This is a genomic window from uncultured Ellagibacter sp. (assembly GCF_934643285.1).
Classification (GTDB): domain Bacteria; phylum Actinomycetota; class Coriobacteriia; order Coriobacteriales; family Eggerthellaceae; genus Ellagibacter.
Genome location: NZ_CAKUBT010000011.1, coordinates 1 through 55,570, shown reverse-complemented (window position 1 = coordinate 55,570; position 55,570 = coordinate 1). Strand labels below are relative to the sequence as shown.

Annotated in this window: 56 protein-coding genes (1 of these 56 cut by a window edge); 32 read left to right on the top strand and 24 right to left on the bottom strand. The window is 60.8% G+C overall.

The features are described 5' to 3' along the window. The 5 genes from Q0I65_RS06675 to Q0I65_RS06655 all read right to left on the bottom strand — a co-directional run. On the bottom strand, window positions 1-324 hold the 5' portion of the coding sequence (locus tag Q0I65_RS06675; RefSeq protein WP_296061473.1) for a TIGR00730 family Rossman fold protein. It extends 210 nt beyond the left edge of the window; 324 of the gene's 534 nt are visible here — the first part of the coding sequence; its start codon is at window positions 322-324; its stop codon lies beyond the left edge, outside the window. A gap of 119 nt (window positions 325-443) precedes the next feature. Next, window positions 444-1,118: an ABC-2 transporter permease gene (locus tag Q0I65_RS06670; RefSeq protein WP_296061472.1), complete on the bottom strand. Its 675-nt coding sequence runs from the start codon at window positions 1,116-1,118 to the stop codon at window positions 444-446. Further along, window positions 1,118-1,996, bottom strand: a complete 879-nt coding sequence (locus tag Q0I65_RS06665; protein ID WP_296061469.1) for an ABC transporter ATP-binding protein — start codon at window positions 1,994-1,996, stop codon at window positions 1,118-1,120. The genes Q0I65_RS06670 and Q0I65_RS06665 overlap by 1 nt, the downstream gene beginning before the upstream one ends. Window positions 1,997-2,055: 59 nt before the next feature. Further along, a complete protein-coding gene (locus Q0I65_RS06660) occupies window positions 2,056-2,436 on the bottom strand; it encodes a GntR family transcriptional regulator (protein WP_296061468.1) in 381 nt (126 codons plus the stop codon). 194 nt (window positions 2,437-2,630) lie between these two features. Further along, window positions 2,631-3,785: a DNA/RNA non-specific endonuclease gene (locus Q0I65_RS06655; protein ID WP_296061466.1), complete on the bottom strand. Its 1,155-nt coding sequence runs from the start codon at window positions 3,783-3,785 to the stop codon at window positions 2,631-2,633. A 264-nt stretch (window positions 3,786-4,049) separates the two neighbouring features. Between Q0I65_RS06655 and Q0I65_RS06650 the strand changes: the two genes are divergently transcribed. After that, a complete protein-coding gene (locus Q0I65_RS06650) occupies window positions 4,050-4,676 on the top strand; it encodes a hypothetical protein (protein ID WP_296061463.1) in 627 nt (208 codons plus the stop codon). Here Q0I65_RS06650 and Q0I65_RS06645 read toward each other — a convergent pair. After that, window positions 4,649-5,632, bottom strand: coding sequence for a WYL domain-containing protein (locus Q0I65_RS06645; protein ID WP_296061460.1), 984 nt, complete (start codon window positions 5,630-5,632; stop codon window positions 4,649-4,651). The genes Q0I65_RS06650 and Q0I65_RS06645 overlap by 28 nt on opposite strands. Before the next feature lie 177 nt (window positions 5,633-5,809). On the opposite strand from Q0I65_RS06645, the gene Q0I65_RS06640 reads away from it, so the two are divergent. Further along, complete coding sequence (locus Q0I65_RS06640) at window positions 5,810-6,145, top strand: HIRAN domain-containing protein (protein WP_296061457.1); 336 nt, start codon at window positions 5,810-5,812, stop codon at window positions 6,143-6,145. A 158-nt stretch (window positions 6,146-6,303) separates the two neighbouring features. Then, complete coding sequence (locus tag Q0I65_RS06635) at window positions 6,304-6,672, top strand: 3-hydroxyisobutyrate dehydrogenase (protein WP_296061454.1); 369 nt, start codon at window positions 6,304-6,306, stop codon at window positions 6,670-6,672. A 232-nt stretch (window positions 6,673-6,904) separates the two neighbouring features. Here Q0I65_RS06635 and Q0I65_RS06630 read toward each other — a convergent pair whose 3' ends face one another. The 5 genes from Q0I65_RS06630 to Q0I65_RS06610 form a co-directional block, all read right to left on the bottom strand. Further along, window positions 6,905-8,290: an APC family permease gene (locus Q0I65_RS06630; protein WP_296061451.1), complete on the bottom strand. Its 1,386-nt coding sequence runs from the start codon at window positions 8,288-8,290 to the stop codon at window positions 6,905-6,907. A 223-nt stretch (window positions 8,291-8,513) separates the two neighbouring features. After that, window positions 8,514-9,425, bottom strand: coding sequence for an acetamidase/formamidase family protein (locus Q0I65_RS06625; RefSeq protein WP_296061448.1), 912 nt, complete (start codon window positions 9,423-9,425; stop codon window positions 8,514-8,516). Between the two features lie 268 nt (window positions 9,426-9,693). Beyond that, window positions 9,694-10,200, bottom strand: a complete 507-nt coding sequence (locus Q0I65_RS06620) for an HsmA family protein (protein ID WP_296061446.1) — start codon at window positions 10,198-10,200, stop codon at window positions 9,694-9,696. A gap of 240 nt (window positions 10,201-10,440) precedes the next feature. After that, entirely contained in the window at window positions 10,441-11,001 is a 561-nt protein-coding gene (locus tag Q0I65_RS06615; protein WP_296061444.1) for a TetR/AcrR family transcriptional regulator, read from the bottom strand. A gap of 373 nt (window positions 11,002-11,374) precedes the next feature. Then, window positions 11,375-12,175 (bottom strand): SDR family oxidoreductase, encoded by an 801-nt coding sequence (locus tag Q0I65_RS06610; protein ID WP_296061441.1) that lies wholly within the window; start codon window positions 12,173-12,175, stop codon window positions 11,375-11,377. A 458-nt stretch (window positions 12,176-12,633) separates the two neighbouring features. Between Q0I65_RS06610 and ifcE the strand changes: the two genes are divergently transcribed. From ifcE to Q0I65_RS06580, 6 genes are all read left to right on the top strand, one after another. Continuing rightward, window positions 12,634-14,472, top strand: coding sequence for a putative FAD-dependent oxidoreductase IfcE (gene ifcE / locus Q0I65_RS06605; protein ID WP_296061438.1), 1,839 nt, complete (start codon window positions 12,634-12,636; stop codon window positions 14,470-14,472). Next, on the top strand, window positions 14,465-16,183 hold the full coding sequence (locus Q0I65_RS06600; RefSeq protein ID WP_296061436.1) for a [FeFe] hydrogenase, group A: 1,719 nt from the start codon (window positions 14,465-14,467) through the stop codon (window positions 16,181-16,183). The genes ifcE and Q0I65_RS06600 overlap by 8 nt, the downstream gene beginning before the upstream one ends. Then, window positions 16,184-17,272: a [FeFe] hydrogenase H-cluster radical SAM maturase HydE gene (gene hydE, locus Q0I65_RS06595; protein WP_296061433.1), complete on the top strand. Its 1,089-nt coding sequence runs from the start codon at window positions 16,184-16,186 to the stop codon at window positions 17,270-17,272. Window positions 17,273-17,314: 42 nt separating this feature from the next. After that, window positions 17,315-18,766, top strand: coding sequence for a [FeFe] hydrogenase H-cluster radical SAM maturase HydG (gene hydG / locus Q0I65_RS06590; protein WP_296061431.1), 1,452 nt, complete (start codon window positions 17,315-17,317; stop codon window positions 18,764-18,766). Between the two features lie 100 nt (window positions 18,767-18,866). Then, on the top strand, window positions 18,867-20,150 hold the full coding sequence (gene hydF / locus Q0I65_RS06585) for a [FeFe] hydrogenase H-cluster maturation GTPase HydF (protein WP_296061429.1): 1,284 nt from the start codon (window positions 18,867-18,869) through the stop codon (window positions 20,148-20,150). 122 nt (window positions 20,151-20,272) lie between these two features. After that, window positions 20,273-21,763, top strand: coding sequence for a nucleobase:cation symporter-2 family protein (locus Q0I65_RS06580; protein ID WP_296061426.1), 1,491 nt, complete (start codon window positions 20,273-20,275; stop codon window positions 21,761-21,763). 86 nt (window positions 21,764-21,849) lie between these two features. Here the strand turns inward: Q0I65_RS06580 and Q0I65_RS06575 are convergent, their stop codons facing one another. After that, on the bottom strand, window positions 21,850-22,434 hold the full coding sequence (locus Q0I65_RS06575; protein ID WP_296061424.1) for a nucleotidyltransferase family protein: 585 nt from the start codon (window positions 22,432-22,434) through the stop codon (window positions 21,850-21,852). 161 nt (window positions 22,435-22,595) lie between these two features. On the opposite strand from Q0I65_RS06575, the gene Q0I65_RS06570 reads away from it, so the two are divergent. From Q0I65_RS06570 to Q0I65_RS06560, 3 genes are read left to right on the top strand one after another with little or no spacing between them, the layout of a single operon-like run. Next, the gene (locus tag Q0I65_RS06570; protein ID WP_296061420.1) at window positions 22,596-23,366 is read left to right on the top strand and encodes an FAD binding domain-containing protein; all 771 of its coding nucleotides are present in this window, start codon (window positions 22,596-22,598) and stop codon (window positions 23,364-23,366) included. Further along, window positions 23,366-23,839, top strand: a complete 474-nt coding sequence (locus Q0I65_RS06565) for a (2Fe-2S)-binding protein (protein WP_296061417.1) — start codon at window positions 23,366-23,368, stop codon at window positions 23,837-23,839. Before Q0I65_RS06570 ends, Q0I65_RS06565 begins: the two co-directional genes overlap by 1 nt. Next, complete coding sequence (locus Q0I65_RS06560) at window positions 23,832-26,126, top strand: molybdopterin cofactor-binding domain-containing protein (protein ID WP_296061416.1); 2,295 nt, start codon at window positions 23,832-23,834, stop codon at window positions 26,124-26,126. Before Q0I65_RS06565 ends, Q0I65_RS06560 begins: the two co-directional genes overlap by 8 nt. A 185-nt stretch (window positions 26,127-26,311) precedes the next feature. Here Q0I65_RS06560 and Q0I65_RS06555 read toward each other — a convergent pair whose 3' ends face one another. The 3 genes from Q0I65_RS06555 to Q0I65_RS06545 form a co-directional block, all read right to left on the bottom strand. After that, window positions 26,312-27,151, bottom strand: coding sequence for a hypothetical protein (locus tag Q0I65_RS06555; RefSeq protein ID WP_296061412.1), 840 nt, complete (start codon window positions 27,149-27,151; stop codon window positions 26,312-26,314). A 210-nt stretch (window positions 27,152-27,361) separates the two neighbouring features. Further along, a complete protein-coding gene (locus Q0I65_RS06550) occupies window positions 27,362-28,654 on the bottom strand; it encodes an MATE family efflux transporter (RefSeq protein WP_296061410.1) in 1,293 nt (430 codons plus the stop codon). Window positions 28,655-28,773: 119 nt separating this feature from the next. After that, window positions 28,774-29,622, bottom strand: coding sequence for an aldo/keto reductase (locus Q0I65_RS06545; RefSeq protein ID WP_296061408.1), 849 nt, complete (start codon window positions 29,620-29,622; stop codon window positions 28,774-28,776). Window positions 29,623-29,742: 120 nt separating this feature from the next. On the opposite strand from Q0I65_RS06545, the gene Q0I65_RS06540 reads away from it, so the two are divergent. Together Q0I65_RS06540 and Q0I65_RS06535 are read left to right on the top strand one after the other, a co-directional pair. Further along, a complete protein-coding gene (locus tag Q0I65_RS06540; protein ID WP_296061405.1) occupies window positions 29,743-30,576 on the top strand; it encodes a LysR family transcriptional regulator in 834 nt (277 codons plus the stop codon). A gap of 158 nt (window positions 30,577-30,734) precedes the next feature. Continuing rightward, entirely contained in the window at window positions 30,735-31,403 is a 669-nt protein-coding gene (locus Q0I65_RS06535) for a phosphatase PAP2 family protein (protein ID WP_296061403.1), read from the top strand. 15 nt (window positions 31,404-31,418) lie between these two features. Here the strand turns inward: Q0I65_RS06535 and Q0I65_RS06530 are convergent, their stop codons facing one another. Further along, the gene (locus Q0I65_RS06530) at window positions 31,419-32,372 is read right to left on the bottom strand and encodes a tRNA-dihydrouridine synthase family protein (protein WP_296061400.1); all 954 of its coding nucleotides are present in this window, start codon (window positions 32,370-32,372) and stop codon (window positions 31,419-31,421) included. 358 nt (window positions 32,373-32,730) lie between these two features. On the opposite strand from Q0I65_RS06530, the gene Q0I65_RS06525 reads away from it, so the two are divergent. Next, window positions 32,731-33,453 carry a methyltransferase domain-containing protein gene (locus Q0I65_RS06525; RefSeq protein WP_296061397.1) on the top strand — a complete coding sequence of 241 codons (723 nt, stop codon included), beginning with the start codon at window positions 32,731-32,733 and terminating at the stop codon, window positions 33,451-33,453. Window positions 33,454-33,945: 492 nt separating this feature from the next. Here the strand turns inward: Q0I65_RS06525 and Q0I65_RS06520 are convergent, their stop codons facing one another. After that, window positions 33,946-34,701, bottom strand: coding sequence for a carboxymuconolactone decarboxylase family protein (locus Q0I65_RS06520; RefSeq protein ID WP_296061394.1), 756 nt, complete (start codon window positions 34,699-34,701; stop codon window positions 33,946-33,948). 90 nt (window positions 34,702-34,791) lie between these two features. Then, the gene (locus Q0I65_RS06515; protein WP_296061392.1) at window positions 34,792-35,979 is read right to left on the bottom strand and encodes an iron-containing alcohol dehydrogenase; all 1,188 of its coding nucleotides are present in this window, start codon (window positions 35,977-35,979) and stop codon (window positions 34,792-34,794) included. Between the two features lie 97 nt (window positions 35,980-36,076). Between Q0I65_RS06515 and Q0I65_RS06510 the strand changes: the two genes are divergently transcribed. Together Q0I65_RS06510 and Q0I65_RS06505 are read left to right on the top strand one after the other, a co-directional pair. After that, on the top strand, window positions 36,077-36,514 hold the full coding sequence (locus Q0I65_RS06510; RefSeq protein WP_296061389.1) for a MerR family transcriptional regulator: 438 nt from the start codon (window positions 36,077-36,079) through the stop codon (window positions 36,512-36,514). A gap of 141 nt (window positions 36,515-36,655) precedes the next feature. After that, window positions 36,656-39,157, top strand: a complete 2,502-nt coding sequence (locus Q0I65_RS06505) for an ATP-binding cassette domain-containing protein (protein ID WP_296061387.1) — start codon at window positions 36,656-36,658, stop codon at window positions 39,155-39,157. 153 nt (window positions 39,158-39,310) lie between these two features. On the opposite strand, the gene Q0I65_RS06500 is transcribed toward Q0I65_RS06505, so the two are convergent. The 3 genes from Q0I65_RS06500 to Q0I65_RS09700 all read right to left on the bottom strand — a co-directional run bounded on the left by Q0I65_RS06500 (window position 39,311) and on the right by Q0I65_RS09700 (window position 41,376). Next, window positions 39,311-40,282 (bottom strand): TlpA disulfide reductase family protein, encoded by a 972-nt coding sequence (locus Q0I65_RS06500; RefSeq protein ID WP_296061384.1) that lies wholly within the window; start codon window positions 40,280-40,282, stop codon window positions 39,311-39,313. A gap of 67 nt (window positions 40,283-40,349) precedes the next feature. Beyond that, the gene (locus tag Q0I65_RS06495; RefSeq protein WP_296061383.1) at window positions 40,350-41,237 is read right to left on the bottom strand and encodes a 4Fe-4S binding protein; all 888 of its coding nucleotides are present in this window, start codon (window positions 41,235-41,237) and stop codon (window positions 40,350-40,352) included. Beyond that, complete coding sequence (locus tag Q0I65_RS09700; protein ID WP_366513234.1) at window positions 41,230-41,376, bottom strand: CD1871A family CXXC motif-containing protein; 147 nt, start codon at window positions 41,374-41,376, stop codon at window positions 41,230-41,232. Before Q0I65_RS09700 ends, Q0I65_RS06495 begins: the two co-directional genes overlap by 8 nt. Window positions 41,377-41,491: 115 nt before the next feature. Between Q0I65_RS09700 and Q0I65_RS06485 the strand changes: the two genes are divergently transcribed. Together Q0I65_RS06485 and Q0I65_RS06480 are read left to right on the top strand one after the other, a co-directional pair. Beyond that, window positions 41,492-42,166 carry a response regulator transcription factor gene (locus tag Q0I65_RS06485; RefSeq protein WP_296061379.1) on the top strand — a complete coding sequence of 225 codons (675 nt, stop codon included), beginning with the start codon at window positions 41,492-41,494 and terminating at the stop codon, window positions 42,164-42,166. Continuing rightward, entirely contained in the window at window positions 42,163-43,311 is a 1,149-nt protein-coding gene (locus Q0I65_RS06480) for an ATP-binding protein (protein WP_296061377.1), read from the top strand. The genes Q0I65_RS06485 and Q0I65_RS06480 overlap by 4 nt, the downstream gene beginning before the upstream one ends. 583 nt (window positions 43,312-43,894) lie before the next feature. On the opposite strand, the gene tsaA is transcribed toward Q0I65_RS06480, so the two are convergent. Next, the gene (gene tsaA / locus Q0I65_RS06475) at window positions 43,895-44,620 is read right to left on the bottom strand and encodes a tRNA (N6-threonylcarbamoyladenosine(37)-N6)-methyltransferase TrmO (protein WP_296061375.1); all 726 of its coding nucleotides are present in this window, start codon (window positions 44,618-44,620) and stop codon (window positions 43,895-43,897) included. 123 nt (window positions 44,621-44,743) lie between these two features. Next, window positions 44,744-45,532 carry a DUF3825 domain-containing protein gene (locus Q0I65_RS06470; RefSeq protein ID WP_296061372.1) on the bottom strand — a complete coding sequence of 263 codons (789 nt, stop codon included), beginning with the start codon at window positions 45,530-45,532 and terminating at the stop codon, window positions 44,744-44,746. A 665-nt stretch (window positions 45,533-46,197) separates the two neighbouring features. Here Q0I65_RS06470 and Q0I65_RS06465 point away from each other — a divergent pair. From Q0I65_RS06465 to Q0I65_RS06430, 8 genes are all read left to right on the top strand, one after another. Beyond that, complete coding sequence (locus Q0I65_RS06465) at window positions 46,198-46,668, top strand: DUF6323 family protein (protein ID WP_296061369.1); 471 nt, start codon at window positions 46,198-46,200, stop codon at window positions 46,666-46,668. Beyond that, window positions 46,628-47,278 carry a DUF6179 domain-containing protein gene (locus Q0I65_RS06460; RefSeq protein ID WP_296061367.1) on the top strand — a complete coding sequence of 217 codons (651 nt, stop codon included), beginning with the start codon at window positions 46,628-46,630 and terminating at the stop codon, window positions 47,276-47,278. The genes Q0I65_RS06465 and Q0I65_RS06460 overlap by 41 nt, the downstream gene beginning before the upstream one ends. A gap of 290 nt (window positions 47,279-47,568) precedes the next feature. Next, complete coding sequence (locus Q0I65_RS06455) at window positions 47,569-48,336, top strand: MerR family transcriptional regulator (RefSeq protein ID WP_296061365.1); 768 nt, start codon at window positions 47,569-47,571, stop codon at window positions 48,334-48,336. Between the two features lie 152 nt (window positions 48,337-48,488). Next, entirely contained in the window at window positions 48,489-49,466 is a 978-nt protein-coding gene (locus Q0I65_RS06450; protein ID WP_296061493.1) for a radical SAM protein, read from the top strand. Between the two features lie 94 nt (window positions 49,467-49,560). Further along, window positions 49,561-49,947, top strand: coding sequence for a YbaN family protein (locus Q0I65_RS06445; RefSeq protein WP_296061362.1), 387 nt, complete (start codon window positions 49,561-49,563; stop codon window positions 49,945-49,947). A 145-nt stretch (window positions 49,948-50,092) separates the two neighbouring features. Next, window positions 50,093-50,533, top strand: coding sequence for a transcriptional repressor (locus Q0I65_RS06440; RefSeq protein ID WP_296061360.1), 441 nt, complete (start codon window positions 50,093-50,095; stop codon window positions 50,531-50,533). Then, window positions 50,526-50,810: a hypothetical protein gene (locus tag Q0I65_RS06435; RefSeq protein ID WP_296061359.1), complete on the top strand. Its 285-nt coding sequence runs from the start codon at window positions 50,526-50,528 to the stop codon at window positions 50,808-50,810. Before Q0I65_RS06440 ends, Q0I65_RS06435 begins: the two co-directional genes overlap by 8 nt. Window positions 50,811-50,878: 68 nt before the next feature. Then, complete coding sequence (locus tag Q0I65_RS06430; protein WP_296061357.1) at window positions 50,879-51,340, top strand: metal ABC transporter substrate-binding protein; 462 nt, start codon at window positions 50,879-50,881, stop codon at window positions 51,338-51,340. Between the two features lie 320 nt (window positions 51,341-51,660). Here the strand turns inward: Q0I65_RS06430 and Q0I65_RS06425 are convergent, their stop codons facing one another. Then, the gene (locus tag Q0I65_RS06425; RefSeq protein ID WP_296061354.1) at window positions 51,661-52,221 is read right to left on the bottom strand and encodes a TetR/AcrR family transcriptional regulator; all 561 of its coding nucleotides are present in this window, start codon (window positions 52,219-52,221) and stop codon (window positions 51,661-51,663) included. 143 nt (window positions 52,222-52,364) lie between these two features. Between Q0I65_RS06425 and Q0I65_RS06420 the strand changes: the two genes are divergently transcribed. The 5 genes from Q0I65_RS06420 to Q0I65_RS06400 all read left to right on the top strand — a co-directional run. Beyond that, window positions 52,365-53,330, top strand: a complete 966-nt coding sequence (locus Q0I65_RS06420; protein WP_296061352.1) for an NAD-dependent protein deacetylase — start codon at window positions 52,365-52,367, stop codon at window positions 53,328-53,330. A gap of 3 nt (window positions 53,331-53,333) precedes the next feature. Further along, window positions 53,334-54,032, top strand: coding sequence for a hypothetical protein (locus tag Q0I65_RS06415; RefSeq protein ID WP_296061351.1), 699 nt, complete (start codon window positions 53,334-53,336; stop codon window positions 54,030-54,032). Beyond that, a complete protein-coding gene (locus Q0I65_RS06410) occupies window positions 54,020-54,868 on the top strand; it encodes a hypothetical protein (protein WP_296061348.1) in 849 nt (282 codons plus the stop codon). Before Q0I65_RS06415 ends, Q0I65_RS06410 begins: the two co-directional genes overlap by 13 nt. A 47-nt stretch (window positions 54,869-54,915) precedes the next feature. Then, window positions 54,916-55,233 (top strand): TIGR04076 family protein, encoded by a 318-nt coding sequence (locus Q0I65_RS06405; protein ID WP_296061345.1) that lies wholly within the window; start codon window positions 54,916-54,918, stop codon window positions 55,231-55,233. A 155-nt stretch (window positions 55,234-55,388) separates the two neighbouring features. Then, the coding region (locus Q0I65_RS06400) for a hypothetical protein (protein WP_296061344.1) at window positions 55,389-55,570 on the top strand (182 nt) is incomplete at its 3' end.

Sequence of the window (55,570 nt, the reverse complement as noted above, 5' to 3'; positions counted from 1 at the left end):
GCCCGACCCTCCGGGGAAGGCAATGAACGCGTCGCCGAGCTCGATCATCTTCGCCTTCCGCTCTGCCATGGTGTCGGTCACGATGAGGCGCGTGATGGTGTCGAGCTGCACGGCTTGGTCGATGAAGAACTGAGGCTCAACGCCTGTGACCTGGGCTCCTGCGTCGAGCGCGCTCTCGGCGAGAATTCCCATGAGCCCGACCTTCGATCCGCCGTAGACGAGGTCGTTGCCGCTCTCCCCGATCCATGAGCCCAGCTCACGCGCCGCTTCGGCGATAGATGGGTCGTTGCCTTCGTTTGCTCCCAGGTAGACGGTGATGTTCATAGGTTCCTCTCCGCGTGCTCGTTTGTGTCGAGGAAGATTATAGCGAAGGCGAGAGCGAGTGATGAAGGGCGCGCGGTGAAGCCAACGATGAAGGGCCCGCGGCGCGACCCCGCGATTCCCTAAAGGTCTTTCGCCTGGAAGATTCGGATGCTGATAAAGCAGCTTGCGGCGTAGATGGCGAGCGCGGCGACCGTGAGCGCTGCGAACAGTGCAAGGCTGTGGGCGTCGATCCAGGCGAGAGCCGACTGCATGACGTCGGGGGCGAGGAAGTTCGTCAGGATGACGACGTCGATACACCCCGCCAGGATGAACACGCACATGAGATAGCGTATCCCCTTCGTGTTGCCGAATTTCACAAGGAAGGGTTCGGCGATGGCGGCGATGATGAGGACGACCATTGTGGCGGCGACGCTCGACGAGATAATCTCGATCGGCCCGGCTGCTTCGAAGCCTTCAAGAAAGCGGGGAAGCGCCCCGTTGAGCACGATGCCGAGCACCGAAGCGCAAACGATGACAGCGGCAGCGCATGCCAAGATGGTCGCATAGCGGCTCGCGATGATGTCGCGGCGTGCAAAGGGGAGTGCGGCACGGTAGCGCAGCCAGCCGTTTTGGTCGTCGTACCCCATGAGCGAGAACATGATGAGCATCGGCGTCATGGCGCACACGACTGCGGCGGCGCCCGCGGCGCTCTCCATCGTCCAACATATGAAGACAAACACGAATGCGAGGATGCCGATGAAGCTGAGGACGAAGGTGCGCACAATGGCAAGTTCGGAGAGGAAGGCGGCTTTCATCAGTTGTTTCCTTTCAGGATAAAATGCAGGTAGTCGTCGATGGAGGCGCGATCGCAGGGCACTTCGGGGAATGCTTCGGCGAACTCGAAGCGGTTGGGAACGAGGACATCGCAGCTGAACTCACGCTTTGCAACTCGGGCGCCGTCCACGCATGCGAGGATGTCTTGCGCCTGGTCAAAGGTGCAATGTGCGATGCCTGCCATGTCGGTGATCTGCTCGCGCGGGATGTTGAAGATGATGCTGCCCGCGTCGATGCCCACCACGCGGTCGGCGATGCGCTCCAAGTCGCTTGTGATGTGGCTTGAAAGCAGCACGCCGCGATCGCCGGTTGAGGCATAATCGCGCAGCTCATCGAGCAGCTCGTCTCGAGCGAGCGGGTCAAGCCCTGCGGTCGCCTCGTCGAGGATGAGCAGGTCGGCGTTGTGCGAGAGCGCACAGGCGAGCTGCAGCTTCATGCCCATGCCGCGGGAGAGCGACTTCACCTTCTTCTTCGGCTCGAGCCCGAATCGGGCGACCAGCGTCTCAAAACATGCGTTATCCCAGGTGGGGAAGGCTGGTTTGATGCATGTTTCTACTTGGGACACCGTAATCTCGGAGGGATAGGGGCACGTGTCGAACACGACGCCGACGCGGGAGCGAAGTCGCCGCACGTCGGCGTCGGGGGTGTCGGCGGCGAGGGGCTCGCCGAAAAGCGCTGCGTACCCGGAATCGAGTTTCAGAAGGCCGAGCGCGGCTCGGATTATCGTGGTCTTTCCCGCGCCGTTCGCTCCGACGAGGCCGACGATTTCCCCTGATCCAATGGAGAGATTGGCGTTTCGAAGCGAGAAGGAGTCGCTCACCTGGCGGTTCGCGTCGCGTATCTCGAGAAGGTTTGACATGGGCGTTCCGTATCCTTTCATCTGGTATATCGCTTTCACGTGCGCGTTGATCGGCGGCTTCATTCGAGATCCTCGGGAGCAACAAGGTCGAGCATGTTGTGCAGCTCGGCCCGCGTGACCCCCAGCTCCGCCGCCTGTTCGCCCGCTTGCGCGAGCAGTTCCTCGACTTGGCGCAGGCGCCTTTCGCGCAGAAGCTCGTGGTTTCCCGCGGCGACGAAGCTGCCTTTTCCTTGCACGGTTGCGATAAAGCCCTCGGCCTCCAAGTCGGAGTACGCGCGCTTGGTGGTTATCACACTGACGCCGAGGCCGTTCGCGAGTGCGCGAATGGAGGGGAGCTTCTCCCCGCTTGGAAGTGCGCCCGACAGAATCTGGGCTTTCATCTGCGAGGTTATCTGCTCGTAGATGGGCTTGTCGCTCGAGTTGGATAGGATGATGTCCACGATGAGTCCTTACGTGTGTATATCTGGTAAGCACAGTATATATACACTATGCACAGTAACGCAAGCACTTTTTGGACGTTGTTGTAATTTGATGAAAGAATCGAGCTGGCTTCTTGAGCGCAAGTCCCACGCTAGTCGATGCGCTCTCGGTCGCAAGTTGAGATCGCTCGCGCATGAACTGGGGAAACGTAACGTTACGGATTGCAGCTTCTGCAGGGCGAGTATCCCTCGTCGATCAGCGTCTGGCGCAACCCCGTGAACTCCTCTTTGTTGGAGGGGGACATGGACTGCACGCCGTCGCACTCGGGACGATGGAATTTGTGGCTCCTCTTGTTCAGGACGTACGTTTGCTGTTCGGCGGTGTTCGCGGAAGAAGACGAGTCGCCGCTCGTTTTCGCGTCCGAGGAACCGGATGGCGCTGCCTCCGCTTCATTCCCCCCTGTTGCGTTGCTGGAATTCGATGAGCCGCTCGTGCCCGAAGCGCCCGCCTCGCGTTTGCTCGATGCGCTTTGGGGTAGCGCCGCATCGCCACCCGTGCCGCGGGTTGTGGTTGCCTCGCCCTTGGTCTTCACGGCGGGAATCTCGCTCGACTCCCAGTTGTCGCCCGTCACGTAGTCGATTTTCACGCCGGGCTCCACGTTGTAAACGAAGACGTTGAAGCGTATAGCCTGCCCGCCGTCTTCCACAGATTCCGCTTCCATCTGAACCCCGCGCGCCACCAGGTCGTTCGCTGCAAAGAGCGGGGTCACGCGATAGAGGACATGGTTGTTTGTGCGGCGGACGTAGTTGCCCACCAACTCCTCATAATAGGTCATCCCCACGGCGTTCATCGTGCGCGTGCCGGTGATGAGGTTACGCTCGTTGGCGTCCTCGCCGCACAGCTGGTGCGCAATGAGGTGGCTGCGGTTGTAGAGCATCTCGCGGTCGACGAAGCTGTAGCGATGTTGGACCCAGCCCGAAGGGTGAACCTGCGAGATGTCGCCGCGCTCGGCATTGGAGACAGTCTCGGGTCCAATAAGGCCGAACGCCGTGCCGCAGCGCCCCTCGAAGTCGAGCTCGCTGAATTCCATGAACGACCCGTGCGCCGCGTCATCGGCGGAGAATTCAGGTTGCCCCTCGTTGATATCGATGCAGAGCGCTCCTGAATACTCGGGGATATCGGATAGTTTCGCGGCGGCACTGCCTGCGGAAACTTGCTGCGAGCTTGTCGTATTGTCCCCGTTCGCGACGCTTTCGCCGCCTGCGCACCCGCTAAGCGAGGGAAGGCACAGGCTCACTGCCAGGAGTAGGGCGGCAAGCGTGCGAATAAGGCGCTCGCGTGCGGGGGAGGTGGTTTGCTGGGTTTGCAAGGGAGTGTCCTTCCGATAGTGGGGCATGCCGCGAATGGCGCGCCGCATCCCCCATGATACCCGATGCAGGCTGCCCGAGCGCGAGGGCTGTTCGCGGTTTCCGCCCTCGCTTCCCGTTCGCGTTGCAAGCGGTGGCGAGGGGGCGCGGGAGGCGCTTCGGAAAACTCTTCCAGTTAGGCTGCGACTGTCCAAAAGCAGGGACAGACTGGTTCGTACGCACGTTCTACAATGGCGCCAATCGAGAAAACGACGGGAGGCACACGCATGGCACTGCAAGGCGCGCATCAGCTCTTTGGCGACACGGATGAATCGTCGTGCGTGCCCGATGCGGCATGCACGCCCGGAAGGCCAGGTGCGCGTGGAAAGTTGGATGCGCCCGACGAGCCCGATGCGGCGTGCGCGATAGGGGCGCCGGGTGAGACGTGGGAACCCAAAGCGTCGTGGATGCTGGATGCGCCGTCTTCCCCCGAGGCTTTCCCTTTGGGGGATTATTTGGCCGACGCTTTTATAGCCTGGGATTTCTACGCTGACGCGCCGATTTCCGATGCGCCTTTCGTCCTGCGTTTCTCTGAAGGGGATCTCGTGGCGTATCGGGCGCTGGACGGCAAGCTTGCCGTCTGCGCGGGAGCGGTGGACACCTCGCTTCCGCCTGCCAGTTTGCGGCGCGACGCCGAAGACTGCTGTCCCGCGTGGGTCGTTGCGGGACCCCTCTCTTGCGCGTTCGGCCAGCGAGCTTGTCGGGCTTTCCGCACAGCAAAAGATGAATACGTCATCGAGTTGGAAGGGTGCAGTATCGGTCTATCGCTTGAGGGCGGCACGGTTCAAGCCGCTGTTCGCGAGCTCGACATGTTGGCGGCAGGCGCTTATTCTTCGAGGAGAAAGTGCAGGTAATCGCGGTATTCCTCAACGAGGCTCTGCGGGGCCGCGATGCTCACGGCGCGGCCCATGCTCGCTACCCAGCCGAAGAATTGCTGGCTCTTGCACACCTTCACCCGCGCCCGTACCTGCTGCCCGTCGAAGGGGAGGAAGGTTGCGCCCTTGCCGAAGCGGTCAGTGATGATCTCGACCTTGTCGGGGTCGACGGTCAGCTCGCAGACGACCTCCTCGCCGTTAAACCGCCCGAACATGATGGCTTTTCCCTGGTCGAAGGCGTAATTGGCAATCTCTTCGTTGCGGGTGGCGGGTATATCGCGTTCGACGCTCACCTTCGCCATGCGGTCGAGCCGGTACTCGGTGAGATTGGCGTGGTGGTCGTTCCATGCGGTCAGGTAGTAGAACCCGTCGTCGTATGAGATGGCCACGGGGGTTACCTCGTGGCGCTTGCCCTCGCGCGTTTCGTGGGGCTTGCCGTCTGCGCCGATCTTGCGGTAGGCGAACGCTACTTTGCAGCGCAGGCGAAGGGCCTCGTGGATGGCGTCGACGGTCGAAAGCACGCTCTCGCTTTTCGACTTGATGCGTCCTTCGACGTGGATGCGTCGGTCGAGAAGCGCCTGCTCGCGGTTGGTGGCGAGCTGTTTGATGTTGGTGATGAGCATGCGCGCCTGCCGCTCGGTGATGGCACGGCACGATTGAACGGCATCGACCATGAGCATGAGCTCTTCGAGGGTGAAATCGCGTCGCTCGATGGCGTATTCCACGGGGTTGCGCTGATAGGTTTTGATGTCGATGTCGAAATCGCGCAGCGTCTTGATGTCGTCGTAGATGCTTTTACGCTCGGCGGATATCCCGTATGAATCGAGCCGCTCGAGAATCTGCGTCATGGAAAGGCCGTGCTCGGCGTCGGTTTCCTCCTGAAGGATCTTCCAGAGATAGAGAACTTTTAGCTTCGCCTTGCTGTTGTACGCCATGGCAGTCGCTTTCTCGAGGGGCGCAATAGCGATATGCTTCCTCATTGTAGCAGATGGGAAGAAGGGTGTCCCATGGTTTCCGTGTCCGATAGCAAGGACAGGCATATTTTGTCGGCCCGATAGAATGGCAACTACATTGAGAAGGGCAGAAGAGGAGAAGGAAGGACGGCTGCGATCATGGGCTCAAGTTCTCGTTACGTCGCGGATTTCAACATTGCCGGCATGCGTTACTGGGATGGCGCAAAGGTGATTTCCAAGCTCAAGCTGGGCAAGAAGCTGCGCCTTGTCGCGGAGCCGCACAATCCGGCGGACCCCAATGCCGTCGCCATCTATCGCAAGGACGTGAAGCTCGGCTACATTCCCCGTGATCAGAACGGCCTTGCAGCCCAGTTGCTCCGCTTCGGCCACGACGACGTGCTTGAGTGCCGCATTCTTAAGGTGGACAAGAAGGCTGAAACCTGGAATCAGGTTCGCGTCGGGCTTTACATGACCGACAAGGTGAAAGGGGAATAGTGCAAGGCGAGGCGAGCTGTTCGGGAAAGGGCTTTTGGCGGTTTCCGAAGACCCTCGACGGCATGTCTCCTTCGGTTTTCTCGGGATGACGCCTTGGATCGCGCAGCCGACATCCTATAATAATCGTGGGATTACAAGCGCAACCAAGGAGGTTCATCATGGAGAAGGAACTGTTCGATTACGTTGCCGAGCGCGCGGGCATCCTCGCCACTGCTGACACGAGCAAGCAGGACACCAAGGACGCGGCTGCTGCCTGGAAAGACGCTGTTGCCGCCGACAGCAGTGACGCCGCTGTTGAGGCTGCGACCACCAAGCTGCTCGACTTCCTTGAGGGGCGTCCCACCACGATCGATGGCGTTATCGCGTTCGCCCAGGGCCCGGCGAAGGAAATGATGGGCGAAGAGGCCGCCGCGAAAATGCTCGAAGCGCAGCTCGCGCGCAAGGAAGCGGGCGCCAAGTATTGCAATTGCCCTTCTTGCGCCGCCGCCTCCGAACTGCTTGCGAAGTTCGGAGGCATCGAGCTGTAATACATCTCACGTCGCAAACTATGCATCGAGCGCGCGGGTCCTTCAAGGTCCGCGCGCTTTTGTTTTGTGCACGATAGGAGGGGATTTGGCAACCTCGCCTTTCCCTTGCCTTTCCTGCAAATGCAAAACAGGCCGCGTGTGCGGAACACGCGGCCTGTTGGATGCGCCTTGCAGCTACCTGCGAGGCGCCTTGCTAAAAGCGAAGTTTAAGCCCGAACAACTCGGCTAAGCGCTACACTTCCAGATTCTTGAAAGCCTCGGGGACTTCCTTATAGCCCTTCGATTTCACGGCACCGATGATAAGGCCGATGACGAGCCATGCGACGCCCACGATGTAGGTCGGCACGTCGAAGCCGGTGAACACGTACAACAGGATGAGTACGCCGAGGACCGGGCAGATCAGGTACTTCACGATGTCGCCGAAGCTGTTGCGCTTCTTCTCCTTGATGAAGAAGAAGACGAACACGGCGATGTTCAGCAGCACGAACGAGGACAGCGCGCCGAAGTTGACGAAGCGGGACAGCGTTGCCATGTCGAGGAACAGTGGCAGGACGAGCGAGACGCAGCCGATTGCGATAGCGGCAAACCAGGGCGTCTGGAACTTCGGGTGCACCTTGCCGAACGCGCGCGGGATCACGCCGTCGCGGCCCATGGAATAAAGCAGGCGGGCGGACGCGGTCTGCGCGTTCATGATGTTCGCGATGCCCACGGCCACGATGTTCACGATGAGCAGCAGCTTGTAGAAGACGGGGCCGCCGCAGGCCAGAGCGGCGTCGAAGAAGCCCATTTCAGGGTCGATGTTCTGCCAATCGGGCTGGATGAGCGCGGCGATGTAGGTCTGCGCGACGAACACGACGACCATGATGCACAGAGCGATGATGATGCCCTTGCCGATGGTCTTTTCGGGCTTCTCGGTTTCCTCAGCGAGCGTGGACATACCGTCGAAGCCGAGGAACGACAGGCACGCGATGGAGCAAGCCGCCGCGATGAAGTGCACATCGACCTTGCCGGGCTGGTAGATCGGGTCCATGGTGAACTCGCCGGAGCCGCCGCCACCTAAGATGAAATTCGTGCCCAGGGCGATGAAGGCGATGACCGCGAGGATCTCGATTGCGAAGATGACCCAGTCGACGCCCTTCTGCATGGTGATGCCTCGGATGTTGACGATTGTGTTGAACGCCACGAACACGAGGACCCACAGATACCAGGGGCTTCCTGGGATGAGCGCTACACCCCAGTTCGCCACCATAACCAGAAGAAGCGAGGGGACGAAGATGTAGTCCAAAAGGATAAGCCAGCCGGCAATGAAGCCGACATGGGGGTTGATGCCGCGCTGCACGTAGGAGTACACCGAACCCGCGATGGGGAAGCGCTTCGACATGTGCATGTAGCCCATTGCGGTGAAGCTGATGGCGATGAAGCCGATGATGTACACCAGCGGGGTCATACCGCCGGATTCCTGCTGAATCTCACCGTAAATCGACTGCGGCGCGATGATAACCATGAACAACACGCCGTAGAGAATGACGTCTTTCAGCGTGAGGCCGCGGCGCAGCTCCTGCTTGTAGCCGAAGGCCTCGATTCCTCCGCTTTCTGCGGAGACTTTCTGCTCTGCCATTTCCCTTCCTTTCATTATCTCGATAGGAAAAAGCATTACGCAGGGCCAGAAGCGCTATCCGGCTCTGAGTAATAGGGCAGACTTTAGCACGATAAAGCAATGGATTGTTCACTAAATAGCGAAATGGTTGCCGATTCGAACGGAACGGCAACCATTTCTTGGTGAGTGGTTATTTTTTTGCGCCCTCGGCCTTCCGCCGCCTATGCCGCGGAAGTGGAAAACCTTACGGCTGGGGAATCAGCACGGGGAACTGCGGCAGCTTCGGGGTGCCGATGCGCAGCGACACGTCGACCTCGCACGGCTCGCAGCCTTGGTTCACTTCGACGTCGCTTTGCACCGACATGTACATGTAGGTTTCCACGGCATCCCAGCCCGTGACGCGCATCAGCAGGTGCTGCAGCTCCTTCGAGCCGTTCATGAGTGCCTGCTCGTAATGCTCGCCGCAGCTGTTCACGTACCACTTGCCGCCCTCGCCGAAGGTTTCGAGCACCGGCCAGTTCAGCTCGAAGTCCTTCACCAGCTGCACGCGGCAGGTGATTTCCGCCGGGATCTCGATGCCGGTGCCGCACAGCTCGGCGTCGCCCATCGTGGCGTGAACGTCGCCCATCTGCAGGAGCGCGCCGGGGACGCGGACGGGGAAGTACAGGCGCGTGCCCTTGGTGATCTTCTTGTTGTCCATGTTGCCGCCGTGGCTGCCGACGAAGCCGTCGATGACGTCGGGGCCGGAAGGCGCCGTGCCGATGACGCCGATCATCGGGTCGATGGGGAAGCTGACCTCGTTGAACGTGGCCATGCCGTCTTTGATGGGAATCTTTTTGGTGCGATAGCCCGTCGTCTCGAAGAGCGGGCCGCAATGGTCGTCGGTGGCGATGGTTCCCTCATCGGTGACTTCCACGTCGAAGATGTCGACGACGAGCACGTCGCCGGGTTCCGCACCTTCGATGTAGACGGGGCCGGCGGCGGGATTTGCGAAGCCGTAGGAGTAATCCAGGTCGGCCATTGTCGTCTGCTCGTCGGGGATGCGGTTGCTGAAGCAATCGAGCGTCTTGAACAGCAGCACTTCGCCCGGCTTGGCGGTGGCGCACGGCTTGTTGTCCTTCGAGAACACGGTGACCTGGTCGGTGATAACCTGCATGATGCTCATCCTTTCGTTGGCTGCATGGCATCGTGAGGTTGTGCCGCGGGGCTGCCGTGGGGCTTTCCGCTTGCGACGCCGATGCCGATGAGGCGATTCTACACCTTATCGGCATCGCGGCGCGTATCGCCTCGGCGTGGGACAGGAGTCAGTGGGCGGGGCAGGGGCGGGGCGGACCGCGGGACAGGCCGTGGGATAGGTCGCGGGACGGGGGTCGGGCGATTTCTCACCTCGGCGGTGCCGGGCTTCAGCCGAGGTGGCGTTCCTTCTATCGATGCAGGCGCACCTTGTTGGCCTTCAAGCAGAAGAAGATGCCCAAAACAAGCACCACGGCAATGGCGGCGGTAAGCGCCATCGCGTCGGTCAAGTGGAACATCGGCATGCCGATCAGCGCCCCGACGCCGTACGGGATCAGCCAGAACAACCACACGCAGATGCTCAGGCGATGGAAGTTCGCCTTCGAACGGTTGTTGCCGCGAATGACGACGATGGTGGCCCACACGGCGTGGAACAGCATGAGCGAAAGCGCCAGGCCGCCGGTGATTGCGTGGAGCTGCGATCCCGCGCCGGTGTTCGCGCTTGCGACGAGGGTCATGACCGTGGTTCCGGTGGTGTCGAAGACGAAGCCCGTCCAGAAAAGCGCCAAGTGCTTCGGCTTCAAGGTGCCCGACCGGCGCTCGGCGAAAACGCCGATCGTGTAGAAGACCAGTGCCAGGGAAATCACCGCCGCGGCGAAGATTACCATCCCCATGCTCGAACCCATTTGCATACCCATAACGATGCGTCCTTTCAAGATTGTTTCCTTGGTGGCGAGCCAGCTCGTTTCGCCGAAAAGAATCTTGAGGGAGATGGGCCTGAACATCTACGGGCAGATGTTCAGGCGCGGGTCGCGGCGCTGAATCGGGAGGGTCGGCCCGCTTAGCTTACTGGGTGTCTCTGGGGAGTGTATGCGCGCGGGCCGACGCCTCTGGATTGGGCGATGCACCAGGTGGCGGAGCCAGGCTGCGGCGCTGGGCTACTCTTCGTAGAGGGCCTTGTCGAGCATGGCGAACAGCACCGAGCAGTCGGGTTTTTCGCTTCTCAGCTCCGCAAGGACGTTTCTCAAGGTGAATTCGCTCACCGCTTCGGCGCTCAGGCATTCAGGGCGGTCGGGCCTGATTGCGGCATCGTTTTCGAATATGGTGATCAGGCCGTCGCGAATGTGGCCGAAACTTTTTTCCTCGCGAAGGTGAGCGGCGGCCTTTTCCGCTGCGGGAAGCGAATCAGCCCCTTTGAGCCAATGGATTCTGAAGTGCTCGAGCGTCTTGACCATGCTCTCGAACATGCGCACGCAGTAATCAAGGTAGCGCTCGTCGTCGGAGGGATGGCAGAATTCCTCGAAGAAGGCGCGCTTGAAGTACAGCTCCGCGGTGGCGGTGGTCAGCTCGGTCTTAGAAGAGAAGTAGTTGTAGATGGTTCCCACGCTCACGTCGCATCCCGTTGCAAGGCCCCTAACCGAAAGCGAGGCAAGGCCGTATTTGTCTGCGGTTTCGTAAGCGCGTGCGAGCAGTTCCTCGCGGGATATCGATGGCTTCATCGCGCTCCTTCCGAGTGGACGTGCCTGGGGTGCGTGCTTCCCCTGGGCGAACAGGGACGCGTGTCGAGCACTCCGGACGGCATCGCGTCGCCGAGTGCTTCCCGTGGGCGAACAAGGACGCGCCTATTCTAATTCAAGCGGCGAAGAGGGGCGGGCGAAACTGGGATGGGAATGGGTGCCGCCGCGTGCGAGAAGGGGGTGCGAGTGGTCGCACATGGGACGGGGTCGGGCGGAGTTGGGGGCCGTCGCGCGCGCAACCTCGTGACGCAAAACGCCCGGGGCGTGTCGGGTTCAACCGACCTGCGCCTCGGGCGTTCGCGTTGATTCTCGAAAAGTCGTTCGCGGAGGTTTGGGGACACGCGGCAGAAGCAGCTTACGGGCGCTGGCCCATGCCGCCTTCGAGCGTGATGGTCTCGCCGCTCATGAACTTGAAGTCGGGGCCGCAGAGCTGAACGACCGCACGGCCGATCTCGGTCTCGACGTTGCCATAGTGGCCCATCGGCGGCATGTGGACGTTGGCCTCGTAGGCCTCGGGGTATTGCTCCTTGAAGTTCTCCAAGGCGGCGGTCCACGCAAGCGGGCACACGATGTTCACGTTGATGCCGTCCGGGCCCCACTCGGTTGCCGCGACGCGCGTCAGACCGCGGATGCCTTCCTTCGCGGCGGCGTAGGCGCACTGCCCGTAGTTGCCGAACAGGCCGGCGCCGCTCGCGAAGTTTACGACGGAACCCTTCGTCTCCTTAAGATGCGGGTAGCAGGCCTGCATGTAGTAGAAGGCTGCGTAGAGGCCGGAGTAGATGGCGAGATCGAACTGCTCGGGGGTGTGGTCGGCGAGCGTAACGCCCGACGCGGACGCCTGCGCGTTGTTCACGAGGAAATCAATGCGCCCGAACTTGGCCATCGCCTCGTCGACGACGCCCTGCGCAATCGCCTTGTTGTCGGCGGACGCGTTGATGTCTGCCTGCGCGGTCAGCACTTCGATGCCGTAAGCGCTCTCGAGCTTCTCCTTCGCGGCGTTGAGTTTCTTCTCGTTGCGGCCGGTGATGACGAGGTTCGCGCCTTCCTTGGCGAACGCCGTGGCGATGCCGTAGCCGATCGATCCGGCGGAGCCGTCCTTCAGTGCCGCGAAGCCGGCACCCGTGACGATGGCGGTCTTTCCACTGTAGAAGCCCATGGGTCCTCCTTATTGATGGGGATTCCCCCTGCGATTGGGGTATGGGCTGATTCTAGCCATATGTGGCTTGCGAGGTAGCAATCAATTCCTGCGAGCTTGCCCAGCGGTAGATTCTGCCCGTCATGCGCGATGGGCGGGGGAAGAAGGCGGGGGGAACGAGGCGCGGGCGGCGTCCCTCAAGCAGCGACAATCCTGCATTGAGAATAACGAGGAAGCGAAGCAGATAAAGCGTGCTCGCGCGGCAGGAAGAGAAAGGGGAAGGAGAGATGTCGCAACGGGTGATAACGGTGCGCTTGCAAACCCCTATGCCACTGGTGGCTGCAGATTCCCGCTTCGGCTGATTGGGGTTTGCGGGCTTTGATGCCGAAATGGTAGGGTGGGAAATCGTGAGAGTGGCGCATGTCACATGCGTGTCACATCTTATCACATTTCATCACTCAAGCGATGAGGGGGGTCATATGGCAAGACTATCGGTCGCGCCACGTGCCAAAGACGACGCCAAGTTCGCAACGTTTTTGGACGAGTACGAGCGCAGGGTGGAGGCCACGCCGCCTGGCATGTGCGCCGTGGCGATGCAGCTCGACCTGCTGCGTGCGGGCGGATGCCAAACGTGCGGCAAGTGCGTGCCGTGCCGCGAGGGCATAGCCCATATCGAGATGCTGCTCGAAGAGGTGCTCGCGTTCGACGCCGAGCTCGATGCGCTCGAGGAAATCCGCGCCCAGGCCGTAGTCGTGCGCGACACCGCCGACTGCGCCATCGGCTGGCATGCAGCCGAAGTGCTCCTCGCTGGTCTCGATGCGTTTAGCGAAGAGTTCGAAAGCCACGTCAAGCAGGGGAAATGCCGCGAAGGCGTCGCGCAGACGGTGCCGTGCGAAACGCTGTGCCCGGCACACGTGAACGTGCCTGCCTACATCGCGCTTGCGGGCTCGGGCGACTATGCTGGGGCAATCGGCATGATTCGCAAGGACAACCCGTTCCCCACGGCGTGCGCGTTCGTGTGCGAGCATCCGTGCGAGAATCGCTGCCGCCGCACGCTCGTCGATGCGCCGATCAACATCCGGGGCATCAAGAAGTTCGCGGTCGACCAGCTCGCCGCCGATCAGGTGCCGACTCCCGCCCCCGCCGCGCCCACGGGCAAGAAGATCGCCGTAGTGGGCGGCGGCCCCTCTGGCCTGACCTGCGCATACTTCTGCGCCCTTATGGGACATGAGGTGCACGTGCTCGAGATGCGCAAGCAGCTTGGCGGCATGATGCGCTACGGCATCCCGGCGTACCGCTTCCCGCGCGAGCGTCTCGACGAGGACATCCGCGCCATCGTGTCGGCGGGCAACGTCACTGTGCACACGGAGTGCCGCATCGATGCCGAGAGCATGCGCCTTCTTTCGGAAGAATACGACGCGGTGTATGTGGCCATCGGCGCCCAGGGCGGCAAGACCTTAAAGCTCGATGGGGCCGACGCCGAGGGCGTGATGAGCGCAGTCGACCTGCTCACCAAGATCGGCGATGGCGAGTACCCCGACTTCACGGGCAAGAACGTGGTGGTCGTCGGTGGCGGCAACGTCGCCATGGACTGCGCGCGCACGAGCGTGCGAGCCGGTGCTGCGAGCGTGACGGTCGCCTATCGCCGCCGTCTCGAGGACATGACGGCGCTGCGTGCGGAAATCGACTCCGCCATGCAGGAAGGCGTCGAGATGATGACTCTTCAGGCGCCCGACCACATCGAGGTTGAAGACGGGCGCGCGGTGGCACTGTACGCTCAGCCGCAGTTCATCGGGCCCGTGAAGCGCGGCCGCCCAGCTCCGCAGAAGGCGGACAAGCCGCTTGTTCGCGTGCCCGCCGACGTGGTGCTCATCGCCGTGGGGCAAGACATCGAGAGCGCGCCGTTCGAAGAGGCGGGCATGCAGGCCGATCGCACCTACTTCGAGGCGGACGACGGCTTGAAATCGGTGGGTTCGCTCGACAACGTGTTTGTGGGCGGCGACTGCCAGGTGGGCCCGAAGACCGTGATCATCGCCATCGGCGCTGGCAAGGTGGCTGCGCGCAACATCGATGATTTCCTGGGATTCAACCACGAGCTCGATTGCGGCGTTGAGGTTCCTCCCGCGGCTGCGAACTGGCGTCAGCCCTGCGGCCGCGTGAACATCGTGGAGCGCCCCGCGCGCGAGCGCAAGGGCGATTTCGGCGCGGTCGAGGTCGAGATGTCGCCCGAAGAGGCATTCCAAGAGGCGCGTCGCTGCCTGCGTTGCGACCATTTCGGCTGCGGTGTTCTTGACGAGGGAAGGGTCCAATATGTGTAAGGTTACCATCGACGGTGTGGCCGTAGAGGTCCCCGAGGGCTCCACCATCTTGGATGCCGCGAAGCTCGCCGGCGTCGACATCCCGACGCTGTGCTATATGGCGAAGATTAACGAGATCGGCTCGTGCCGCGTGTGCGTGGTCGAGGTCGAAGGGCAGGACGGCCTGGCCGCCGCCTGCAACACCCCCGTGTTCGACGGTATGGCCGTGCGCACGGCGACCCCGCGCGCCATCTCCGCCCGTCGCCAGAACGTGAAGACCATTCTCGCAGGTCATCGTAGCGAATGCACCACGTGCAAGCGCAGCGGTACCTGCGCGCTGCAAAATCTCGCGAACTCGCTCGGCGTGGCGGACCTCGAGCGCGACCCCGTGTTTGACTTCGAAGCGTGGGATGGGGAATTCCCCTTGCAGCGCGACGCCACCAAATGCATCCGCTGCATGCGCTGCGTTGCCGAGTGCGCCAAGGTGCAGCACTGCTCGGTGTGGGAGATGTCCGGCCCTGCCTCCTATCGGGGCGTGCGGGTCGCTGGCGGTGCGCACATCGCCGATGCGGGCTGTGCTCTCTGCGGCCAGTGCATCACCCATTGTCCGACGGGCGCCCTCACTGCGCGCGACGACACCGACAATGTGCTCGCGGCGCTTGCCGATCCCCAGACGATAACGGTGGTCCAGGTCGCGCCCGCCATCCGCTCGGCGTGGGGCGAGGGCGTGGGCCTTGCCCGCGAGCAGGCCACGCAGGGCCGCATGGTGTCGGCATTGCGCGCGCTCGGCTTCGACTACGTCTACGACACCGACTTCGCCGCCGACCTCACCATTATGGAGGAAGCGAACGAGTTCATCGAATGGGTCAAGGAAGGCAAGCCGCGGCCCATGTTCACGAGCTGCTGCCCGGGCTGGGTGCGCTTCGCTAAGCTGCACTACCCGCAGTTTGTCGCGCAGCTCTCCTCGAGCAAGTCCCCGCACCAGATGCTGGGCGCCACGGCGAAGGCGATTCTGTCCGAACAAGCTGTCGAGCAGGGAAAACGCATCTTCGTCGTCTCCGTTATGCCGTGCGTCGCCAAGAAATACGAGGCGGGCGTCCCGCAGCTGTCCTCAGAGGCTGGCCAGGATGTCGATGCCGTGCTCACCACGCGCGAGTTCGATCGCATGCTGCGCATGTTCAGCGTGGACTGTGCCGCGCTGCCCGAGCAGAAGTTCGACGACCCGCTGGGAACCTCCACGGGCGCGGGAACCATCTTCGGGCGCACGGGTGGCGTGATGGAAGCGGCGCTTCGCTCGGCCGCGTTCTTTCTCACGGGCGAAAACCCCGACTTCAGCACATGCGACACCACGGCGGCGACGCCCGATAAGCCCTGGGTCGACAAGACGCTCGAGATCGCGGGCCTGCAGCTTCGCATCGCCATCGCGAGCGGCCTGGAGAATACGGCGGCGCTGCTCGACGCGCTCGAATCGGGCGAGGCAAGCTACGACTTCGTCGAGATCATGGCCTGCCCGGGCGGGTGCGTGGGCGGCGGCGGGCAGCCGATCGCCTTCAACCAGGAGCTTGCGCGCGAGCGTGCTGAGGTGCTCAACTCGCTCGACGGGGCCGACGTGCTGCGCTACTCGCACGAGAACCCCGATATCGCGGCACTCTACGAGAGACTCTACGGCCGCCCGCTTTCCGAGAAGGCCGAGGAGCTGCTCCACACCGATCAGCTTACGTGGGATATCTAGGTGCCCCACGACTTACATAGCAGTGAAGCCGATGAGGGGCTCGCGCTCCTCATCGACAAGCTGTGCCGCACCCGCTCGCTTTCGCTTGGCGAATACGAGCGGCTCATCGCGCAGCGCACGCCCGGCACGGCCCGTGAGCTTGCGAGTCGCGCCGATGCCGTGCGCAGGCGGGTATACGGCACGAAGGTGTTCACCCGCGGGCTCATCGAGGTGTCGAGCTTCTGCAAGAACGATTGCCTGTACTGCGGCATCCGCCGGTCGAACGTCTCTGCACGCCGCTACCGCCTCTCCGCCGACGAGATCGTCGAATGTGCGGACACAGGCTACGAGCTGGGATTTCGCACGTTCGTTTTGCAGGGCGGGGAAGACCCCTTCTTCACCGACGACGTGCTCTGCGGCATCATCGGCCGTATTCGGGCGGCGCATCCCGACTGCGCGATTACGCTGTCGTTCGGCGAGCGAAGCCGCGAGAGCTACGAGCGTCTGCATGAAGCGGGCGCCGAACGTTACCTGTTGCGTCACGAGACGGCAAGCCCCACGCTCTACAGGCGTTGGCATCCCGCCGAGATGTCGCTTGAAAACCGCATGCGCTGCCTGTCCGATCTGCGCGAGATCGGATACGCGGTGGGTGCCGGCTTCATGGTGGGCGCGCCGTTCCAAACCGCGACCGATCTTGCGTGCGACCTGCAATTCATCGAGCGGTTCCAGCCCGAGATGTGCGGCATCGGCCCGTTCGTGCCGCACCATGCGACGCCGTTTTCCACCTTTGCGCCAGGCACGGCGGAACTCACGTGCTATCTGCTGTCGATCATCAGGCTCATCAAGCCGAATGTGCTGCTTCCCGCAACCACGGCGCTCGGCACGATTGCTCCCGATGGGCGCGAGCGGGGCATCCTTTCCGGCGCCAACGTCGTGATGCCGAACCTTTCGCCGGTTAATCGCCGCAAAGACTACGATTTGTACGATAACAAGATATGCACGGGCGAAGAGGCTGCGGAATGCCGCGGTTGTTTGGGCACGCGCATGCTATCGATCGGCTACGAGCTCGTCGTCGATCGCGGCGATATGGCGCCCCTGCCCGAGACGTGATCGCCGTCGGGCGCTTGAAAGCACTGAAGAAAGAAGGACCCTATGGGGTATTCGTATAACCCGAAATCGCTCTGCGCCGATGAGTTCATCAACGACGAGGAGATCTTGGAGACACTCGCCTTCGCCGATGCGCACAAGGATGACCTGCAGCTGTGCTACGACATTCTGGAGAAGTGCAAGCCCCACCTGCATCCGGCCAACGAGCACGGAGCCATGATCACCCATCGCGAGGCGAGCGTGCTTCTGGCCTGCGAGGATGCGGGGGTGAACGCCGCCATCAAGCAGCTTGCGCACGACATCAAGCAGGCCTATTACGGCAACCGCATCGTTTTGTTCGCGCCGCTGTACCTGTCGAACTACTGCGTGAACAGCTGCCTGTACTGCCCCTATCACGCCAAGAACCGCGAGATTCCGCGCCGCAAGCTCACGCAGGACGAGATTCGCGCCGAGGTCATCGCGCTGCAGGACATAGGCCACAAGCGCCTGGCCATCGAGGCGGGCGAGGACCCGAAGCACAACCCCATCGAGTACATCTTGGAGTCGATGGACACCATCTATTCCATCAAGCACAAAAACGGCGCCATCCGCCGCGTAAACGTGAACATCGCCGCTACGACGGTGGACGAGTACCGCATGCTCAAGAAGGCCGAGATCGGTACGTATATCCTGTTCCAGGAAACGTACAACAAGGAGGGCTACAAGCGCCTGCACCCGACGGGGCCGAAAAGCGACTACAACTGGCACACCGAGGCGATGGACCGCGCGATGGAGGGCGGCATCGACGACGTGGGCTTGGGCGTGCTGTTCGGGCTCGAGAGCTATCGCTACGAATTCGTGGGCCTCATCATGCACGCGGAGCATCTGGAGGCCGTCCACGGCGTGGGCCCGCACACCATCAGCGTGCCGCGCGTGAAGCCCGCCATGGATATCGATCCCGACGTGTTCGACAACGGCATTCCCGACGAGATGTTCGAGAAGATCATCGCGCTCATCCGCATCACGGTGCCCTACACGGGCATGATCATCTCCACGCGCGAGAGCCAGGCGGTGCGGGAGCGCGCGCTGCGCTACGGCATCAGCCAGATCTCGGGCGGGAGCCGCACGAGCGTGGGCGGCTACACCGAGCAGGCGCGCCCGCACGACACCGAGCAGTTCGACGTGAGCGACCAGCGCACGCTCGACGACGTGGTCTCGTGGCTGATCGACCAGGAGCATGTCCCCAGCTTCTGTACGGCGTGCTACCGCGCGGGGCGCACGGGCGATCGGTTCATGAGCTTCTGCAAAAGCGGGCAAATCTTGAATTACTGTCACCCCAACGCGCTCGTCACGCTTGCGGAGTACCTGACCGATTACGCCAAGCCCGACACCTCCCAAAAGGGCTTTGCGCTCATCGAGCGCGAGTTGCAGAAGGTCGAGGACGAGAAGCGGCGCCGCCAGTGTGCTGAGGCGATTTCGGCGGTCGTGCACAAGGGCGAGCGCGATTTGAGGTTCTAACGGGGTTTTCGCGCGGTGCGGAAGGCGCGCGACTCGCGACCTGCGACCCGCGGCGCGGGCGCGATGAGTGGCGATGACAAGGCGAAAGGACGGCTTCGACATGGGATTGAACGAGACGCCTTCGGGCGAGCGCGTGCGGATCGGGTTCTTCGGCATGCGAAATGCGGGGAAGTCGAGCCTGGTGAACGCGGTGTGCGGGCAGCAGGTGGCGCTCGTGAGCGATGTCGCGGGCACCACGACCGACCCAGTGCGCAAGGCCATGGAGCTTCTGCCGCTCGGGCCGGTCGACATTGTGGACACCCCCGGCATCGACGACGTCGGTGAGCTGGGCGCGCGCCGCGTCGAGCGGACGCGCGAGACCTTGCGCAGCTGTGACGTGGCTGTGCTCGTGACCGACGCCACGCGCGAACCTCTCGCCGCCGAGCGCGAGCTTCTTTCCCTGTTCGAGGAGCTCGGGCTGCCATTCATCGTGGTGCGCAACAAGGCCGACCTTCTGCCTGGGGAAGAGGCGGCCGCGGGTTCAGATGGCGTTATCGGGAGAGCCGCATCGGGCGCCGCTGCCGCTCCTACCCCCCAGGTCGTCGCTGCCCCCGATGCTGCCCCCGCCCCTGTTTCCCCAGCTCGCGCGGAGGTGCTCGCAAGCGCACGCACGGGCGCGGGCATAACCGAGTTGAAAGAGGCCCTCGCGCACGTGCGCGGCTCGGCAACGCGTGAGCGCCGCGTTGTGGCCGACCTGCTCTCGCCGGGCGACAAGGTGGTGCTCGTCGTGCCCATCGACTCGTCGGCGCCGAAGGGCCGCATCATCTTGCCGCAGCAGCTCGTTCTGCGCGACGTCCTCGATGCCCATGCGAGCGCTCTCGTCTGCCAGCCCGAAGAGCTTGCCGACCTCATGGCGGCGGTTGGCGACATCCGCCTCGTGATCACCGACTCGCAAGCATTCCAAAAGGTTGCGCGTATCGTTGCGGAAACGACGCCGCTCACGTCGTTTTCCCTTCTCATGGCCCGCTACAAGGGCGATTTGCACACGCTTGTGGAAGGTACCTCGGCGCTCGGCGCGCTCACTGACGAGAGCCGCGTGCTCATCTCGGAGGGCTGCACGCACCATCGCCAGTGCGAGGACATTGGCACGGTGAAGATGCCCGCGTGGATCCGCAGCCATTGCGGAGCGAACCCGACGTTCGAGTTCACGCAGGGGCGCGGGTTCCCCGACGATGTGAGCGGCTACGACGTGGTGGTCCACTGCGGCGGGTGCATGCTCAACGAGAAGGAAATGCGCTGGCGCCAGAGCGTGGCGGCGAAAAGCGGCACGCCCATGGTGAACTACGGCGCGGCGATCGCCTGCGTGCACGGCATCTTGGAGCGCAGCTTGCGGCCGCTTATGTGACGCGGGTCCGAACCAAGGGGCGGAATTAAAGACCCTACGTGGAAAATTCCCCGATGCTTCTTCAAATGCGCGCCCTGCGGTGTTATTTTCTCACTTTACTGTCCTTTTAGAGAGGGATGCAGATGGTGGAGGAAAAACAAGAGGCGGCGTCTGAAGCTTCGGGAGAGAAGCCCGCGGCCGCTTCTTCGGAGGAGACGTCCGGCAGCGCGAGGTCGCTGGGCGTGTTCTCGTTTGAGGGCGACATGCCCCTGGCCCAGGCGATTCCCCTGGGCTTGCAGCATGTCCTGGCCATGTTCGTGGGTAACCTGACGCCGCTTTTGATCGTGACGGGAGCGTGCGGCCTGGCGGGTGCCGAGTTCGCCGATGTCCAGTTGTCGCTGCTGCAGAACGCCATGTGGATCGCAGGCGTTGTGACCTTAGTCCAGCTTTTCGGTATCGGGCCTGTTGGCGGCAGGGTTCCTATCATTATGGGAACGTCTTCGGGATTCATCGGCGTGTTCAACTCCGTGGCGGCCTCGATGGGCGGCGGCCTTGTTGCCTACGGTGCCATTATGGGCGCTTCGATTATCGGCGGCCTGTTCGAGGCCGTGCTCGGCTTTTTCTTGAAGCCGCTGCGCCGTTTCTTCCCGTCTATCGTCACGGGTACTGTCGTCCTTTCCATTGGCCTCAGCCTCATCAGCGTCGGCGTTAACGCCTTCGGCGGCGGCAACAGCGCGGCGGACTTCGGGTCGCTTGAGAACCTGTGCCTGGCGCTTATCGTTCTCGTCGTTATCCTGGCGGTGAAGCATGCGACGACAGGCTTTGTGAGCGCGTCTTCCATCCTGGTCGGTATCATCGTCGGCTATATCGTCGCGGACATCATGGGGCTGGTGCTGCCCACCACAGGCATCAACTCCGAGGGCGTCGAGTACACCAAGGCATGGGTTCTGAACTGGGATAAGGTGGCTGCGGCGGCATGGTTTGCCATCCCGAACCCGCTGCCTGTGGCGCCCGTGTTCGACATGCGCGCCATCGCTCCGGTGCTCGTGATGTTCATCGTCACGGCGGTCGAGACCGTCGGCGACATCTCCGGCGTCACGCAGGGCGGCATGGATCGCGAGGCGACCGACAAGGAGCTTTCCGGCGGCGTGGTCTGTGACGGCGTGGGCTCGAGCTTCGCGGCTCTCTTCGGCGTGCTGCCGAACACGTCGTTCAGTCAGAACGTGGGCTTGGTCACCATGACCAAGATGGTGAACCGCAAGGCTTTGGCCTGCGGCGCCGTCTTCCTGATCCTATGCGGTCTGTGCCCGAAGCTGGGTGCTGTCGTGTCCATCATGCCGCAGTCCGTCTTGGGCGGTGCGGCCGTTATCATGTTTGCGTCCATCGTGGTGAGCGGTATCCAGCTGATCACGCGCGACCCTCTGACCCCGCGCAACTTGAGCATCGTGTCGGTGGCGTTGGGTTTGGGCTACGGTATTGGCGCAAACCCCGCTATTCTGGCTGGCTCTCCCCAGATGGTGAGCCTTATCTTCGGCGGTTCCGGCATCGTCGCTGCTGCGGCGGTGGCCATCGTCTTGAACATCGTGCTTCCCAAGGACAAGGAGATTGTCCCGAAAACGGACGCGAACGCCTAGCGGCTAGCTTGCAGATAGACCGCAGGAGCAACGCACGCGCGAAAGGCGCCTCGCGGAGTGATTCCGCGAGGCGCCTTTTTTGGTCCCTATCTGATTTCGCTTGCGAGATGTTCCTGAAGAATTCGCAGGTCGTCGGGGGTATCCACATCGAAGAGCTCCCATTTGCTGGAAACCTCAACGGTTCGCACGCGCTCTTTGTGGGTCTTGGCCACCACGCCGCCGCCCTTGCCAGGGGGAAGCGAGCGCAGCTCGTCGAACGTCCATGCGGGGAAGAGCACGGGAGCGCCCGGCGTGCCTTCAAAGCTTGCGCGCCAGATGCACGCGGGGCAGCGCTCGGCGCGGCGAAGAAGCTCAGCGAGGCTGTTCGCGCTGATGAGCGGCTGATCGCCTTGGACGAACGTGACCGTGTCGCAGTCCGTCATTATCTCCATCCCCAAGCGCACGGTGTCGTTTCGCTTCGGCTCGCTGTGCAGAACGACTTCGACTCCCAGCTCATCGCACAGGCGCGCCACGTTCGAGTGCCGCGTGACCACGACGCGCCTGGCGAACAGGCCCTCGGTTGCTCGCAACACGTGTTGGATAAGCGGCACGCCGCAAAGCTCGGTCATGAGCTTGTTTCCCCCGAAGCGGGTGCCCATACCCGATGCCATGATGATGCATCCGTGGTTCATGCTGAGTCCTCGGGCGGGGTGGGTCATGATGGGGCGCCTCTGCAAATTCGATGGTTGGTCAGGTGTGTTTTCGGGGATGCCCCCTGCGCCACAGTATAATAGCGAAGACTATGTAAACCTCAAATAATGGGGCGAGTGACATTATTACCTTCCAAAAATACGTGCGCCCGCAAAGCCTGGAAGAGGCTTGGGAGCTCAATCAAAAGAAGCGCAACCGCGTGGTTGCGGGCATGATGTGGCTGAAGATGGGCACGCATTCCTTCAACACGGCCATCGACCTTTGCGATCTGGGCTTGGATGCGATCGAGGAGACCGAAGACGAGTTCCGCATCGGCGCCATGGCAACCCTGCGTCAGATGGAGAAGCATCCTGGCCTGGGAGTTTATTCTTGCGGTGCGGTTGAAGCCGCGCTGCGCGACATCGTGGGCGTGCAGTTCCGCAACGGTGCCACGCTGGGCGGAAGTCTGTGGCGGCGCATGGGCTTTTCCGACGTCGTTGCGATTTTCTTGGCCATGGACAGCTACGTCGAGCTTTTCAAGGGCGGCGTTGTGCCCTTGGAGGAGTTCGCGCGCATGCCTTACGACAACGACATCCTCGTCCGTCTGATCGTCAAGAAGCGCCCCGGTACCTTCGCCTATCAGGCGGTACGCAAGCAGCGGACCGACTTGCCCACGCTCAACTGCGCGGCCGCCAAGGTGGGGGACGAATATCGCCTTGTCGTGGGATCGCGCCCGGCGCGCGCTGTGCTCCTTCGCGATGAGCGGGGCATCCTCGCTTGTGGCATCACCGAGGAAAGCACCGCTGCGTTCGCCGATTATGCGGCGGCGGTCGTCCCCGTTTCCGGAAACATGTGGGGCTCTGCGGAGTACCGCCGCGCGCTGGTGCCGGTGCTTGTGCGCCGTACCCTGCTGGCATTGGGGGAGGTGCGGTAATGGAAATCACGATCAAGCTGAACGGCAAGGTGGTGTCCGACGACATCTCGGCCGATATGCTGCTCATCGACTTCGTCCGCGCCCATGGTTGTCTCAGTGTGAAGCGCGGCTGCGAGACGTCGGCTTGCGGTCTGTGCACGGTGCTCTTGGATGGCGAGCCGGTGCTGTCATGCTCCACGCTGGCGGCCCGCGCCGACGGCCATAGCGTGCAGACTCTCGAGGGGCTGCAAGACGAAGCGTCCGAGTTCGTGGGCTTCATCGCCGACCAGGGCGCTGAGCAGTGCGGTTTCTGTAACCCGGGCTTCGTGATGAACACGATTGCGCTTTTGCGCGAGAACCCCGACCCCACCGACGAGGAGATTCTCGCATACCTTTCCGGCAACCTGTGCCGCTGCTCGGGGTATGTGGGTCAGCTGCGCGGCATTCGCAACTTCCTCACCAGCAGAAACGCGGAAGGGGGCTCACGTGAATAGGCCCGATTACCAATCGGTTGGCAAGTCCGTCCGCAAGAAGGACTCGCTGCAGCTCCTTTTGGGCAAGCCCGTATTCACCGAGGACATCGCGCCCGACGCGCTTGTGGTGAAGCTCTTGCGAAGCCCTCATGCCAACGCCATCGTGGAGGACATCGACACGTCGAAGGCGAAGAAAGTCGCCGGTGTGGTGGACGTGTACACCTGGGAAGACGTGCCGGGGGAGCGCTTCAGCAACGCGGGGCAGACCTACCCTGAGACAAGCCCCTACGACCGCCTGATTATCGACCGCCATGTGCGCTACGTGGGCGACGTGGTGGCGATCGTCGCTGCGGAAAACGAGAAGGCCGCCGAGGCGGCCCTTTCGCGCATCAAGGTGACCTACGATGTGCTCGATCCCGTGCTGGACTTCCGCGCTGCCAAGGACAATCCCACGCTCGTGCACCCTGAGGACAACTGGCATATGCTCTGCGACTTGGGCGGAGACAACAAGCGCAACCTCGTGGGCACGACCGCTGACGCCGACGGCGACGTCGAGGCGGTGCTCGCCGACTGCGATATCGTTTTGGAGCGCACCTACCACACGAAGGCCTTCAACCAGGCCATGATGGAGACCTTCCGCACGTACTCCGAGCTCGACCGTTACGGGCGCCTGCACGTGATCTCGTCCACGCAGATCGTCTTCCATGTTCGCCGCATCTTGTCCCACGCGCTGGGTATCCCGAAGAGCCGCATTCGCGTGGAAAAGCCGCGCATCGGCGGTGGCTTCGGTGCGAAGCAGACCGCGGTGTGCGAGGTGTATCCCGCGTTCGTCACGATGAAGACGGGCCGCCCCGCAATGTGCGTGTTCACGCGAAAAGAGGCTCAGACCTGCGGTTCCCCGCGCCATGAGATGGAAATCAAGGTTCGCCTTGGTGCGAACGACGACGGGCGTATCCGCGCGCTCGACGTGACGACGCTGTCGAACTCGGGCGCATACGGCGAGCACGGCTGGGCGACGGTCGGCCTGACCGGGCACAAGTCCATCCCCCTGTACACGGGCTCTTTGGAAGCGTTCAAGTTCACGGCCGACGTGGTGTACACGAACATGCAGCCCTCGGGCGCGTACCGAGGCTTCGGGGCGACGCAGGGCCAGTTCGCCGTGGAAACGACGGTGAACGAGCTCGCCGAGATGCTGCGCCGCGACCCGATCGGGCTGCGCGAGCAGAACATGCTGCGTGAGGGCATGACTATGCCTGCCTATTTCAACGAGGTGGCCAACGCGTGCGCGCTCGACCGGTGCTTAGACCACTGCCGCGACATGTTCGACTGGGAAGCGAAGTACCCCGTGCGCGACATGGGCAACGGCAAGGTTCGCGCTGCGGGCGTGGGCATGTCCATGCAGGGCTCGGGCATCGCTGGCATCGATTCGGGGTCGGTTACCGTCAGGCTGAACGATGACGGGACCTATATGCTGGTCATCGGCGCGGCCGACATGGGAACGGGCTGCGATACCATCCTGGCGCAGATGGTCGCCGAGCATATGGAATGCTCGGTGGACGACGTATCGGTGTTCGGTGCCGACACGGATGCCTCGCCCTACGATTCCGGCTCGTACGCGTCTTCGACAACGTATGTGACCGGCATGGCCGTCGAGAAGGCGTGCGCGCAGCTGAAGGAGCGCTTCTGCGCCATTGCGGCCGAGATCCTCGGGTGCGCCGCCGACGAGCTTGCCTTCGAAGACGGTCGTGTGGTTCGCGAGAGCACGGGCGAGACGGTTTCCCTTCCCGCTATCGCAGAGAAGAGCCAGTGCAACAGCTGCCAGCTGGCGGAGGCGACCGCGATGCATTCTTCCCCGGTGTCCCCGCCGCCGTTTATGGTGGGCATGGCGGAAATCGAGCTCGATCGTGAGACCGGCATGGTCGAGGTGCTCAACTTTGACGCCGTGGTCGACTGCGGCATTCCCATCAACCCGGCGCTTGCGCGCATCCAGGTCGAGGGCGGCATCGTGCAGGGCATCGGACATACGCTTATGGAGGACGTGACCCGCACGCCCAAGGGCGCTATCCGTGAGTCGAGCCTGTTCACCTACCGTTTGCCCACGCGCCTCGATGTGGGCGACATCCGCGTTGAGTTCGAGCATTCCTATGAGCCCACGGGCCCGTTCGGCGCGAAGTCGATCGGCGAGATCGTCATCAACACGCCGGCTCCCGCGATCGCGCACGCGATCTACCGGGCGACGGGCGTGTGGCATCGCGAGCTGCCGATCCTGCCGGAGCATGTCCTGCTCGCGAAACCAGAGGCGGACTAGCGCGACGGGGTTGAGGTCGAGGCGGGCCGGGACGCTCCCGGTCGCCTCGACCCCCCCAATCCCCCTTCCGAGACAGGGGTCGGGTGATTTGTCTCGCTTTCGCGTTACTCGTCCGACCACGCCTCGGCTGATTCCCGTTAGGCAGTGAGACGAACCGCCCGGCCCCCGCCTCGTTCGCACCTGCGCTAGGAGCGGAGCGTGATGGCGTCGCCGGGGGCGATGCCTGCGGCTTGCGGGCTCAAGATCACGATGGCGTGCATCCCCTCGAGGACTCCCGCTCTATCGGATTCGAGGTCGCCGCCGTCGATGTTGCTTTCCTTGGGATATTTGCCCGAGGCGGAGGCGTATGCCGGATACAGCCAAAGGCTCAGGTGGAGGCGCGATTCCCTCGCGGTGAGGATCGTCGCCGACAGCGTCTCGCTGCCGTGGCGGATCTCAACCACGTCGCCCTTGCGGAAGGCGCCCAGGCGCACGATTCCCGCAATCGCAATTGCGCCCTTGTAGCGCTTGATGTTTGGAAGGCCGACTCGTAAGGGCTTGAGCTTCGGCATGTTCATGACCTCGAGCACCTCGAAGGCGTTTTTGGCGCCGGCGAATTCCTGCCGCGTTTCTTCGCGGTACGAACCGATGCTTGCCAGTTCAGCCCGCACCTGGCTAGAAGTCAGCTTTGCGAGCGGGTCGAAGTTCAAATGCTCGGTGTAGCTGGTGGTGCTGTTGTCGATGATGCTGTATTCATCTGTGTAGAGCAGCTCGTTTTTGATCGCGGTGAGAACGGGCCGCCCGCCGTCTTCCGACTTTACGCGAACGTAGCTATCGCCCTCTTTCTCGTAGAAGTATTTCTTATCCTTCTCGTAATACATCGGATACTTGATGCGCAGCTTGGAGGCGCAGTCCTTGCAAAGCCAGCCGTCCACAAGCTTCGCCCCGCAGGTTTCGGTGATGGGGCTGAGGGCTGTGTTCTTCATGACAGCTCCGCAACCTGGGCAGATGAACTCTTTCGGGCCTGTCTTTTCCACTTTCGCCATGACGGCCTCCTATCGTTGGGAACGGGGTCATGCATGCAGCGTCGTCATCGAGCTAGAAACAGTATAACGGCGAAAGCCTCTCCCAAAGGACGATTTGCGAGCGATGCAACCCGGGAAGCAGACGTTCAGTGCCATCTTCAAGCGCCTCGGCGCGCCCGTGATTTTGTGACCGCGCATGCCAGCAAGCATCTTGGTAGGGCGCAAGTTCGTCTATTTTACGGATTGCGCAATCGCTGCGGGGCGGAAGAGCGCGAGCGCGCCGGCGATGAGCAGCGCCGTTGTCCCGAGGCTTACGGGGTATGCAGCCATGATGGTGGCGAAGGTGGGGCTTGCCGGGAAGATGAAGGCTACCCAGAACAGCCTAACGCCGCATACGCCCACCACGGTAAGCAGCGACGGTGGCAGCGAAATGCTGAACCCTCGCAAATATCCCGACATGTTCTCGTACGCCATGCTAAAGATGTACGCCGGGAATATGACGCAGATGCGCACATAGGCGATTGCGATGACGTCCGCATCCGAGGTGAACAGCGACAGCACCGCCTGTCCTTGCCAAATCATGAGGGCGATCATGGCGCAAGCGACGATTCCATCTTCGATAAGGCAGACCTTGAGTGTACTTTTGCAGCGAGCGAAGTCACCTGCGCCGCGACTTTGCCCGACGAAGGTGGTGCATGCCTGGCTAAACGAGTTGAGCAGGCTGTAGCAAACGAACTCCAGCGCAAGTGCCGCGGACGACGCAGCCACCACCTGCGTACCGAGGCTATTGATGCACGTTTGGATGACGATGTTGGCAATCGCGAAGACCGCGCCTTGGATTGCGGCTGGCAACCCGATGCGAACGATGGAAACCGTTGAGGCGCGGTCGACGTGAAGGCGAGAAAGCTCGATTCTGATGGGATCTTCGGCCTTGAGCAGCCGCGCGAAGAGAAATGCCGCGCTTGCCAGGTAGCTGATTACCATTGCCAGGGCGACACCTGCGACGCCCCATCCAAGAACGGGCACGAACACCACATCGAGAAGCGCATTCAGCGCCGCCGACACGGTGAGCGCGAGAAGCGGCATGCGCGTGATGCCCACGCTTCTGAAAATCGCCGCCTCAAAATCGTAGAGCATGATTGCGGGAAGGCTGATCAGGTATATGCGAAGGAACAGAAGGGCCTCGTCGAAAACTTCCGCGGGGACGCTTAGACATTGCAGCGCAGGTTCGGCGACGAGCTCCATTACGATTGCCACCGCGATGCCGATAAACGAAAGTGCAATGGCGGTGTGTGCGCAACGGTTGGCCCTCATCTTGTCTTTGGCTCCGACGGCATACGCAATCGTGACGTTTACTCCGAGCGAAAGGCCGATGAAAAGTTGGATAACAAGGCTTGTCAGCGGCAGGTTCGACCCGACCGCCGCCATGCCGATTGCCTCTCCGTCAGATGAGAAATGCCCGATCATCAGCGTGCCGACGAGGTTCGAGAGTTGCTCGAGGATGCTGGTGGCGGCAACGGGCATGGCGAAGAGCGGAACGCTTTACCATAGGGATCCATGCAAGATGTCAAGTTGGTCGTGCTTCTTCGCCATGCGGTCGGGTCTGCTCCTTCGTTAAAATCGCTTACTAACTAATCGCGGTGCTACTTCTGGCCTTCGACGTTCGGGTGCCAGGTTGCGTAGAATGCGATCTTCTCGGCGGTGCGCTCGTAGAAAGGCTTCCCTTGATCGAGTGCGGCCATGGCTTCCATGTCCTCATCGGAAAGCTCGAAGTCGAAGATGTCGATGTTGTCGGCGATGTGAGAGGGGGTCTTCGATCCAGGGATCACGATGTTGCCCTGCTGGACATGCCAGCGCATGATGACCTGCGCCGCGGTCTTGCCATTTTTTTCAGCGAGCTCGGAAACGATAGGCTCCTCGAGGATGCTCTTGTTGTCGCGTCCGCCAAGCGGGTACCAGGACTGCAGCGCGATGTTGTGCTTGTCCAAGAGTTCCTTCAGCTCGGTCTGCGGGAAATAGGGGTGGCATTCCACCTGGATCAGCGCCGGAGTGATCTCGCAGTGCGCAAGGAGATTCTCGATTTCTGCCTTGTTGAAGTTTGAGATGCCGATAGAGCGCAGCTTGCCGGCCTTGTATGCGGCCTCTAGCTTTGCGTAACCCGCAAGGTAATCGCCTGCGGGCTGATGGAGAATCATGAGGTCGATGTAGTCGGTGCCCAGTCGCTCAAGCGTCTCGTCCACAGCGGTGTCGGACTCGTAGAAGCACGGCCAGAGCTTGGTTTCCAGGAAGATTTCCTCGCGCGCGCGGCCAGAATCGCTCATTCCGCGGCCAACTGCGCGTTCGTTCACATAGGCGTTTGCCGTGTCGATGAGCTCGTAGCCACCGTCGAGGGCGTAGGTGACGGCGGCTTGCGCGTCGTCGGGGGCAAGCAGGTAGGTTCCAAGGCCCACTTGCGGTATTTTCACGTCGTTGTTGAAGGTGATGTACTGCATGGCTTTCCTTTCTTTATATGAAATGCAGCAATGCGTTGCAAAGCAAACTATAGGCGCGTTAAACTGGCGAATAGTGCAGATTACTTGTAAGCCGCTTAACGGAAACTGAAAGGCAAGCTTGTGAATATCACGGAACTCAAGCAACTGGTTGCCGTGGGCGAGCTGGAATCGTTCTCGGAGGTCGCGCGTCGTTTCTACGTTTCCACGCCGACGGTAACCCGTGCCATGAAGCGCATCGAGCGCTGCTACGGCGTCGAGCTGTTCGTGCATGGGAAGAACAAAGTCGAGCTCAACGACGCTGGTCGGCTTGCCGTTGCGGGGGCTCGGCGCATCTTGCGCGAGATCGACGCATCCATCGCCGAGGTGCGCGCCTATGATCGCAGCTTGCGAACGATCGATTTGGTGTCGTGCGCGCCAGCTCCTCTTTGGGTGATCGCGCCGCGTGCGTCGCAGCGATATCCCGGCATGGCGCTCACTACGCGCGTCGCGAATTTGGAGAAAACGCGTGAGGCGCTGGAGGCGGGGGACTGCGATGTGGCGGTGCTGCCGTATCGCCCCAAGGAAGAGGGGGTCGTCTGCTCGCACGTTCTCGATGAGCATCTGCTTCTGTGCGTGCCGCGCGATCATATGCTGGCCGGGCGCGAGCGTGTGTCGTTGGAGGAGATGAACGGCTTCAACTTCCTGCTCGGCACCGACCTGGGCTTTTGGAACGATGTTGTGCGAAAGCGACTTCCCGCCTCGCGCTTCCTCGTTCAGGATGACGAGTTCTCGCTTGCTGAGCTCATCCGCACGTCAACGCTGCCGTGCTTTGCCACCGACGTGAGCATCGAGCGCCGTTATCGCGACCTTGGCGAGAACCGCGTTGGCATTCCCATAACGGACCCCGAGGTCAACGTATCGTTTTGGCTTGTCGCGCGAAAAGATGCCGCTGACAAGGTCAGCCGTCTGTTTTAAGGAGCGCGCAAGGGGGGACCTACGTTGGCGGCATATGCGCTAAGCTTCGTGTAGTGGAAACGCAGGGGTAGGGAGGTCAGTTCAGGGTCTCTCTGCCCCTTATCATGTTGTCTGCTTGCGATTTCGGTCCAGGTGGGCGGGCGGAGGAGTTGACCAGATTGGGCAAATCATCGGGTGTCGGCGCGGCCGGGCGAAGCCTTTTGCGCTACGCTAAGGAGAACCGCGCGCTCGTGGCGGCGTCGCTGTGCGCCATCGTGTTCGTGATGTTGCTGGAGGATGTGCTCAGCGAAGAGAGCATGAAGCTCGATGCGGCAGCGTGGTGGCTGTTCGGCGAGCATCTGCGCCAACCGTGGCTCACGCCCATCATGGAGAGCTTCTCGGCGCTGGCCACGCCGGTGACGCTCTTGGTGGTGCTTTGCGTTGCCGCCGCGTTCGTGCCGGTCAAGCGCCCAGGTTGGTTCAATGTAGCTAATTTGGGGCTGGTGGTGCTCTTGAACCAGGTGATGAAGTTCGCCATCCAGCGCCCGCGCCCCGACGTGCTCCGTTTGGCGGACGTATCCGGGTTCAGCTTCCCCTCGGGGCATTCCATGGTTGCGATGGCTGTTTTCGGTTTGCTGGCGTGGTGCGTGTGGCGCTACGAGAAGAATCCGCGCCGCCGCATCGTGTTGATGTGCCTGTTCGCGCTGGTCATCGTGATGGTGGGGGTCAGTCGCATCTATCTGGGAGCCCATTATGCGAGCGACGTTCTGGGCGGCTTTTGCGTCTCGATGATCTGGCTCGTGCTCTACACAAAGGTCATAGCCCCAGCCCTCGGGCTGATCGAGTAGGTTTGCGACCTGGCGTCAGCTGAAACGTGGCGAGTCTGCGAGTTTCTCGGTAGAGAAGATTCGGCGTGCAGCGGTCTCGTACTCGTCGGCGCGGCGGAGTTTTCTTATGGCGCGGTGGACTGAGCTTGGATCAGCGAAGGCGCACTTGGCGTAGCTCCACCACTCCTTCATGCGGAACACTGCGTTGCCACCCATGTCGTTGGTGTAGGTTTCGTAAAGCTTGTCGTGGAAGAGCTTGAGCTCCGTGAGGGCGAGGATCTCGCCGCCGCGGATTTCGCGTGCGAGTGCTGGATTGACCAGGATGCCTCGGCCGAGCATGACGTGGCGCGTCTGCGGGTAAGCTGCGAGCAGCGCGCCGTAGTCGTCTTGCGTGAAGATGTCCCCGTTGTAGGCCACGGGGAACGGCGCGCGCTCGAGCGTCTTGCCGTAAAGTTCTTGTCGCGGGGTGCCGTCGTAGAAATCTTTCTGCACGCGGGGATGCACGATGAGCTCGGCGATTCCGCAGCGACAAAAGAGTGCAAGGAGCTCGTCGTACTCGTCGTCGCTCTCGATGCCGACGCGCGTCTTGACCGAGATCGGCAGCGGCGAGCGTTCGCGCACGTCGACAAGAAACGCCTCGAGCCTGTTCGGGTTGCGCAAAAGGCCAGAGCCCTTCTCCTTGGCGACCACTGTTCCCGAGGGGCAGCCGAGGTTGAGGTTGACTTCCTTGTAGCCCATGTCGGCAAGAAGCCCAGCCGCCCAGATGAACCTGTCGGCGTCGTTGGTCAGAAGTTGGGGCACGACATTGAGGCCCTGGTTGTTCTCGGGGTCGAGTTCGCGGCTGTTGCGCTTGCCGAATGGCGCTCCTACCTTGGGGAGCGGCGAGATGAACGGCGTGTAGTAGCGGTCGAGCGCGCCGAAGATTTCCGCGTGAACGCGGCGAAACGCATATCCGGTGATTCCCTCCATGGGGGCAAGCGATAGCAGCATTCCGCCTCCTTCTTCATCTGAGCATACTTCTGGTGATGACGCCTCTTGAACGGGCTGATGATTTCATTATCGCAGGATAATCCCGTTCGCGATGCTGCGATTACTCGGTTGGGCTCTAGCTGTATTCTTGCTTGCGCCGCCTGCGACCAGTTGCCGTTCGACCGTGCCCGGTTGTATACTTCGCCCGACGGGGCAATCGTGCTCCGCGCAAACGCATCTTAGGGGATGTCTTTTTGGTCATTGTTCTTTAGGGAACGGTTAATCGCAGAGCACTTCTGAAAAGGCCGCGTTCGAGCCTGCGTGCTGTTGCGCCGTTCCGCACCTGTTTTCACCATCGACTCAACAAACAGGAGTAACAATGAACAACTTCCCAAAAGCGAACAGCTTCGACACCGCTATCGTCCGATCCAAGATTATGGGCCCCAATCCGCTTAAGCTCTGCGAGGAGCTGCTTTGCGGCGCCGATATCGCGAAGGGGTCGCGCGTGTGCGACCTCGGCTCCGGCACTGGCATAACGAGCGTGATGCTTGCGCGCGAATACGGGCTTGACGTGTACGCCGTCGACCTGTGGAGCGACCCCGATGGGAATCGCGCGTTCTTTCGAGAGTTGGGCGTGCCTGACGAGCGGATTCATCCCATCAAGGCCAACGCCGCGGAAGGCTTGCCTTTCGAGCCGGAGCTCTTCGACGCCGTGGTGAGCATCGATTCGTATAACTATTTCGGGCGCGACCCGCACTATCTGGGGGAGAGGCTTCTTCCGTATGTGAAATCTGGTGGCAGGATTTACCTTTCCATCCCCGGCATGGTGCGCGACTGCCATGATGCGCTGCCGACATGCCTGCTTGCATCCTGGAGCGCCGAGCAACTTGAATACATGCACGATATGGCCTGGTGGCGAGCTATGATTGGCCAAACGAGCGGTGTGGTTATCGAGGATATGCATCAGATGGCGTGCACGTCCGAGGCGTGGGCCGACTGGATTGCCTGCGACAACGAGTACGCTCAAGGCGACCGTGCGGCTGTTGAGGCGGGCGCGCTCGAGTTCTTGAACACCATCGCGGTCACGCTTGTGAAGGCCTAGGCTGGATAACTGGAAAATGGGGCGGTGGGCGCAAAGTGCGCTCGCCGCCCTTTGTGTGCTTCGCTTGTCCGCATCCGGCGTTCGCTCGCCCGTCGACGGCGGGGAGGGGGCTGCCTTCAACGTTGATCGACGCGCTTGGTGACGTGCGCGGCCAAGCTGCTTCGAGTTGTTCCGAGCCCCATGTACAAAATCGACGATTTATTGCGAAGGATTTGTGTATGACTCCGCAAATCAAATTCAACTGTGGAATAACCTGCTCGGGTTTTGCTTAGAATGAGACGTTTTTGGTACAGGAAAGACCCCTTCTCGATCAAATTCACTAGTTCTTCACAACTTATCGTCAATCTTGTACAGAGGCTACGACGCGGGCGCGTTCGTGTCGGGAAAGCGCACCAGGTCGGGAAAGCGCATTGCGTCAGAAAAGCACCCGCAGGTCATGAATGCCCCCAGGTTGGGAAAGCGCCTTCCAGTGTCGGGAAAGCGCCTCCCGCGTTAAGAAAGCGCGTTGTAAGCGTTGTCGTCCACCGGCTCGAGCCACTCGTTGCTTGCGTCCTCGCCAGGGTACTCGAAGGCGAGGTGGCTGAACCAGCTATCCGCCGCGGCGCCGTGCCAGTGCTTGACGTTTGCGGGGATCTCCACGACGTCGCCGGGGCGCAGGCGCTCGGCGGGCTTGCCCTCTTCCTGATACCAGCCTTCGCCGTCCACGCAGATGAGCACCTGGCCACCGCCCTTGCTTGCATGATGGATGTGCCAGTTGTTGCGGCAGCGCGGCTCGAAGGTCACGTTGAAGATGGCCAGGTAGTCATCGGGCCCAGTGAGCGCGTTGAGATAGCTTTGGCCGATGAAGTACTGTGCGAAGGCGTCGTTGGGCTTGCCCAGGCCGAAGAAGCCGCCGTGGAGCTCGGTGCCCTCGCCGTTCTCGTCGTCTTCCGCATACACCTCCTTCGCCATGTTGAATGCCGCCCATGCGTTGGGCCAGCCAGCGTAGAAGGCGATATGGGTGAGAATCTCGGCCATCTCCTCTTGCGTGACGCCGTTCTTCTTTGCGCTGGCCAGGTGATATTTCAGCGAGCTGTCGACGATGCCTTTCCCGATGAGGGCGCTTACGGTGACGATGCTGCGTAGCTTGAGAGGCAGCTTGTCCTCGCGGCTCCATACCTCGCCGAAGAGGATGTCGTCGTTCAAGTGCGCGAACCCGGGCGCGAACTCACCGAGTGCGTCATGCCCTGCAGTTTGTTTGATGGTCATTGTGGACTTCCTTCCCATTTTCTTTACACGTGGCGAGTGGCGGTTAGGGTGAACGACAGCGTCATTCGCGATTACGCTTTGGACCAGCCGCTACTTTGCTGCGAGGCTTTTGCGCAGGACGTCGAGAATCTCGACGCGGGTGAGCGTGCGATAGCCGCCCGTCATCGTGAGCGTTGCGTCGGCGATCGCGCTGAGGTTGGACTCGTCGGCACCTAGCTCGCGAATGCTCATCACGCAGCCGATTTCGCGCATCCAGGCCTCCATGGCGTTAAGGCCGGCGATCGCAAGCTCCTCGTTGGTTTTACCTGCAGCGTTGATGCCCCAAACGTTTACGGCGAAACGCGCGAATTTCTCCAGGCCGTACGGCATGATCAGACGGCAATAGGGAAGCGCCACAGCGGAAAGCGTCATGCCGTGCGTGGCGTCAGTGACGGCGCCTACGGCCTGGCCGATCATGTGAACCTCCCAGTCCTGCGTTTTGCCGCAGCCCACAAGGGTGTTGAGCGCCCAGGTCGCCGTCCACATGATGTTCGAGCGCGCCTCGTAGTCCGTCGGATTGGCCACGGCGGCGCGGCTTGCGGTAACGAGGCTGCGCATGAGACCCTCGGCCAGATAATCGCTCGTGTTGTCGTCGGCGCCGCTGAAGTATTGCTCGGTGATGTGGTTCATGATGTCGAAGATGCCTGCGGCCATCTGATAGCGCGGCACCGTGTAGGTGAACTCGGGGTTCAGCACGGCAAAGCGTGGTGAAACGCGTTCGTCGGTGAAGACATGGCCGATTTTCCTGCCGAGCTCTCGGTTGGTGATGACCGAGCCGCGATTCATCTCAGAGCCAGTGCCCACCATAGTGAGAACCGAGCCTACGGGCACGACCTCTCTATCCGCCGCGGGCTCTTCGAATCGGTCGAAGTATACGTCCCAGGGGTCTTCGCCTGCGGGCAGGTCCTTAGAGACCGCAACTGCCTTCGCGTAGTCCGCGCACGAGCCGCCGCCCACGGCAAGGATGAAATCGATGTCGTTGTCGCGGGCGATTTGCACGCCCTCGCGAAGCTTCTCGATGGTGGGGTTCGGCATGACGCCGCTGTCTTCGACGATGGTTTTACCTGCTGCGCGTAGTGTCTCGACGACTTGGTCGTAAATACCGAACTTCCTGATAGAGCCGCCTCCATAGACGAGTTGAATGGTGTTGTAGGGGGTGAGTTCCGTCGCAAGCGAGGCCAGAGCATCCTTGCCGAAGATGAGCTTGGTGGGGTTGTGGTAGGTGAAGTTTCCGAGCATGGTTTCCCTTTCGCTTATCGGGTCGCATTTGGTATGATGTTGGCACCCTAATACCTGAACCTCACTTTAGGTCAAGATATTTTGGAAGGAATTTACTATGTATTCAATCGGGCAGGTTTCGGAGATGTTCGATATCCCCGTGTCGACGTTGCGCTACTACGACAAAGAAGGGCTTTTCCCCAGTTTAGAACGCTCGAGCGGTATCCGTCGCTTCGGCGAGCAGGAGTTAGAACTGCTTCGTGTCATCGATTGTCTGAAGAAAACGGGGCTCGAGATCAAGGACATCAAGCGCTTCGTCGATATGGTCCAAGAGGGGCCGTCGACCTACGCCGAGCGAAGGGAGCTGTTCGAGGCGCGCAAGGTCCGGGCCGAGCAGGAAATCGAGCGTATGCAGAAGGCGCTCGCCATGGTGAAATTCAAGTGCTGGTACTACGAGACGGCTCAAAAAGACGGCGGGGAAGAGCGCCTTTGGGGAATGATTCCCGACGGGTTGCCGAAGGATATCAGGAAGCTCTACGACCTGGGCCATTCGTAGGAGTCCGCCAGCGAGCAAGCGCTGGCCGTTGTTTTAAAGCCGCAAGCGGGCATCGGCGATCGGCATGAAGCTGCGAGCGGATACGGGTAGCCGCATTGGGTGCACCTCTTCTTGCTGGTGCAACGCTAGATTAAGGAAATCATGCAGAATATCGATCATATCGAGGTGCGCGGTGCGCGCGTGCACAATTTGAAGAATGTGAACGTGGACATCCCGCTCGGCAAGCTTGTGGGCATCGCGGGTGTGTCGGGTTCGGGCAAAAGCTCGCTTGCGCTCGGCGTGCTCTATGCTGAAGGGTCGCGCCGTTATCTGGAGGCGCTTTCCACTTACACGCGTCGGCGCATCGCTCAGGCGGGCAAGGCCTCGGTCGACGACGTGCGCTACGTTCCCGCCGCCCTCGCGCTGCACCAGCGCCCAGCGGTGCCCGGAGTGCGATCGACGTTCGGTACCTCGAGCGAGCTTTTGAACAGCCTGCGACTCCTGTTCTCGCGCGTCGGCAGCCACGTGTGCCCGCATTGCGGAAAGCATGTGCCGCCAAGCTTGAACGTAGCTGCTGAACTGGCGATTTCGTGCCCTCACTGCGATGGCGAGTTCTTCGGCCCCGGCGCCGAGCAGCTCGCCTTCAACAGCGAGGGCGCTTGTCCCACCTGCGGGGGCACCGGTATCGCGCGCACCGTGAACCGCGCTGCACTCGTGCCCGACGAGAGCAAGACCATCGACGAGGGCGCTGTGGTGGTGTGGGGCTCGCTTATGTGGGACCTCATGAAGCAGGTGTGCGGCGCCATGGGCGTGCGCACGGACGTGCCGTTTCGCGAGCTTTCACCCGCTGAGCGCGACATCGTGTTCAACGGTCCGGCCGAGAAGCGGCACATTCTGTACAAGGCGAAGAAGGGCGAGAACTTCGCCGAGCTCGATTTCACCTACTACAACGCCGTGCGCACCGTGGAGAACTCGCTTGCGAAGGCGAAGGACGAGAAGGGGCTGCGCCGCGTTGCGAAGTACCTGACGGAGGGCCCCTGTCCCGATTGCGGTGGCACGCGCCTCTCGGGGGCCGCTCGCGGGCCGCTTGTGCGCGGCATCAACCTGGCGCAGGCGACGGAAATGGCGCTTGACGAGGCGGTTTCGTGGGTAGAAGGCGTGCCGGGGAACCTTCCTAAAGAGATGCGTCCCATGGCGAAATCCATCTGCGAATCGTTTACGGGCACTGCTCGGCGCTTGCTGGAGCTGGGCTTGGGCTATCTCTCGCTTGACCGCGCGGGCGCCACGCTTTCCACGGGGGAGCGCCAGCGCGTGCAGCTTGCGCGTTCGGTGAGGAACCGAACAACCGGCGTGCTCTACGTGATGGACGAGCCCTCCATCGGCTTGCACCCCGCCAACATCGACGGCCTTTTGGGTGTGATGCGCGACCTGATCGCCGACGGCAATTCCGTGGTGATGGTCGATCACGACACGCGCATCCTGCGTGCTGCCGACCATTTGGTAGAGATGGGGCCCGCTGCGGGTGCGGACGGTGGCACTGTGGTTTCCCAGGGGTCGGTTGTCGAGGTTGCTCACGATTCGGCTTCAATCATAGGGCCCTTCCTTTCTGGTGCGGCGCACGTGGCGGCACGTCTGCGAGCCCAGGCAGGCGAGATGTTCGATTTGGGACGGATCCATCTGGAGTCGAGTGGGCTGCATACCGTGAAACCGTTCTCCATCGACATCCCCCGAGGTCGTCTTATTGCCGTGACGGGCGTGTCGGGTTCGGGCAAGACGACGCTCGTGCTGGAAACGCTCATCCCCGCGCTTGCTCGGGCGGCGGCGGGCGAGGCGCTTCCCGAGCATGTGACAGCGCTTGACGCGGATGGCATCCATCGTGCGAACCTGATCGACGCGACCCCGATTGGGATCAACGTCCGCTCGACCGTGGCGACATACTGCGGCGTGCTCGACGACTTGCGCCGCGCCTATGCGCGCACCGAGGCGGCGAAGGCGGCGGGTCTTAAGGCGGGCGACTTCTCGTACAACACGGGAAGCCTGCGCTGCGCCACGTGCGACGGCACGGGGCAGATCTCGCTTGACGTGCAGTTCTTGCCCGACGTCGACATCGCCTGCCCCGATTGCCGCGGCTCTCGCTATAGCGCCGCAGCCGAGGGCATTCGCCGCCCCGAGAAGGGTGCGCCCTGTGGCCAGGCACTCAGCCTGCCAGCGTTGCTTTCGCTCTCGGTCGATGAGGCGCTTGCGCATGTTGCCGACATCAAGAAGGCGCACGAGAAGCTGCAAACCCTGCATGACCTGGGGCTGGGGTACCTCACGCTCGGTGAGGCGACGCCTGCGCTTTCCGGCGGCGAGGCCCAGCGCCTGAAGCTTGCAAGCGAGATGGGCCGGGGGCAGGAAGACGCCGTGTTCGTGTTCGATGAACCGACCATCGGCCTGCACCCACGTGACGTCGAGACGCTGCTCGGCGTGTTCGAGCGGCTTGTGGAGCAAGGGGCAACTGTGGTGGTGGTCGAGCACGATCTCGACTTCATCGCCAATGCCGACTACGTGATCGACATGGGCCCTCATGGCGGGAAGGACGGTGGGCGCATCGTGGCGTGCGGCACGCCCGCGGAAATCGCCGCGAACCCGGAAAGCATCACCGGTCGCTACCTGGTGCTTTAGCGGATTTCTTACAAATAAGTACGTTTTTCTCAATTACGTGAAAATCTTACCCATACGTTAGATTTTCACAAATTCGCGCGTATGCCTCGCAAGACGCAGGAAAGCCCCGGCGGTTCGTATGCCGGGGCCTTCCTATAGCGTTTGCTTTCGAGCTTATCCCTCGCTGTTCGCGATCGCCTGGTCGATAAGCTTGCTCAGCGTTTTCTGCTGCTCGGGGGACGTGATCGCGCCGACGATCGGGTCTCCCACGATGTTGCCGTTCTTGTCGACGACGTAAGTGGTCGGGTACGAGAACAGTTCGGAGGTGAACTTCCCGGCCTCGCTGCTCGACGCGAACCAGACGTTCTTGTACGTGACGCCCTTCTTCGCGAGGATGTCCTTCGCCTCGGAAATCGCGGTCGCGTCGCCGTCGAGCGTGAAGGAGTTCACGCCCACGACCTGGCCGCCCTTGTCGGCGAGCTCCTTGTTGAGCGCTTCTAAGTCGCCCAGCTCGCCCACGCACGGCTTGCAGGTGGTGAACCAGAAGTTGACCACCGTCACCTTGCTCCCCGAGAAGAGCTTGTCGCTGGTCACTTCGTTGTCGTCGAGGTCTTTCCCCTGGAAACTCGGGAACTTGCCCGCACTGGTAGCGGCGCCTGCGCTATTCGGCATGCCGGCGCTCGACGCGTCGACGCTCTCCCCCGAGCTCGGGGAACTACCGCATCCGGGGAAGTCCTTCTCGAGGGCCGCCAGCTTGTCCTCGATTTCCTTCACCTGCTGGGCCCCGGTCTTGAGCGTCTTCAACTCTTCGGCCGAGAACTGGTCTTTGGCGCTCTCGATTGTGTCGAGGAGGAAGTCGCCGTAGTTCTTGCCGTCCTCGATCATCGGCATGTCCTTGTTGGCTGCCAGAAACACTTTCTCCCACAGCTTCGAGTCGCCGGAAAGGATCTCGTTTTCCTTCTGCATGAGCTTTTGGTGCAGTTCGGTTGCCTCCTCGGTGTTCTTCGGCTGCGTTGCCAGCAAAGCCGCGATATCGGTGTTGCCGCTTGTGGAACCGGCCTCGCTATCCTTAGGGGCCGAACAGGCTGCAAGGCTGAACGCCAAAAGCGCGCCCATCAGCACTACCGCAATTTTCGTTAGTTTCATAATCATTCCTCCATTTGTAATCGTTTGCATTGCTTGTCGTTTTCTCAATTCGTCAGTTCTCTTCGCATTACTGCTTCGGTTGCTTTTCCGGCAAGCTCAGGCCGTAGCTGAAGCCGATGGCGTCGGTCGGGCAGGCCCTTATACACTTGCCGCAGCGGATGCACTCGGTGTGATTGGGCGACTCGGTGACCTTGACGTCCATCTTGCATGTCTTCGCGCACGTGCCGCACGAGATGCATCGGTGCTGGTCAACCTTTATTCCAAGCAGGGATACCTTGTTCATGAGCGCATAGAAAGCGCCGAGCGGGCAGACCCATTTGCAAAATGGGCGGTAGATGAGCACGCTCAAGACGACCACTGCGATCAGGACGGCAAGCTTCCAGGTGAACAGCGCCCCTAATGCGGAGCGTATGCCGCTATCGACGATGGCGAGCGGAATCGCGCCTTCGAGTACTCCCTGCGGGCAGAGGTACTTGCAGAAGTATGGGTCGCCCATTCCGACGTCGTTGACAAGCAGCGCGGGCAGCAAGATCACGGTGAGCAGCAGCACGGCGTACTTCAGATACCTAAGCGGTTTGAGTTTCCTTATGGACAGCTTCTTGCCAGGGATTTTATTCAGCAGCTCCTGCAGCCAGCCGAAGGGGCAGAGGAACCCGCACACGAAACGCCCCAACAGCACGCCGATGAGAATCAAAAACCCGGTCACGTAGTACGAGAAGCTGAACTTCGATGAGCCCACGATTGCCTGAAACGACCCGATGGGGCAGGCGCCTGTGGCCGCGGGACAGGAATAGCAGTTCAGGCCAGGAACGCAGACCGCTTTGCCCTGCCCCTGATAGATAGTGCCCTTGAAGAAGTTCGGCAGGTGGATATTGGTGAGCAGCGTCGGGCCCGCTTGGATCCAGCTACGGAAGCGGCTCAAAACCTGCGATACGGGGTTTCTTCTCTTATCCAATTCCGATGCACTCCAAGCACAGTCGAATCGCCTTGGCCAGCACAGCGTCAGCTTCGCCCCTCATCGCGCCGAAACACACCATGGCCACTCCGGCTGCCAGCAAGGCAATTTGCGCTGCGGGCTTTATCGCTTTGAACAATCCAATCGCTCCTTTCGGGAGAAATAAGCCTATTCCTTCCGTTCCGCGATCCATTGGAACATATCGCCTATAAAATCCGTGTTAAGAGAGACGGCGTCTATGCGAGGAGGCCCGCATGCGCATTTTGGTTGTTGAAGACGAATGGTCGCTGAGCGACGCGATCGCGCGCAGCTTGAGGCGCCTTGCGTACAGCGTCGACTGCTGCCACGACGGGCGGGAAGCGCTTGACCTGCTTGCCGTCGAGAACTTCGATCTTGTCGTGCTCGACCTGAACCTTCCCGGCGCGGATGGCATGACAGTGCTTAGGACACTGAGGGAAGTTGACTGCGAGACCAAGGTGCTCATCTTGTCGGCGCGCAGCGAGGTTGTCGAGAAGGTGGCGGGCCTTGACGCGGGCGCGAACGATTACCTCACGAAGCCGTTTCATCTCGAAGAGCTTGCGGCGAGGATTCGCAGCCTCACGCTCAGGCGTTTTACGCAAAACGATGTGCTGCTGACCTGCGGAAATCTCACTTTCGACACAAAGGCGCGTCGGGCGGCTGTAGGCGAGGATGCTTTGTCCCTCACGCGAAAGGAAATTGGGATACTCGAGTATATGATGCTCAATCAGGGGCGGCCGGTCAGCCAGGAGGAGCTGCTCGAACACGTGTGGGACAGCAGCGTGAACAACTTCAGCAACTCGATCAGGGTGCACATCTCCGCCTTGAGGAAGAAGCTGCGCGCTGCCTTGGGGCACGACCCCATACGCAATCGCATCGGGGAGGGCTACGTGATGGAGGATGTCTCATGAAAAGGCTCTCGCTGCAGTGGCGCATCACGCTGATGACGGCTCTTCTCGTGTGTGTGACGTGCGTGCTGATGAACTGCCTCATCGGGTATTCGGGAATGCGTTACATGGACTCGATCGGCAGTGGCATATCGGCATGCGCCGACATCGACGGGGGTGCCGCCGCGTCGTTCGACCCCGACAACCGCGAGCTCGACGAAGAGCTTACGATCGTTGTGAGCAACGCACAGGAATCCTTCAGTGCGACTAATTGGCTTATCACGGTTGCGGTGACGCTGCTCGGTGGCGTGCTGGCGTACTTCGTCAGCGGCCGCGCGCTCAGGCCGCTGAGGGCTTTTGCGTCGCAGGTCGAGAACGTGCGGCCGAGCAATTTGGCGGACATGAAGATCAGCGAGGACGTGCTGCCCGAGTTCCAGCAGTTCAGCAAGTCGTTCAACAGCATGATCGACCGCCTTGACGAGGGCTTTAGCGCACAGCGGCAGTTCACGGGGAACGCCGCGCACGAGCTGCGGACGCCGCTTGCGCTCATGCAGGCGCAGGTCGAGCTGTTTTCCGCCGAGCATCCCGACATGGGGCCTGAAGAGGCTGCCTTCCTCGAGCTTCTGCAGGAGCAGACCGAGAAGATGTCGCAGATGACGAAGACGCTGCTCGAGATGAGCGAGCTTCGCAGCGTGCCATGCAACGACCGGATCGAGTTGGCGCCGATGGTCGAGGAGGTTCTCGCCGACCTTGCTCCGCTCGCCGAGGCGCGCGGCATCGCCCTTGAGCGTAGCGGGGATGCCCGGCTGATTGGCAGCGACACGTTGGTGTATCGGCTCGTGTTCAACCTGGTCGAGAACGCAATTCGATACAGCCGACCCGACACGGCGGTCCGCGTCTCCGCCTGCGAGGAGGGCGGGCGCGTTGTTCTGCGGATCGCCGATGGCGGCCCAGGGATTCCCGAGCAGTTCAAGGAGAGCATCTTCCAGCCGTTCTTCCGCGTCGATTCGTCCCGCAGCAGGGAATACGGCGGCGTTGGGCTGGGGCTTTCGCTTGTGTGGGAAATCGCCGCACTTCATGGCGGTACGGTAGAGGTCGAGGCGAGCTCTGGGGACGGCACCGTCATGCGCGTGGAGCTTCCAGTTGGGGAGGCTGTTGCGACCGCATGATGTGCGATCGCCCCCGGGTTCCTCAGGCCGTCGGCCGTGCTGGTCTGGGTTGCGACTGCAAAACGCGCGTCCTCCCCCTTGCTCCATTTGCCCTATACTGAGCACGCAGGCGAAAGCATACGGCGCGCATCGAGGGTAGCTATGATTGATTGGACGCAAGTTGTCACTGACACGATTTCCGGATTGATTGTCGGGGTTATCCTTGCAGGTCTCGGCTATATTTTCATCAACAAGTACACGCAGAGCATCGCTTTCGCAAAAAGATTCCGCAGAAGCGAACAGGTTGAGGGAGCTTCGAAAGCCCAAGACCACCTAGGTAACCGCAGGGCGCCTTCTCGACGGTAGCAGAACCCCGAGTTCGTGGTCAATTGAGGGAGTTGTGCGACGCTCCGATCGCGAAAAACCGGCGTTTTCGGGCCTTGGGAGGTCGATCGTGGCGCCCCTGCTGGTAAAAGGCTAGGTCGACGGCGTGCGCGCGAGCGCTTCACGTATCTGAGTCAGGAAAAAGGAGCTTGCTGCAGGAGCTTAACGAACGCGAGGTGTGACGTGCTCTCCGCTGGGAAGACGTACGGGAGGGCGGAGTCTAGCTCACGCAGACGACGTGCAGGGCATCCCCGTCGACGGTGAAGGCGACATCGAGCGAGGAATAGGCGAGATGGTACACGCGCGAGGGGTCGTGCTTGCTTCCCGCGCGCCGCGGGTCTTGCCTCAGAACCTCGACGAGGCCGGCGAGCTTGTCTTCCTCGATTGATTCGCGAAGCTGGTCAGGGAAGTCGACCGTAAGTTCGTGCCACGGCGCGTCTTCGATCCATCCGCCGCGGGCATCGGGATGGCAGTCGGCGAAGGGGATATAGGGCTTGATGTCGAGAATCGGCGTGCCGTCTCGCAAATCGGCCCCGAGGACGTGGAGCACGGGCCCGGCGTCGGTGCGTTCCACCCGATCGAGCTTCACGCAGCTCAGGCCCAGCGGGTTCGGGCGAAAGGGGCTGCGCGATGCGAAAACGCCCACCCGCTCGGTGCCGCCCAGTCGCGGGGGTCGCACGGTCGGCGACCATCTGGCGTTTGCCCCGTTCCTGTTAGACGCCGCATAGTCGGCGGCGATGTCGTCGGCGGTTCCGCCTGGCACGCCGTTCTCGAATTGCCAGATTAGCCAGAGATGCGAAAAGCTCTCGATTCCCGAAACGGCCGACTCGAGGGCGTACTCGGGTTCGAATACGATGCGTCCTCGCAGATGGGGCGCGAGAAAGCTGTTGCGGGGTATCCCGAACTTCTGCGGCAGGTCGGTGCGGATGTGCGCTATCGGCTTCATGTTGCTCCTAAGCTAGGGTGGTCTGCCTGGCGTTGTGGGTTCTATGTGCTCATCAGCCAATCTGCTGGCGCAAGGCTTGCCCCGCGCGCCAAATGAAGCGCAACCTCGCAGATGAGCCAGTCGCTACCGCTTAATCCAGGAGGTCTCGGGACGGCAGATAAGACGCGCGTTGTTGTAGGCCATCTCAATCGTGAGGCAGGTGCGTGCGGCGTAGAACCCGTCTTCGCGCTGGATGGTCAGTGCCAGTTCGGGCTTGTCGCTGGTCAGACACAGCGGCAGCAGCAACTGGATCCGGCCGCCATAGAACTGCGGCACGGCGAGCGTATAGTTGGCCGCGGCGCGGCGGGCTGCTTCGGCGACGGCGCCCTCGAAGGCGCGGCGCAGCAGCAGCGAGTTGTCTTCCCCCGTGAGACTCGTGGGAATGCGCGTCAGATTCTCCTCATCGCCTAAGATGTGGTCGATATTGGATCGGATGGGCAGGCGGTAGTCGAAGACGAGCTCGGAGGGATCTTCGGCAAAGTGCACACGGCAGGGAAGGTACTCGAAGGCGACCAGCACTGGATCGCTCTCTTTGAAGAAGCCCTTCAAAAACCAGTGCTGGCGCGCGTCGGGCTTGGTGTTGGGCTCGAACAGGCCGTAGATGTTCTCGTAGCGGCGCGTGTACAGGCCTGTGTTGAACAGGCAGCGGCCGTCGTCGAAGACTAATGGCAGGTTGGACGGCGCGGTCTGGTTCGCGTCGCGCTCGGTAAGGAATACCGCGCGGCTAAACGAGAACGACAGGTAGTTTTTGAGAATGCGGTTGTTGAGGCCCCAATCCTCGGGATCGGCGAGGTCGACCAGGCGGTCATAGCAGGGCTCGGGGCAAAATGCGAAGTCGTATAGGTTGCTGCACAGGGTGCTAGGGATTTCCATATGGCGTCCTTCTGGTAGCTGGGCGGTCAATCGGCTTGATTTTACACGTACGAGCGAGGATTGACGCGTTGGCATTCCTTAGATGTCGCCCGAAGTCTTTCACCGCATATTGATTTGCGAATGAGACAAATCACCCTATCCCAGTCTCGACCCCTGTCCTACTTGTCGTGCAGAGCTATCGATGTGCATTCCGACACGCTGCCAATAAAAAATGCTCGAGCATTTTCTTTTCAAACGCGAGAATTCGGGAAAGGAGCTCGGGATGGCGAGCCGATTCTGGTGACAGCGGGCTTTGAGATTTCGGCCAATCAGCTAAATGTGTGCGAATAAGACTGATAGATAAAAGGACAATACTTAAAACCGGCATCAGAATCAGGAGGAGATACAGCATGAAGGCAAAGTTCGTGCATCGCTGCACTCTGAAATGTTAATAAGTCGTGTCATTTCTTGGGAAAAGACGCATTGGAAACGATTTCGCGCGATAAAAAGGCGCCTTGTCAAGAGCAAGGCGCCGCAAATAATTCTTTTCGCACATTACCACTTTCCAAAGCATAATTTCAGACTGTCTTTTCACCTGGTTTTCGGGTATTAAGCCTTATCTGGTTTATCGGAAAGGGTGATGTGCATGTTTGAAGTGATGGCGCGAACTGGGTTTATCGGGGGCGATGCGGGATGCGGGTTGCGATCTCTCCAACCGGGAAGTCGAGGAGGTCGTTCGGGCCGAAGCAGCTTGCTTGACGGAAAGCGGTCGGACTTGCTTCGGGGAAGGGGTGTCAGCGCGGCTGATTCGGGCGTTTTCGGATTCCGCTTACTTTACGGGCAACGTTGCGAATACTTTGATGGATCTTGTCGAGTCGTTCTACGAGCTGCGCGATGATCTGCCTGCGCAGGTGGCCGACCAGGAGATTGTCGAAGCGCTGCGGGAGTGCTTCGACGGCGAGGCGGCTGGTGACGTGGGGCTGGCTCTTTCGTTGTCGAAGGACAGCCTTTCGTCTTGCGAGGGCATGCGAGCGTATGAGATTACGGACGAGGATGGTCTGCTTTATCGCTGGGATCCTGACGGGTGGCTCGACAACGTAAAGGCCGATGGATGGTATGGCGAACGTTGGGGTGAATGGGGTGAAGACTGTGACTAATGCCTTGTTGAGCCTGGACGGCTTTGGCTCCGAGCGGGCGATGCGGGGATTCGCCGCGCTGATGACTCACGTATGCCGGTTGTATACCTTGGGGGGATCCTCCAGCGTGTCCCAGCAAGAAGGTTACGACTTGGCAGAGTCGGTGCTGTACGTGTTGGGCTTCTTCGGCGAAGAGCCCGAGGTGGCGGTATCTCTTCTGGAGTCGGAGGACGTGGTGGGGGCTTGGACCGAAAGGCGAAAGCTGCTGGAAGCTCGCATCCCGGAGGTTATGAGTCTTTGGCGCCAGGTGGTGGTGACTATGCCTCCATTTCGCAACATCGCGCTGAGGGACACGCTTGCCAGCATCGAGAGGCTTCCCAGCTGCTACGACACGTTCTTCGGCGCGCATCAAGTCCCTTGTAGCATTGACTACCCGTTGAGCGCTCCTGTTTCCGAGGAGCTGGGGGGTCTGGATTACGTCGAGGCGTGGCTTGCTCAACTGCTGGAGGAGGCGCGCTTTCTTGCGCGATTCGATTTGGGTGACATGGTTGAACATTTGGAGTCCTGGTGTCCTGACTATCGGGGACTGCTGATCAACCTGTATGAACCAATTCGCGATCGCTTTGCTTGATAGACGACAGTGCGTCCCGATAGCGCCGAGGCGCACTAATCAAACCATAAAAATCACTTGAATATTGGGGACGGAAGCTCCGAACCCATTCTCTTTCGTCGAGCCTGCTTCAGCCAGTTCTTCTTAAAGGCGCTGATGCCGCTGAAGAACTTGCTGCATGTCTTGCCGTCCTCCTTTTTCCGGGGGAGCGCCGCAATCTTCCGCCACCGAATTTTTTCGCGCTCATTCTTGACAACGACGTAGCGTCATCGGGAAAAATATGATGGATACCGTGTTACGAAGAGGCAATGATGTGCAAACCTATTGACCAAGACAGCAAAGAACCCGATCGGAATCTTATGACGGTTGGGGAATTAGCCGCTCGTGTGGGCGTTACCGTTAGAACTATTCAGTACTACGACCAACGCGGTTTGCTTCACCCCACCTGCAAGGGCGAACAAAACCTCAGGCTGTACTCGAAAGCTGACGAAGAGCGCTTGTATCGTATCGTCACGCTTAAATATTTAGGCCTGTCTCTTTCCGAAATTCAGCAAAGCGAAAATCAAGAAGTGCAAGAGGAGTTGACAGCTGCTCTTTCCAAGCGGGAGAGGGAGCTCGAGCAGAAAAGCGCCGATATTCTTCGCGAGGTGAATACGCTTAACGAATTGAAATCTCACGTCGAGTCAGGAGAAGATACCGGATGGCAAGCGCTTGCAGAAGCGGTTGGCGCAGCAAAAGAGCGTGAGAGTACTCTTTGGTTTGCTATTGCTGGCGAATCGAGCGGTAATGCGCCCGTGCCTGAGCTTTCGAAAGACGATATTCGCGCTTGGCATGAATTGATGGGCGATACGATTGAGGCAATGCATGACGGGGTGCTGGTTTCGGACGAGCGAGCTCGGCAGCTGGCTATCCGCTTTTCTGCGTTGGGCGGTATGAGCCATGCGCTTGCGGGACTCAAGCGCTTAGCCAATCAGCGCAAAACCGGTCCAAAGCAATATGGCCGTGATTTCTATGCTGGCATTCAACGGCGCACGCTGAGCTTTCTTCAAGATGCTCTTGCGTATTTCGACCTTGAATAGCCGATTCGGTTGGCGATGCGCGGCAAGTGGCTCTTCTGCGACCGTTTGCCCTTTCCTCGTCGCTTAGTGTTGACGACGACGTTGCGTCGTTCGATATCGTCCTTTTTCGCGATAAGGAAGCGAGAGAGGAGCAGCTGGTGATCGTATCGTGGATGACCACAAATTGCTGCAATTTGAAGTGCGCTCACTGCTATCAAAACGCCGATGAGCGCAATGAGCGCGAACTTTCTACCCGTGAAGCGAAAGTCATGATCTCTCAGATTGCTCAAGCTGGTTTCAAGGTCATGATTTTCAGCGGCGGCGAACCGCTTTTGCGCGGTGATATCTTCGAATTGGTGGAGCATGCGGCGTCATGCGGGTTGCGCCCGGTGTTCGGGACCAACGGGACGCTGATCACGCAAAAGGTCGCGCGGCGCCTGAAAAGCGCGGGCGCCTGCGCCATGGGGATCAGCATCGATAGCGTCAATCGGGAAGAGCACGATAGTTTTCGCGGGGTGCAAGGCGCTTACGGGGCTGCGCTTTCTGGCATTGAGGCATGCAGAGAAGCGGGGCTTCCGTTTCAGATTCACACGACCGTCACCGATTGGAACCGTGAAGAGATTTGCGGCATAACCCGGTTCGCAAAAGAGCTCGGCGCGATGAATCATTCGATATTTTTTCTCGTGCCGGTTGGTCGCGGCGCGGATATCGCAGATGAGATTATCGGTATCGAGCAAAATGAGAAACTGCTCGCCGATATCTTGCGCACGGGTCGCGAGGTAGGCATAGAAGTGAAGCCGACGTGTGCCCCGCAGTTCATGCGCATCGCCGACCAGATCGGTATCGAAACGCGCTACAGCCGGGGCTGCTTGGCGGGTCTTACATATTGCGTGGTGGGGAGCGAGGGCATTGTGCGTCCTTGCGCCTACATGCAAGAGGTGGCAGGCGATGTTCGCTCGCAGCCTTTTGATGAGATTTGGCGTACCAGTCCTCTTTTCCAAAAGTTACGCACTCAGGCGTATAAGGGCTCGTGCGGCGTTTGCGAATACGAGTCCGTTTGCGGTGGATGCCGTGCCCGGGCCGCTTTCTATCACGACGGAGACGTCCTGGAGCAGGACGATTATTGCGCGTGGGGCGGACGGGCTCGATAGGACTACTCGTTTTATTCCAGACAGCGCCGTCCGGGCGCTTTATCGCAAAAGTGATATCTAGCAAGTGGCTAATGAAGAGCGCAAAGGAGCACTCATGAATCCTATCAAGAAAGTTGTATTCGTATCTGTTGGTTGTCTGTGCGTTGCCTTGGGCATCGCTGGTGCATTCATGCCCGTATTGCCCACGACTCCGTTTCTCCTTGCTGCGGCCTTTCTGTTTTCGCGCAGTTCGCAACGATTGAATAACTGGCTGATCAAAACGAAAGTGTATAAAGCATATGTCGAGCCTATCAATTCCGGCGAAGGTATCCCTCTTTGCAAGAAAGCCTCGATATTGGGCGTTTCCTATGTCGTTATGGCGATAAGCGCATTTGCGGTTGCCCGTCCTTCGGTATGGGTCATTTTAGGTTGCGTGGCGGTGTTCTTGTTCTGGCTGATTGGGTTCCATGTTCCAACGGCTTCCGCAAAAGGGGTTGAATGATAGGCGAGCAGCGCTAGATCTTTTTGCGCCAGGCGTCGGACGAGTCGTCATGAAATAACTCTCCGCTATTTGCGAAACGTTCTTGACAACCACAGGCCTCACTCTAATATGCGAACGGTTCTCAAATTGAAGGCAGGCGGAAGGTATGCGCGAACAATACAACACGGCACAGCGGCAGGCTATCATCGATTGTCTGTCCGAGGCGGGCAGTCACATGACCGCCTCGGCTGTGCATGCCGCGCTTGCCGAGGGCGGCCGCAAGGTTTCGTCTGCCACGGTGTATCGCCAGCTGGAGAAGCTCGTTCTTGAAGGTGCTGTCGTGAAATCGCAGCCAATCGGCGAGAAGGGCGCCTGTTTCGAGCTGCTCGATAAAAGCGCGTGCGTGCCCGAGCGTTGCTATCACATGAAGTGTCTTTCGTGCGGTAAGCTCATCCATCTTAACTGCGAAGAAATAGACTTCCTGTGCGCCCATATGCTGGCCAATCATGGCTTTCGGATCGATATGTCCAGCACTGTCCTGTTCGGCACGTGCGAAGCGTGTGCGAAGGAACGCGCTGCGAGCCGCGGGGAGGGCCTCGATGAATAGCGTGCGCACACGTATTGCCGCGCTGGTTTTGACCTTCGTCTTGCTCGCGCCTGCGCTGTTCATCGTTGCCGAAGCCCAGCATGACTGCCAGGGCGATGAGTGCCAGGTTTGCCAGGTACTCGCCATTGCTTCTTCTATCATCCAAACCGCCGCTGACGTTTCTGCTGCGGCGTCCGAAGCTGCTCTTTTTGCTGTATTCGTGCTGCTGATCGCCGCGCGACCCTCTCGTGCGGCGTCCAATACATTGGTCGGACTTAAGGTGAGGCTCGACTGCTAGGGTGCATCTTCCTCGATATATGCAAGTCATGCCCGCAAAAAGGCATTCCTAGCAGGAGATATATACCAATGGTGAAACTGAATAAGATGATGTACGCAGCTTTCGCGGCTGTGGTGGCCGTGCTGTGCGTCGTGGGGCTTTCCGCATGCTCCGGCACCTCGAACAACTCGAATACGGCTGCGAATGATAGCCAATCCTCAAACGAATCCCAGAAGGTCCAGGTGGTGGCAAGCTTCTACCCGATGGCCGACTTTGCCCAGAAAATCGGAGGAGGACACGTTGAAGTCACGAACCTCTGCCCGGCGGGAACCGAACCGTATGAACGGGAGCCGTCGCCGAGCGACGTCAAGGCCATCGAAGGTGCCGATGTCTTCGTCTACAACGGGGCGGACATGGAGGGCTGGGTTAGCGATACCCTGGCTGATTCAGAATCACATGTCTCTATCTCGATCCGGCCCATCGCAGCTCGATTTATCTCGTCGCAGGCGAAGCGATGGGCAACGGGGTCGCGGGCATGTCCGACGACCTGAGCTCAGACGGCACGCCCGCAGGCCGAAGCTCAAGCAAGAAGTCAGCGCCACGCGGAAGAGGCGGAGGTGCGCTTCGAGCAGCGAACGCTGAAGCGCAAGCAGAAGCATCGCGGGCATTGATCGGTGCCGGCACAGACCCTAACGTGAACAGGGCTACGTCCCCTGTTCACAAACGAAAAGCCTCTGACCTGTTGGTACAGGTCAGAGGCTCGGAAACGCTAGATATCGGCCTATTTCCGCTCAGTGGCACCGGTTTTCTGTCTTGCCATTCCAGTTACATCCGGTTTGCGTGTCGTCGGCTTCTTGGAACGGGTCCGCGGTCAAGATGAACTGCAGGAACCATGACGAGTCGATACCGCTCGCAAGCCTCCTTCGGAATAGGCACTGAGCAGCTCCTGTGCATGGGCGAACTTGGGCCCTCGCCTCCAACCGAGCAGGCGGTTAACCGCAAGATTTCCCTGGACGTTATGGACGAAGAGCAGATGGGCTTCCTCGCGCGAAAGCCCGGTCTTCTCCATGATCGAGGGAACCATCTGCTCAGCCCCGCGCTCGATGACGCGCTGTGCCACGCGGGCGTACGCATCGTCATCCGAGTAGAGCAGGTAATAGTCTTCATTTGCCGGCGGGCGCTGACAGAGGGCTCCCGTCTCCACTCCCTCGAGCGGGGGTGCCGCCGCCAGGGCCTCGTCGATAAGTGTGTCGAGCAGTGCGAACTTGTCCTCGTAATGCAGATAGAACGTGCCCCGGTTGATATCCGCGCGACGGCAGATATCCGCCACTGTCATCTTTGCGAAGCCGACCTCGGCCAGCAGCGCGAAGAACGCCTCCCGTATGACCGAGAGCGTATAGCGCCGGCGACGGTCGATCCTCCCTGCTTCCATGGCTCCTCCGTTCGATCTGCCTAACAATATTCGACAAGCGCTCGTTTATCGACAGCGCTTCGCAGCTGTTCATTGCTCTCGCGCAAATCAACATAGATACTGATTATCGACACCTGTTTATTATAGCTGAAAGAGGGTATCGAGTGACTTCGTACGAGCAGCTCGTTATCGAGCTCACACACCGATCATTTTCCCATCAGGCAGCCTATCGAAACGGCGGCACACCCTACGACCTGAGCGATTGCAACCCCGTCCCCTACGGGCAGCAAATAGAAACGTTTACCCGCATGATCGAGGAAGCCGACTGCGTGCTTGTAGGCGGGGCCTCCGGGCTCTCCGCGGCGGGCGGCGGCGACTTCTACTATGAGGACAACGCGACCTACCGCAAGCATTTCGGCAAATTCGCCGAGCGTTACGGTTTCAGGGGAGCTTTCGAGGGGTCGTTCTACCGTTGGCCCACCGCCGAGGCGCGCTGGGGCTACCTTGCCACCTTCCTCGACACCACGCTCAACGCCCCGCTGCGCGAGCCCTACAAGGACCTTGACGCCATCCTTGCCGAGAAGGACTTCTTCGTGCTCACCACCAACCAGGACACGCAGTTCATGAAAATCTACCCCTGGGAGAAGGTGGCCGAGATCCAAGGCGACCACCGCTTCTTCCAGTGCTCCCGTTGCTGCACTGACGAGGTGTGGGACGCGATCGAACCGGTCTCCCGCATGGTGGAGGCCATGGGGGATGGCCTAGTAGTTCCAACAGAGCTCGTGCCGCGCTGCCCGCACTGCGGGGCGGAGGCGTTCCCTTGGGTTCGCGGCTACGGCAACTTCCTGCAGGGCGAGCTCTACGAGGAGCAGTACTGCAAGGTCTCCGACTGGCTCGACGTGCACGCGCAGCAGAAGATTCTTTTCCTTGAACTGGGCGTGGGTCGCATCACGCCCGCGTTTATCCAGGAGCCGTTCTGGGCCCTCACGGCGCAGCTGCCGCAGGCGAGCTACATCGCCGTGAACAACAAGACGCGCTTTCTGCCCCGCGCAATCGAAGGCCGGGGCATGGCGATCCGCGCCGACATAGCCGACGTGCTTGTCGATGTGCGCAAGACGCTGGGGAGGTAGCGCATGGAAGCGGTGAAAACGGTTCGCATAGGCCGGGCGCTTGCCGAGGCGGACCTCATCGTCATCGGAGCTAGCAACGGGCTTGACATGGCGGAGGGGCTCAACCTCTTCTGCGCCGACGCCCATTTCCGGGAGACATACGGGGACCTCGCCCAGGCCGACGGCGTCGGCTGCATACTGCAGGGGCTCGCCTCCCCGGATGCGAACGTGCGACGCCGATGGGCCGAGCGGTTCCATCAAAAGGAATATCTCGAATATGAGCCAAGCCCGCTCATGAACGGGCTGCGGCGTCTTACGGAGCACGCTGACACCTTCGTGATCACATGTAATATCGACGGGCACTTTGCGCGCGCGGGGTTCAACGAGAACCGCGTGCTCGAGACGGAGGGGAGCATACGCACGTCGATCGACGAGAGGCGTCTCGCTCATCCAGATGCCCTCGCCGCGGCCCAGCTCGAAGAGCTCGCGCGCCTTGTGCGAGTTCATCGCAATGGCAGGGTTGCCATCCTCGAGCTTGGCGTGGGACTGCGCAACGGCGTCATAAAGCGCATGCTTGCCCAAATCGCGAACGCCAGCGAACACTCCACCTACATCGTGTTCAACTACAACCAGGCCATGGCGCCCGATGTTTCGTGCGAGACGATTCTCGTTGATGGAGATATGGCCTCGGCTTTCGAGGAGGTCGCCCGATGCCGTCTCTAGAAAGAGAAGCAAATAGGCTTCGAAGTCTTATCGACGATGCCGACGCCATCATCGTCGGCATTGGCTCGGGCATGTCGAGCGCCGCCGGGTTCAACCATTACAGCCGTGCGGGCATGGCGCGCGCCGGAATGGGGGACTGGCAGCGGGCCTTCGGCTTCAAGAGCCTTTTCGACGGTTTCTACCACCTCTACCCCAGCCTCGAGCAGCAATGGGCCTACTACGCGCGATACATCGATTTCATGCTGCGCGAGTCGGCCTCGCAGCCCTATCTCGACCTGCGGTCCCTCATCTGCCAAAAGGACTACTTCATCCTGAGCACCAATGTGGACACCCAGGTCGAGAAGACGTTTCCCACCGAGAGGATCTGCAACTACCAGGGAAGCTTCGCGCACCTTCAATGCAAACAGCCATGCTGCGACGAGCTCTTCGACGCGGGCCCCTACGTCGAGCGCATGCTCGCGGACATGGCGGGGTTCGAGGTCCGCAGCGAGGATGTCCCCCGATGCCCGCACTGCGGCTGGCAGCTTGCGCCGTGGGTGCGCGACGACACGTTTCTGCAGGGTGCGGCATGGCGCGAGAGCCTCGGACGATACGAGCGCTTTGTGCGTGAGCGCAGCGATGGCCGCGTGCTGTTGCTGGAGCTTGGTGTGGGTGAGATGACCCCTGGCATCATCACTCTCCCGTTCTGGAGCATGACCGCAAAGCTGCCGGATGCGCACCTGTTGAGCGTCAATATCTCGGGCGGCTCCGCTCCGCTGCAGCTTGGAGGCAAGGCAGAGGCGATTCAGGCCGATTTGAGCACGCTGCTCTCGGCGGCGCAAGCAGGCGACGAGTAACGCGCGAGGCTTTTGCGCATTCGTCGAAACGTACAGGAGAAGATGACATGAAACGTGACGTGAGAATAACGATATTGAAATCCGAGGTCGACGAAAGGCTAGCCGAAGAATACGCGATTCCCAACTTCGGCCCTTGCCCTTTCCACAAAGCCGGGCAGGTGTTTGTTAGCGATGGCGAGCACAAACCGAATGGCCTGTGCGAGTATGCATGGAAACCCATAGAAGCAATGGTCGCATCGCTTTCCCATGGGGAGCTCCTCCAGCCAAAAGGAACATGGATGCGCGATGATGACAAAGGAGTGTTCGCCTGCGTAGACGGACTGCGCCCGGTCATCATGCTCATAGAGGCGATAGACGCGGAATGAGTTTTAGCCACGGCTTCCGAACCAGGGGTTCGGAGGCAATTATTCCCGCTATTCCCACTCTTTCACGCTCGTTTGCCGTGGCGTCATTCCAGCCTATTCCGGTTGGGTCGTCGATTATAGCCGTCTTACCGCCAAATCCCGCTGCGTGACTTCGCGTGGGTGTTTGGGACGATACGTGGGACAGCGCAGATAACTTTTCGGCTGCCGAAGGCCCGCAGTTTCGTTTTTGTCCCCGGGACAAAAAAGAACAGGTTATTGGGGTTCGGAATTACTCGAAACGAATGACAAAGCGGGTGATTGTCTTTATTGAAGCCTATTTGGCGAAGCGAATCGTAGC

Bases quoted from the DNA above. Each gene is read 5' to 3' on its own strand.
- Q0I65_RS06670 (WP_296061472.1), bottom strand. From the start codon at position 1,118: ATGAAAGCCGCCTTCCTCTCCGAACTTGCCATTGTGCGCACCTTCGTC.
- Q0I65_RS06665 (WP_296061469.1), bottom strand. From the start codon at position 1,996: ATGTCAAACCTTCTCGAGATACGCGACGCGAACCGCCAGGTGAGCGAC.
- Q0I65_RS06650 (WP_296061463.1), top strand. From the start codon at position 4,050: ATGGCACTGCAAGGCGCGCATCAGCTCTTTGGCGACACGGATGAATCG.
- Q0I65_RS06645 (WP_296061460.1), bottom strand. From the start codon at position 5,632: ATGGCGTACAACAGCAAGGCGAAGCTAAAAGTTCTCTATCTCTGGAAG.
- Q0I65_RS06640 (WP_296061457.1), top strand. From the start codon at position 5,810: ATGGGCTCAAGTTCTCGTTACGTCGCGGATTTCAACATTGCCGGCATG.
- Q0I65_RS06635 (WP_296061454.1), top strand. From the start codon at position 6,304: ATGGAGAAGGAACTGTTCGATTACGTTGCCGAGCGCGCGGGCATCCTC.
- Q0I65_RS06630 (WP_296061451.1), bottom strand. From the start codon at position 8,290: ATGGCAGAGCAGAAAGTCTCCGCAGAAAGCGGAGGAATCGAGGCCTTC.
- Q0I65_RS06625 (WP_296061448.1), bottom strand. From the start codon at position 9,425: ATGCAGGTTATCACCGACCAGGTCACCGTGTTCTCGAAGGACAACAAG.
- Q0I65_RS06620 (WP_296061446.1), bottom strand. From the start codon at position 10,200: ATGGGTATGCAAATGGGTTCGAGCATGGGGATGGTAATCTTCGCCGCG.
- Q0I65_RS06615 (WP_296061444.1), bottom strand. From the start codon at position 11,001: ATGAAGCCATCGATATCCCGCGAGGAACTGCTCGCACGCGCTTACGAA.
- Q0I65_RS06610 (WP_296061441.1), bottom strand. From the start codon at position 12,175: ATGGGCTTCTACAGTGGAAAGACCGCCATCGTCACGGGTGCCGGCTTC.
- ifcE (WP_296061438.1), top strand. From the start codon at position 12,634: ATGGCAAGACTATCGGTCGCGCCACGTGCCAAAGACGACGCCAAGTTC.
- Q0I65_RS06600 (WP_296061436.1), top strand. From the start codon at position 14,465: ATGTGTAAGGTTACCATCGACGGTGTGGCCGTAGAGGTCCCCGAGGGC.
- hydG (WP_296061431.1), top strand. From the start codon at position 17,315: ATGGGGTATTCGTATAACCCGAAATCGCTCTGCGCCGATGAGTTCATC.
- hydF (WP_296061429.1), top strand. From the start codon at position 18,867: ATGGGATTGAACGAGACGCCTTCGGGCGAGCGCGTGCGGATCGGGTTC.
- Q0I65_RS06580 (WP_296061426.1), top strand. From the start codon at position 20,273: ATGGTGGAGGAAAAACAAGAGGCGGCGTCTGAAGCTTCGGGAGAGAAG.
- Q0I65_RS06575 (WP_296061424.1), bottom strand. From the start codon at position 22,434: ATGAACCACGGATGCATCATCATGGCATCGGGTATGGGCACCCGCTTC.
- Q0I65_RS06565 (WP_296061417.1), top strand. From the start codon at position 23,366: ATGGAAATCACGATCAAGCTGAACGGCAAGGTGGTGTCCGACGACATC.
- Q0I65_RS06555 (WP_296061412.1), bottom strand. From the start codon at position 27,151: ATGGCGAAAGTGGAAAAGACAGGCCCGAAAGAGTTCATCTGCCCAGGT.
- Q0I65_RS06550 (WP_296061410.1), bottom strand. From the start codon at position 28,654: ATGCCCGTTGCCGCCACCAGCATCCTCGAGCAACTCTCGAACCTCGTC.
- Q0I65_RS06545 (WP_296061408.1), bottom strand. From the start codon at position 29,622: ATGCAGTACATCACCTTCAACAACGACGTGAAAATACCGCAAGTGGGC.
- Q0I65_RS06530 (WP_296061400.1), bottom strand. From the start codon at position 32,372: ATGCTGCTATCGCTTGCCCCCATGGAGGGAATCACCGGATATGCGTTT.
- Q0I65_RS06525 (WP_296061397.1), top strand. From the start codon at position 32,731: ATGAACAACTTCCCAAAAGCGAACAGCTTCGACACCGCTATCGTCCGA.
- Q0I65_RS06520 (WP_296061394.1), bottom strand. From the start codon at position 34,701: ATGACCATCAAACAAACTGCAGGGCATGACGCACTCGGTGAGTTCGCG.
- Q0I65_RS06515 (WP_296061392.1), bottom strand. From the start codon at position 35,979: ATGCTCGGAAACTTCACCTACCACAACCCCACCAAGCTCATCTTCGGC.
- Q0I65_RS06510 (WP_296061389.1), top strand. From the start codon at position 36,077: ATGTATTCAATCGGGCAGGTTTCGGAGATGTTCGATATCCCCGTGTCG.
- Q0I65_RS06505 (WP_296061387.1), top strand. From the start codon at position 36,656: ATGCAGAATATCGATCATATCGAGGTGCGCGGTGCGCGCGTGCACAAT.
- Q0I65_RS06500 (WP_296061384.1), bottom strand. From the start codon at position 40,282: ATGAAACTAACGAAAATTGCGGTAGTGCTGATGGGCGCGCTTTTGGCG.
- Q0I65_RS06485 (WP_296061379.1), top strand. From the start codon at position 41,492: ATGCGCATTTTGGTTGTTGAAGACGAATGGTCGCTGAGCGACGCGATC.
- Q0I65_RS06480 (WP_296061377.1), top strand. From the start codon at position 42,163: ATGAAAAGGCTCTCGCTGCAGTGGCGCATCACGCTGATGACGGCTCTT.
- tsaA (WP_296061375.1), bottom strand. From the start codon at position 44,620: ATGAAGCCGATAGCGCACATCCGCACCGACCTGCCGCAGAAGTTCGGG.
- Q0I65_RS06470 (WP_296061372.1), bottom strand. From the start codon at position 45,532: ATGGAAATCCCTAGCACCCTGTGCAGCAACCTATACGACTTCGCATTT.
- Q0I65_RS06465 (WP_296061369.1), top strand. From the start codon at position 46,198: ATGCGGGATGCGGGTTGCGATCTCTCCAACCGGGAAGTCGAGGAGGTC.
- Q0I65_RS06460 (WP_296061367.1), top strand. From the start codon at position 46,628: ATGGCGAACGTTGGGGTGAATGGGGTGAAGACTGTGACTAATGCCTTG.
- Q0I65_RS06455 (WP_296061365.1), top strand. From the start codon at position 47,569: ATGTGCAAACCTATTGACCAAGACAGCAAAGAACCCGATCGGAATCTT.
- Q0I65_RS06450 (WP_296061493.1), top strand. From the start codon at position 48,489: ATGACCACAAATTGCTGCAATTTGAAGTGCGCTCACTGCTATCAAAAC.
- Q0I65_RS06445 (WP_296061362.1), top strand. From the start codon at position 49,561: ATGAATCCTATCAAGAAAGTTGTATTCGTATCTGTTGGTTGTCTGTGC.
- Q0I65_RS06440 (WP_296061360.1), top strand. From the start codon at position 50,093: ATGCGCGAACAATACAACACGGCACAGCGGCAGGCTATCATCGATTGT.
- Q0I65_RS06435 (WP_296061359.1), top strand. From the start codon at position 50,526: ATGAATAGCGTGCGCACACGTATTGCCGCGCTGGTTTTGACCTTCGTC.
- Q0I65_RS06430 (WP_296061357.1), top strand. From the start codon at position 50,879: ATGGTGAAACTGAATAAGATGATGTACGCAGCTTTCGCGGCTGTGGTG.
- Q0I65_RS06425 (WP_296061354.1), bottom strand. From the start codon at position 52,221: ATGGAAGCAGGGAGGATCGACCGTCGCCGGCGCTATACGCTCTCGGTC.
- Q0I65_RS06415 (WP_296061351.1), top strand. From the start codon at position 53,334: ATGGAAGCGGTGAAAACGGTTCGCATAGGCCGGGCGCTTGCCGAGGCG.
- Q0I65_RS06410 (WP_296061348.1), top strand. From the start codon at position 54,020: ATGCCGTCTCTAGAAAGAGAAGCAAATAGGCTTCGAAGTCTTATCGAC.
- Q0I65_RS06405 (WP_296061345.1), top strand. From the start codon at position 54,916: ATGAAACGTGACGTGAGAATAACGATATTGAAATCCGAGGTCGACGAA.